General features: G+C 45.9%; 28 protein-coding genes (2 of these 28 only partly in view). 7 read left to right on the forward strand and 21 right to left on the reverse strand.

Annotated elements, in window-relative coordinates:
- The 3 genes from DRB05_RS22120 to DRB05_RS22130 all read left to right on the forward strand — a co-directional run.
- Nucleotides 1–1507 carry the 3' portion of a hypothetical protein gene (locus DRB05_RS22120; RefSeq protein ID WP_128728834.1) on the forward strand. Its footprint begins 248 nt before the window's first position, so 1507 of the gene's 1755 nt are visible here — the last part of the coding sequence; its start codon lies beyond the left edge, outside the window; the stop codon is at nucleotides 1505–1507.
- Between the two features lie 570 nt (nucleotides 1508–2077).
- A complete protein-coding gene (locus DRB05_RS22125; protein ID WP_128728835.1) occupies nucleotides 2078–2824 on the forward strand; it encodes a hypothetical protein in 747 nt (248 codons plus the stop codon).
- 114 nt (nucleotides 2825–2938) lie between these two features.
- Nucleotides 2939–3772: a hypothetical protein gene (locus DRB05_RS22130; protein ID WP_128728836.1), complete on the forward strand. Its 834-nt coding sequence runs from the start codon at nucleotides 2939–2941 to the stop codon at nucleotides 3770–3772.
- 91 nt (nucleotides 3773–3863) lie between these two features.
- Here the strand turns inward: DRB05_RS22130 and DRB05_RS22135 are convergent, their stop codons facing one another.
- The 10 genes from DRB05_RS22135 to ggt form a co-directional block, all read right to left on the reverse strand.
- Nucleotides 3864–4946 (reverse strand): prohibitin family protein, encoded by a 1083-nt coding sequence (locus tag DRB05_RS22135; RefSeq protein ID WP_128728837.1) that lies wholly within the window; start codon nucleotides 4944–4946, stop codon nucleotides 3864–3866.
- Complete coding sequence (locus tag DRB05_RS22140) at nucleotides 4943–6604, reverse strand: cyclic peptide export ABC transporter (protein WP_128728838.1); 1662 nt, start codon at nucleotides 6602–6604, stop codon at nucleotides 4943–4945. Before DRB05_RS22140 ends, DRB05_RS22135 begins: the two co-directional genes overlap by 4 nt.
- A gap of 150 nt (nucleotides 6605–6754) precedes the next feature.
- Nucleotides 6755–6931, reverse strand: coding sequence for a hypothetical protein (locus tag DRB05_RS22770; protein ID WP_017217212.1), 177 nt, complete (start codon nucleotides 6929–6931; stop codon nucleotides 6755–6757).
- An 80-nt stretch (nucleotides 6932–7011) separates the two neighbouring features.
- Entirely contained in the window at nucleotides 7012–7572 is a 561-nt protein-coding gene (locus DRB05_RS22145) for a DUF697 domain-containing protein (protein ID WP_010607109.1), read from the reverse strand.
- A gap of 266 nt (nucleotides 7573–7838) precedes the next feature.
- Nucleotides 7839–9215 (reverse strand): serine hydrolase domain-containing protein, encoded by a 1377-nt coding sequence (locus DRB05_RS22150; protein ID WP_128728839.1) that lies wholly within the window; start codon nucleotides 9213–9215, stop codon nucleotides 7839–7841.
- Between the two features lie 82 nt (nucleotides 9216–9297).
- Nucleotides 9298–10266 carry a TauD/TfdA family dioxygenase gene (locus DRB05_RS22155; RefSeq protein ID WP_128728840.1) on the reverse strand — a complete coding sequence of 323 codons (969 nt, stop codon included), beginning with the start codon at nucleotides 10264–10266 and terminating at the stop codon, nucleotides 9298–9300.
- Nucleotides 10267–10298: 32 nt separating this feature from the next.
- Nucleotides 10299–22367 (reverse strand): non-ribosomal peptide synthetase, encoded by a 12069-nt coding sequence (locus tag DRB05_RS22160; RefSeq protein ID WP_128728841.1) that lies wholly within the window; start codon nucleotides 22365–22367, stop codon nucleotides 10299–10301.
- Nucleotides 22367–32194 (reverse strand): non-ribosomal peptide synthetase, encoded by a 9828-nt coding sequence (locus DRB05_RS22165; RefSeq protein ID WP_128728842.1) that lies wholly within the window; start codon nucleotides 32192–32194, stop codon nucleotides 22367–22369. The genes DRB05_RS22160 and DRB05_RS22165 overlap by 1 nt, the downstream gene beginning before the upstream one ends.
- A complete protein-coding gene (locus DRB05_RS22170; RefSeq protein WP_128728843.1) occupies nucleotides 32194–42120 on the reverse strand; it encodes a non-ribosomal peptide synthetase/type I polyketide synthase in 9927 nt (3308 codons plus the stop codon). The genes DRB05_RS22165 and DRB05_RS22170 overlap by 1 nt, the downstream gene beginning before the upstream one ends.
- Before the next feature lie 736 nt (nucleotides 42121–42856).
- Entirely contained in the window at nucleotides 42857–44551 is a 1695-nt protein-coding gene (gene ggt / locus DRB05_RS22175) for a gamma-glutamyltransferase (RefSeq protein WP_128728844.1), read from the reverse strand.
- 303 nt (nucleotides 44552–44854) lie between these two features.
- Here ggt and DRB05_RS22180 point away from each other — a divergent pair, with 303 nt between their 5' ends.
- The 4 genes from DRB05_RS22180 to DRB05_RS22195 all read left to right on the forward strand — a co-directional run bounded on the left by DRB05_RS22180 (nucleotide 44855) and on the right by DRB05_RS22195 (nucleotide 48884).
- Nucleotides 44855–47317, forward strand: coding sequence for an EAL domain-containing protein (locus DRB05_RS22180; protein WP_240036288.1), 2463 nt, complete (start codon nucleotides 44855–44857; stop codon nucleotides 47315–47317).
- A gap of 126 nt (nucleotides 47318–47443) precedes the next feature.
- On the forward strand, nucleotides 47444–47878 hold the full coding sequence (zur, locus tag DRB05_RS22185) for a zinc uptake transcriptional repressor Zur (protein WP_010368795.1): 435 nt from the start codon (nucleotides 47444–47446) through the stop codon (nucleotides 47876–47878).
- An 80-nt stretch (nucleotides 47879–47958) separates the two neighbouring features.
- Entirely contained in the window at nucleotides 47959–48429 is a 471-nt protein-coding gene (locus DRB05_RS22190; protein WP_128728845.1) for a chemotaxis protein CheX, read from the forward strand.
- 23 nt (nucleotides 48430–48452) lie between these two features.
- Nucleotides 48453–48884 (forward strand): secondary thiamine-phosphate synthase enzyme YjbQ, encoded by a 432-nt coding sequence (locus tag DRB05_RS22195; RefSeq protein WP_128728846.1) that lies wholly within the window; start codon nucleotides 48453–48455, stop codon nucleotides 48882–48884.
- An 11-nt stretch (nucleotides 48885–48895) separates the two neighbouring features.
- Here the strand turns inward: DRB05_RS22195 and alr are convergent, their stop codons facing one another.
- From alr to rplI, 11 genes are all read right to left on the reverse strand, one after another.
- Nucleotides 48896–49978: an alanine racemase gene (gene alr, locus DRB05_RS22200; RefSeq protein ID WP_128728847.1), complete on the reverse strand. Its 1083-nt coding sequence runs from the start codon at nucleotides 49976–49978 to the stop codon at nucleotides 48896–48898.
- A 19-nt stretch (nucleotides 49979–49997) separates the two neighbouring features.
- Nucleotides 49998–51377, reverse strand: a complete 1380-nt coding sequence (gene dnaB / locus DRB05_RS22205) for a replicative DNA helicase (protein ID WP_017217222.1) — start codon at nucleotides 51375–51377, stop codon at nucleotides 49998–50000.
- A 123-nt stretch (nucleotides 51378–51500) separates the two neighbouring features.
- Nucleotides 51501–52439 carry a DUF4097 family beta strand repeat-containing protein gene (locus tag DRB05_RS22210; protein ID WP_128728848.1) on the reverse strand — a complete coding sequence of 313 codons (939 nt, stop codon included), beginning with the start codon at nucleotides 52437–52439 and terminating at the stop codon, nucleotides 51501–51503.
- 10 nt (nucleotides 52440–52449) lie between these two features.
- The gene (locus DRB05_RS22215) at nucleotides 52450–52929 is read right to left on the reverse strand and encodes a hypothetical protein (RefSeq protein ID WP_128728849.1); all 480 of its coding nucleotides are present in this window, start codon (nucleotides 52927–52929) and stop codon (nucleotides 52450–52452) included.
- A complete protein-coding gene (locus DRB05_RS22220) occupies nucleotides 52922–53473 on the reverse strand; it encodes an RNA polymerase sigma factor (RefSeq protein WP_128728850.1) in 552 nt (183 codons plus the stop codon). The genes DRB05_RS22215 and DRB05_RS22220 overlap by 8 nt, the downstream gene beginning before the upstream one ends.
- Before the next feature lie 205 nt (nucleotides 53474–53678).
- A complete protein-coding gene (locus DRB05_RS22225; RefSeq protein WP_128728851.1) occupies nucleotides 53679–55424 on the reverse strand; it encodes a polymer-forming cytoskeletal protein in 1746 nt (581 codons plus the stop codon).
- A gap of 4 nt (nucleotides 55425–55428) precedes the next feature.
- On the reverse strand, nucleotides 55429–55917 hold the full coding sequence (locus tag DRB05_RS22230) for a prepilin-type N-terminal cleavage/methylation domain-containing protein (protein WP_128728852.1): 489 nt from the start codon (nucleotides 55915–55917) through the stop codon (nucleotides 55429–55431).
- Nucleotides 55914–56336 carry a prepilin-type N-terminal cleavage/methylation domain-containing protein gene (locus tag DRB05_RS22235; protein ID WP_128728853.1) on the reverse strand — a complete coding sequence of 141 codons (423 nt, stop codon included), beginning with the start codon at nucleotides 56334–56336 and terminating at the stop codon, nucleotides 55914–55916. The genes DRB05_RS22230 and DRB05_RS22235 overlap by 4 nt, the downstream gene beginning before the upstream one ends.
- Nucleotides 56327–56785: a GspH/FimT family pseudopilin gene (locus DRB05_RS22240; protein ID WP_128728854.1), complete on the reverse strand. Its 459-nt coding sequence runs from the start codon at nucleotides 56783–56785 to the stop codon at nucleotides 56327–56329. Before DRB05_RS22240 ends, DRB05_RS22235 begins: the two co-directional genes overlap by 10 nt.
- Nucleotides 56769–57182: a type IV pilin protein gene (locus DRB05_RS22245; protein WP_128728855.1), complete on the reverse strand. Its 414-nt coding sequence runs from the start codon at nucleotides 57180–57182 to the stop codon at nucleotides 56769–56771. The genes DRB05_RS22240 and DRB05_RS22245 overlap by 17 nt, the downstream gene beginning before the upstream one ends.
- Nucleotides 57183–57609: 427 nt before the next feature.
- Nucleotides 57610–57671, reverse strand: the 3' portion of a protein-coding gene (gene rplI, locus DRB05_RS22250; RefSeq protein WP_010368808.1) for a 50S ribosomal protein L9. 391 nt of this gene lie beyond the right edge of the window; 62 of the gene's 453 nt are visible here — the last part of the coding sequence; its start codon lies off the right edge, out of view; it ends in the stop codon at nucleotides 57610–57612.

Raw genomic sequence — 57671 nt, forward strand, 5'->3', positions numbered from 1 at the left:
AGCCGTACAAAAAAACAAAGCGTTTGATGAAAGTAAAGTAGAGTGGGATCCGGACGTTTACACTTTAACACCTCACTCCCGAGGGCTCATAGAAAGTCAAGTATTCGTTGGATCATTGCCTGAAGGAGAGTATGTTGTTGCTTCACTTTATAGCTTCTTTAGTAATGGTGAAATCATGTCTTGGATTTCAATGCCTGTAAATTATTTAGCAGGTAAATTCGAGATAAAACAAAATACTACCACCAACCTTGGCTCTATCGCTTTTCAACCGTTAAAAAGCATAAAAGAAAAGTCCTTCTGGGATTCAACTTCTAGCAATAAAGCATTCGTTACTCGATTAGATCAAGCTATCAATATGAGTGATTTTATCAAACATCATTACCCAGTAGCCTCCCAACAATTACACGCGAACAAAGAATTACAATGGCAAAATGACGAGTTTGACTCCTTGCGCTCCTCCCTTGCACAACTTGTCCGCGAAAATGCCTTCCCTAGTAGTCATTTTGCCTTAAATAAATTTGGTAAAGCTATCATCACTTCAAGGTTTGGACAGGCCAGAATTCTAAATCACAAGGGTACATGGGATGCTGTAAATCTACCAACCAATATTCAATTGCTTAGCGCCATTGAATTGAACCAAGGGATCGCTTTGGCAGGTGAAAAAGGCGAGCTTTATTACTCAGATAGTAACTTAAAAAATTGGCGCCAGATCAAACCTGTTGAAACTGATCAGGCAATTGTATGGATGGCAAATAATGGGAACCAATCATTTGCGTTAACCGCATCAGCAAAGCAATATACTGTTTACCAATTCTTTGATATTAAAGATAAGTGGAATCAAATTGGTCAATACAAAAGAAAGAATAGCAATGATTGGTTGGTACAAAATGGTGGTATATTTCCATTCTTTAATAGTAATAACCAATTAAACATCCTAAACGACAATAAATTACATGTATATCAACAAGCAACTAATACATGGAGTATGGAAAAAGCACTCGAATTAAAGGAGTTGATACAACTTCCTGGTAGCGAATTGCTCGCAATCGAGGTAAGTCAATGGGACGGTGTAGGTGATACTGTCTATAAGCTAACACCTGAATCTGAATGGGTAGTAGTGAAGAAAAATGCTAACAACCTGTTCGGTAATGATAATGTAGAACTGAGCTTGCCGGTGGTGAGAAAAGACCATTCATTGATAAACATTGCTTACTACAAGGAACATAAAAACGCTAAGTCCGAACTGAGAGTCATGTATGCAAGTAGCGATAATCCTAAACAATGGATAGCAAAAGGTAAAGCAAGCAAAAGTTGCACTCAAACTCTGCCAAAAATCAGCTATGACAAAACATTATATGTTATGTGTGAGCGGGGGCAAATAAAGGCAACTGATGATTTAGGTTATACTTGGTACAGCGTCTTAGATGTAAATATCGACAAGATGCAAAACGAATTCGAAACCTTACTTAATGCATTAGAGAAGGTAGAGCAGAATAAAGAAAATTAATACTATCAATAGCCCTGTTTATTTTTAAACCGGGCTATTGGCAAAGGTATTTTCCTACTGAATTGTTGATAGTGCCATGTGAAAAGTTCAAAAAATAGGCGTTGGCAGCTCTACATTCTGCAAATCAAAAATAGTTTTTGCAAAAAAGCGAACGCTTACTCTGCAATTTAAAACGGTAAATTATGATTAGCCAGCAACAATATCCGGCATTTCAAGAACACCAAAATGAGGCTAGAAAATAGTAGATTCTTCCACGTCCCATAACTTACAACTGGAAAAGTCATAAGCGCATAAAGCTTTTTACCTAATGTTGGCGAATAGAAATGATTTTCCCATATCAACATGCTGTCCACTTCCTCTCTAATAACTAGAACCTCGACCCACTTGAACTCCATTCATCTAACGTTGGCAAAACTCTAAGCATTTATATTCACTTCACATACCAATCCTGATAGTAGTTGCAGTAATTAGATAGTTGCTAAAACCAGAAAAATCAAAAAGTTGCATTAAATTACACTTACCTTATATTGGAACTGAATGAAAAACAAACAAAACTGTAAAGGAAAAACTATGGTTATATTCAACACTCGACTACTTGCGATGGTATTGGCTTGTAGTTCCACTTCCGCTTTGGCTACTCAGGTATTTTATGATCAGGATGGTGCGGGAGATCATTCCCAGTATCAGGGCGCACCTGTTGAGTTTATCTCAGCTCGTGCAGGCACAACTGAGTACTTTAATGCGCTCACAGGCGGCTTAGCGGTGGATGAGTGCCATCAATTTGAAGTGGTTAATACACAAACTGGCGATTTGATTGCTCCTCTCACATTCAACGCGCCTTTTATTTCTGGTCCACTGCCTGCAGAACATAAGCTGACAGAAAAGTCGGTTAAACTCAGCTGCACCTTACCCTCAGGTGAAGAAGCAATTGTATATCACAAGATACCCAAGGCTCCCGCCGTTGTATGGCAAAGTGAAATCACGGTGGCTGACTGGCAAACACCGAGCAATGGCCCAGGATATTTTGCAGATGTTCAATATACTGGCTTGATTAATATTAATAACAACTCGCATCAAGGCCAGTGCCGTAAAACCAACTATGTCAGTGGTAACCCCGAATTTTTCAATAAAAGACATCAAGGTGGGTTTTATAGTGATGTCTTGAATGTTGCGGGCGAGGCTAAATACAGTGGTTTTTATAAAGTGCTGGTAACAGAACTAATTTGTAAAAACTCGGGCGGTACGACTCGTCTTGTCGAAACTTGGCATATAAATCAAAACTCGCAATCTCGTGAGCTTTCTTCCGAATTGTTCTAATAACAGCAGGGTGATATGCAGCGTTGCGTATCATCCTCCCCATCTTAAATTGATAGCACTGAGCGGCTAATTTCTATATTCTTACTGAATAAAGTTCCTATAAAAACAACAAATATGCTTTGTCGACTCATTTACTTTATTTTAGCCTTAACCGCTTGCGTCTCTTTGGCTGACGACAAGACTATTGAAGAAGCCCAAGACCATCAGTTACCAGTCGGTATTTGGGTTGGTTTAAGTAATGATATAAACAAAGAGATCACTGCGCTGAGAATAAGTAAACAGGGGTCCCACGGTTTTATTCATGCATCAATTTCATCGGCGCTAAGTAATGGTGTTTACTATAAGTTTACTGATAAGGACATAAAGTGTGACAAGTACTTTTGTCATATCACCATGGCAGGCGAACAGAATAATTCAAGAAGTCTCAGCACCTTTTTAGACCCCATATGGGATGAGCTACACGTTACTGAATTAGATCCCACAGGTTACAGCGACGCCCCCAAAGTTCAGAGCTATAAGCTCCACCGAGTGGAAGACCTTGCCGTACTCGATACCTATGTCAACAATGTACGTAAACGACAACCTCTCACCGGACAATCTGGGTTTGCAGGGGACTGGATTGGTTATACTAAAAATGAAAACCTTTCAGTGACGAATAATTACTTGGTCAACCTTTATATTCGTGAGGATGGTCATGCTGAATTGGAAAGCTACTTACTGCGCTCAATCACACCGATTAAACACTCTGAATTTAACACTGGGCATCTGCAACACGATGATAACTTTATTGATATCGAGGTAGAAGCACTGGCAGGGCTTTGTCTTGGAGCGGCCAAGCTAACTTTATCTAAAGTCACTAATAATTCGATGAGTGGCTATTACCGATGCCTACATCACCGCCATAAGAATATGCTCAATGAAGGGTTTATTGAGTTTGATCGAAAATAGCGCACAGAGTAAAACCACGCACTGCCAGAGTAGCGCAGCAGCTTGCTCACAACTGATGAGTGGTAAGCAAGCTGTGTAAACCTAGTTGCCGCTATTGAGGTTTTTTGCTGGCATTCGGCGTTTGCGGCTCTTGACTTTGTGGATCCGTAGTATTTAGATTGCCCGAGGCAGGTAGAGTCGGTGCGCCTCCCTCTGTATTTAAAATCAGCGGTAGGCCATCTTTACCACTGCCTATTACCACCACTTTTGCGTTATTAGATTTCGCCAACTCTATGGTTGCTTCTATGCCGCGCCATCTTAGGTAGGTTTCAGAGATCCCGCCACTCACCGTTTCTTGAAAATCGGCTATCCCCTGAGCCTCCACTTTCTTTCGCTCAGCCTCTTTTTCAGCAACATCTAAACGCATTTTATATTCTTGGTATAAGTGCATTTGATTCACCTTCGCAACAATCGCACTATGCACGCCTTCAGGAATATCAACCTGACGAATAAGCATATCGTCTAAATTCACCAAATTATGCCCTTGCATTTCGCTTTTTTCTTGTTTGAGTATCGACTTTTCTTGTAGCTGAACTTCTCTCAACACAGTGCTTAATAGCTGATCTTGGATCTTTAAGCGCTGATGAGCATAGACCTCTTCAGCAGTATAATCAGAAACGATCATGCGAACCGCTGATGCAACTTCAGGGAGCACAATTTCATCAAGATAGTCAGTCCCGACTAACTTATGTAAGTAAGGAATATGCTCCACAACAGGACGGTACCTCACTGTTATTTCCATTTTGATCCTAAGCCCCTCGGAAGTAATGGCGTGGATCTCTGTGGTCGCGGTTTGGAATCGACTCGAATAAATCGTCAATGTGTCCCAAGGGTAAACTAGTACCGTGCCCTCATAAAATGGGTGCTCTACGAACGTACCACCGCCAAGGCGCTTCCACAGTACCCCAACTTGTCCCGAATCAACCTTGATAAAAATGACTTTGACCAATGCAACGGCGATAAATAATAAAATAAGCAACGTCACACCAGCACGAAAACGCCAAGACAAAATACGCTTATGCCACTTGGGCTTGTAACGCTTTAACACCCGCATGAGCAAATTAGATAGGATCAGTGCCAGTATTAAGCCGCCGGCGACGAGTAATGCAAAATCCCCTGAAATATTAATGTTCATGATGGTACTCCATTACTTTCACTGTCGTGGTGTGCTAACAACTGACCTTCCTCCATTTTTAAGTGCACATCGGCCAAATGGAAATAGGCATCGTCATGAGTGATGGCAATAATGGTATTACCACGCGCTTTTAAACGAGGTAGCACTTGTTCATAGAATTTTCGCCTAAAGATAGGATCTTGATCTGCCGCCCACTCATCAAAGATGTAAATGGGACGATTTTCTAAAATGGTACTCAAAAGTGCTAAGCGCTTACGCTGGCCTGATGATAAATCTATGGTGCTAAACGCCCCATTTTGAATAGCCACTTTGGCGCGCATCTCTAAAAAGTCCAACCATTCATCGATTTCTTCAGTACTCAAATCACGAATACCATAGAGCTGCTGGAACAAATGAAAATCCGCAAAAACGGCTGTGAATAAGCTTCGATAAGCAAGGCGATTGTCTTCAGTAACCGCTTTACCATTCAAAAGGATTTGTCCGCTCTGTAATTCATAAAGGCCAGTCAACATCCGGATAAACGTTGTTTTACCGCTACCATTACCACCGGTAATAAAAGTGGTTTTTCCTTGCTCAAAGGTGATATCCACCGGCCCCACAGCAAACGGACGATCGCTCGATTTTTTCTGATGTTGATAAAACGCCCCCGCTAAGGTGATGGCATTGAATGCGGTTAGGCTTTCAGCTGGTTCAGGTCGTTTAACCTCTTGCTCATCTTGGACATTTTTTAAATCGCGCTCCAATGCTAAGACGTTTTGCGCCGCCTCTGTTGCGGTGGTGAAAACGGGGATCCCACCAACAATACTGGTAATAGGGCCGATTAAAAATAGCGATGCGGTGGTAACTTTAATGACCACATCGGTATACACGTCAGAGAGCATAGGGACGATAAACACCATCGCGCCTGTCGCTGCGAAAAAGGTGATTTGCGACAGAATAAAGTCGGTCGCAAACAAGGTTTGGGTTTTGGTTTTTGCACGCCTTGCACGATTCGAATCGCGACGATATTCATGTTCTAAATCTTCCGCTCTTGGCTCACTGAGCTTTACTTCTTTAAAGCCATCGAGCAAATCAGACAAGCGTTGAATAAGCTGGTTTTCGCTTTCAAAAGAAATGCGCATGTTGCGCTGGATTTCATTGGCACGTAAACGATGAATACTGGCGCCGACCAAAATCAGTGTCGAGATAACCATAAACGCCACAAAAGAGTGCCAGGCAATATAGAGAGATGTGAAAAACACCAAACTGATGGATTGACCAATGATCACAAACAGCTGCGCCGATTGAGATATGGTCTGTAGCTCTTTGCTGATGGTATTAAAGATCCGCTCTTTGCCGATTTTCTCTAGCGTTGACAGCTCGGTATGACGAATGCTTTCAAACAGATCGACTCTCAATTTGTCTATAGCACGCTCCACCATTTGCGCGGCTTTAGTCATCAGTCTTTGCTGAGTGAAACCATATATTGCAATCGTCAGTGTAAATAGCACCAAGTAGTAAAGAATATGATTTTCTTTATTAATATCAGAGATATTGGCTGCTACGTTGTTGATCAGCGCAAGCACCAACGCATTGGCCAAACCAGAAATGCACCCCAGTGCAATAAAGGTCCTTTTCTTTATCTGAATATGTCGGCGAATTAATTCGTACAATACCATTGTTATTATCTTTTATTGTTATTGGGCTACTGCCCGCGCATGCTACTTAGCATAGTCCCTAAAAATCAAAACTGCCTGTTGGATTTAAATAAATACTGCATTAAAACATTAAGTTATATTTATAAATCGTTCAGTTTTACCAGCAAGCTCTCATTCCTCGTCATTCACCTCTGTGGGCTTGCGCTTTTGCCCAACGAGTAAAATGATCAAGCCAACAATAGGCGTAAACATTAACGAAATTAAAAAGAAGCCCACGGGCCCTGCAAAGGTGTTTCGTCCCCAATAACCAGTTAAAATGCATAACACTAAATATAAAGCGATAAGCATAATTTTCTCCAAGTTGTTGATAAATTCGGTGCGAAGAATAAACCAGCAGTTGCCTGCCGGTTTATGTCAGCCAGTATCGGTTATACTGTGGCTTTTTCCGCTGTAGCTGTTGCGTCCGCATTCCCTTTATTTGCACGATACTTAGCTGCGATGTCTGCGATATCCCCTTTCATACTTGCTAGATTCAGGTCTATCAGCGTGCCGCCATTTTCAAAGTGTCGAACAAAAGTTGCGCCTACTGCGTGTGTTGATGCCGCAGACACAACTGGCATAAATGCGATTGCGCTTAACGTGCCAAGTACAGGAACCGCCTTCAAAAAGCTGCTTAGTCCCGCGCCCCCTAAGGTTTGTGGAAAAGAGCCGCCGATCAACGCGCTTACTGTGCCACGCAGCTTGTTGTCACCATATGATTGACCATAGACTTTTGCTACTTCGCCTATCATCTTCATTTGGATCCCTGTCAACGCCACTAAATCAACCGCAGGAACGGGAATAAACCCAGAGCCAAACGACCATTTTGTGTATTTGTCGACAATCAGCTGAGCAACGGCTGCTCTGTCTTCATCAGCAACAAGTTGTGATTCCTGTTGTTCTGGAGCATCGCTCGCCTTGTCATCCTTCGCTGTTTTTGTCACTGCCATAATTCATCCTCTATGATTTATTTAAACAGTTGTCGAACTCATCAAGCACCATGTTGGCACTTGCCCTAGTACCCAAAATCAAACAAGTTGCACTTATTCAACTCTGAGCTTTACCGCCTTCATCCATGATGAAGAAGTAAACCTAAGAACAACCAAGGATCTGCACAGTGTCACAAATACAACTGAGCGAAACGTTGCCACCTACTGCAGGCGTTCTATTAATTTGTTTAACCGAGCGCGAAAGCTCGGTATTTTTCCCTACCGCGTTATGCCTGATTCAAATCTTGCTGGCATTGCTCGGTACGGTGTTTGTCACTATAGAAGATAATGTTGCGGATCTCCTTGGCGATACAATCTGACTCAATCCCCTCTTTCACATAGTTGCTAAACACCATGATGCTTTGATCTCGTTCCAGTAAACGGGTGAAACTGGTCACCCATGAATAGGGGTAACTACCAGAGTACTGTAAGAATTTTTCATACATTCTGAGATTTGCATCGGCTGGGTTTTCGGGGCAATTTGCCACTTTGCCGTACTGGTTTGGGTCGACATAAGTCACAAACCAACCATAGCCATAGTATTCACACTCGTCGCTGCTACCAGTGTTAGAGTAGGGAGCAAAGGCCGCTAGTTTCTGGGTATCATTTAAGATTTGAGTGCCATACAAGCCTTGATCCCACTTATGCATGTCCTCCACTGTGGAATATAAATCTCCAGCGGAATACAGTACCAAAGGGTTGCTATATGGATTCACTAAAATATCTTCATAAGGTGCAGGGCCTCCTGTAGCTGGTGGACGGCCATTCGCAAGGGGTAAGTATTGGTTTTGATTATAAATATAACCTGTGGTCATATTTGAATAGACACCAATCGCACTGTAAGAGCCGCTGTCCGTCATGCTAAGCGGATTTAGAATTTGCTCTTGAACGATATTGGCAAACCAATACTCACGACCAATATTGCCTTGTTTGCCAGCCGCTAACTGCTCGATGATATTACCGATGAGATAGTAGTTACAGTTGCTGTATTCATACTTGCTGCCGGGCGTAAATGACGGTGTACCATTTTGCCCCGCTTCAGCACTACAGGTGCAAAAACGATTACTAAAATCTTCCGGACCGTTAAGATCTAGACTCGAGTTGTATAAATAAGGCCGCCAACCGTAGTTATCGTATACGGCTTCATTATCGCTGTAGTTATTGATCCCTGATGACATGGTAAGCAAATGATGCAGCGAAACATCCGCACATTGGTTATCTGGGTACCAAGGCAAGTGAGCGCCAATGGTTTCCTGCCGCAAGTCCTTACCATCTAACATCTTCATTAAAATAGCAGCCGAAAATGCTTTGGTATTGGAACCGATGCGATACTTAGACTTAACACTGTTATCAACATCATATTGCATGTTCTGTGGTCCGCAGTTGGACTGGTACACCACCTTATCAACCGAGGTGATATAAACCGTGCCAAAGAATAGGTTGGCATCGCAGTATTCATTCACCACCGTCGCTATCATCTCTAATTGATTCGGCATAATGGTGTGATTATCTGCGACGCTCTTTTTCTGCAAACAAGAAGCCAGTGCTAAGGTGATGCAAAATAGCATCATCATTCTTAGCCGTAGTTGTATTAGCCATTTCATTGTTCAAATTCCTTACATTGCCAACCACGTAACCACTAACAAATGTTGTTGCCCGACTTTCATCGGAATGAGTACCAACTAGTTATGCTGACGCGATATTTGCCATGCCAACTAGTACTTTACGAGTGCCTGTGTAGGCCTCTCTACCATGAGTAAACAGCATATTATCCAGCAGCAAAATATCGTTTCTTTGCCATGGGTAAGCAAAACTGAGGTCTTGATAAACCTGATTGATGAGCTTGATGTCTTGGTCACTTATTTCGCTACCATCACCAAAAAAGGCGTTACGAGGTAAAAATTCACTGCCGATACTGTCACGCATTTGTGCACTGAGTTGATTATCTAGGCTCGAGCAGTGGAACAAGTGAGCTTGATTAAACCATACCTTTTCACCACTTTTTGGATGGCGCATGACCGCCGGACGCCATTGCTTGGTTTGTAGCCTTTTATCATCAAGCCAAGTAAATTCGATTTCATTTTGTCGGCAATATTGCTCAACCTCGGCTTTACTCTCGGTCTGAAAAACCTCTTGCCAAGGTAGGTCAATATCACCGTAGTTACGCACGTACTGCACACCTAAACGCTCAAACTTATCTCTTAATTCACCGGGAATACGACGATATACTTCACGGCTGTCGGCAAGTGGTGTGCACCCACCCGTAGTTGCTGGGATCACACAAAAAAAGCCCATTCGCATCGGCCAAACATTGGAGTAAGCATTTTCGTTATGCTGCAGGATCACTTGATCGGCATGATATTCTGTGGTGGTGTAAATATTGTTGTTCAGTGCCGTTCGTGGTGAAGAGCGATAAACATACTGGCTTAAACGCTCACCAAACAAGGTCTCAAGTATGGCGCTAAACTGATTCGTGCTCACAATATTTAAGCCACGAAGCAACGCAAAACCATCTCGCTCAACCCAGTTATTCACCTCTTGAACGTGGTTTTTCACCCATGCCATGCCGCTTTGTTTAACCTCAGATAAGTCATGTATCCGAGAGTCTGCTGCAATCGTTGTCGGATCCAATTCCAAAGAAAGTGCGTGATCCATTGTTTTCCCATCCTTAAAAGTAAGTACTTTTGCTAGTGCAACACATAGTTGCGCTCAATTATGTTAACCAACTGCCCCACTTGCTCGGCTTGCAGGCAGGACAAATGATCTCCTTTGACTTCATAACAAGAGAGAGAGTGACTAAATGGTTTCCATCCCATGTCTTTATTCACAGGACGGCCTTCAAATTCTTGTGTTTGCTGTGTTTTTACAACGCAGATTGGGGTGTCGCTAAGCATAGACGGCATCTCAATGTTTGCTCGCAGTTGGGCACTAAAAACTTGCTGAAAGTGGCGTAGATGCGCATCACTAAAATTAAATCCAGCTTGGTGTATCCAACGATTGAGATAAGCAATGCGTGCTGAAGCATCACCTTGCTTATAGGCATTGATTTCAGCATCAGAGACATTAAGGCGAAAAAACGCTATTAGATTATCCAGCATCATTTGTGCGATTTGTGCTTCATCCAAGTTAAGCGCTGGGCTGCTTGGTACAGGCGTATCAATCACAGTTACCGAGCAGCCAATTCGACTTTGTTGCTCAAGTAAAGTGGCAAGTTGATAGGCAATAAAGCTACCAAAAGAATGTCCGACCAAATGTACTTGTTCACCAAGTTCAGCGCCTGCTAACACATTCAAGTAATACTCTGCGGTGCGGCCAATAGAAGTTAGCGTCTCCGGTTCCTCGGCGAGCGCCTCTGGCTGCAAGCCATAAACGGGTATACGGCTATCAAGCCCATTCACTAACGCATGAAATGCCATAAGCCAACCTCCCGCACCCGCAATCAACACCACTGGTGTAAAACCAAGCTCCCCCTCTTGCAAACACACTAAGGTTTCAAGCGATTGGGGTTTGCCATCGCGTTCGCTAAGACCATCTCTCAATGCTTGAACATACTGACTGAGCCTACGCACGGTTGGATGCTCAAACAGTGCCGACAGCGGCAAATTGAGTTGTAGGTGCTGATTAATATCACCCACTAAACGCATCGCTAATAGCGAATGACCACCTAAATTAAAGAAGTTATCGTCAAGGCACACGCCATCCACTTGCAAACGACAGGAAAACTGCTGCGCTAATTGAGTTTGTAGTGGTGTGAGCCTTTCCTGCTTAGCCTCTTGCCGCAAGGATTGAGGCGAAGTGTATGATCTGGCCAGCGCAATGAGCTGTTTGCGATCGACTTTGCCGTTCGTTGTCAGCGGAAGCTGGCTAATTGATTGGAACAACTCAGGGACCATGTAAGCGGGTAGTACTGCGCGTAACTGCGCTCGCAGAGCTGCATCACTCACTTCCGTATGCTGCGCTGGCTGCACAAATGCCACCAATTGCGCGTTGTTACTGCTATCTTCACGCACCACCACAGCACAAGCAGCAACCTCGTCTAGCAGCTGAAGTTGCCGTTCAATCTCACCCAATTCGATGCGGTAACCGCGCACTTTAACTTGGTCATCACCACGGCCTAGATACAGCAATTCATTTGAGGCTAAGCAGCAAGCGCGATCGCCAGTTTTATAAAGTCGCTGGCCGCTATTTGGCTCAATAATAAAGGCCTGCTGCGTCTTTTCTTCGTCATTGAGGTAACCTCTGGCAAGGCCAATACCCGCAATGTATAAATCGCCTTCCACACCGGTGACCACCGCTCGGAGCTGTTCATCAAGTAAATATAAAGACAAACCCTCGACGGGCTGACCGATTGGCACGCGTGCACCGCTGAAGTGCGTGACATCATTAAGCGTTGCCGAAATAGTCGCTTCGGTCGGGCCATAGGCATTCATAATTCGAATACGGTCGCCGTAGCGCTGCTGCCATTCGGTGAGCGCGGCAATCTGCATTTGCTCGCCTCCTATGGTGATGATCCTCAGCGAGCTTGGCAAGGTGACTGAAGTCGCTGCAAGTTGATGCCAATACGCCGTTGGTAAACTCATCAGTGTTAACTCGGCATCTTGGCTTAATTGTGCCAGCTTGTTGGGATCCAATATGTCGTCTGTCGGTGCCATCACCAAGGTTGCACCACGAAGTAAAGTACAAAAAACTTCTTCGGCAAACACATCAAAGCTCATGCTAGCAAATTGCAGATAATTGTCGCTGGGTGTAATCGCATATTGCGAGGCTAATGCCTGCACATAATTAACGACACTGGCATGCTCCACCATCACCCCTTTTGGCATGCCCGTGGTGCCCGAGGTGTAAATTACATAACAGAGGTCGTCAATCTGGCATGGCGCAGTAAAGCAACGACTAGGCTGCTCGGCCAAAGCGCCCTGAATACTATCTAAATCGACTTGAGGCACCACCAGCTCCGAGCTACCCTGCCAATATTCTGTTTTAGTAATCAGCATGGCTGCATTGGCATTTTGCAACAGCAAACGACGTCGAGACTCGGGTAGTGTTGGTGCAATTGGTAGATAAGCCGCACCCAATTTAAGCACCGCAAGCATAGCCACAATAAGCTGGTAATCCGCCTCTAGACACAGGCCAATAATAACGGGGGCTGTACTTAGCTCTAATCGTGATGCAAGGTAATGGGCGAGCTGATTGGCGTCTTTATCCAGCTGTGAATATTGATAACAGCGAGCCTCCCCAGAGGCGGTACTATATTCACGAATAGCAATATGCTCAGGAAATTCAGCAGCAACTTGAGCAAATAAATGCTGAATAGGTAAATTTGGCGTTTGATATTTCGCCGCTTGCGTCAGTGAAAAAGTAGGCAGAGGTAATGCCTTGCTGTACTGCGCGTGTTGAGGCTGCCAAGACAATTTTCCGAGTGTTTGCTCAGGCTGTTGTGTCGCAGCTAACATCAGCTGCTGCATCGCCGCAAGGCTTTGCTCGATAAACACTTCATCAAAGCATTGCTGCTGATAGCTCAACGTGAGCGATAAACCCGCCCCTACGCCGACCACAAAGGTCAATGGATAGTGTGTTTCGTCAACTTCACTTAAGGTTGTTGCGATAAATGGCAGCGCAGCGCTATTTTGTAACGGATCTTGCGGATAATTTTCAAAAACATACAAGCAATCAAACAATGGACTGTCGTTTTCAATACCCGACCATTGATGAACTTGTGTCAGTGGTGTATGCGGGTGCTGCGTTAATGCCGTAAGCTGCGACTTCACTGCTTGCAGGTAATCTTTCACACGCGCATTTTGATCTATCGTTACATGGACCGCTTGCGTATTGATATACAAGCCAACGCGCTGCGCCATTCTACTAAGCGCTGTAGGTCTGCCCGCGATGGTTTGACCAAATAAGGCATACGGTTCGTTGCAGCAATTTGCCACCCAATACGCCCAGAGCCCTTGGATAAACTGATTGACGGTAAGTCCTTGCTCGCTCGTAAAGCGAGTCACGGCATCTTGCAGCGATTGCGGTAAAGTCACACTAATTTCTTTAACACCAGCCGCTTTATTTTCAGTGCGATTTTCAGTGTGAAGTACCTTTTCGCTGAGTAATGTGGGCGTGGTAACTCCACCCAAATACTCCCGCCAAAACGCTTCGTCGCGGTCAACATGCGTATGCAAATATTCGATATGATCGCGGAAATTATCTACCACAATGGGGCGTAACTCACCTTGGCAACGAGCTTGATAAAATGCCACTAATTCAGCAAATAATATCGGTAATGACCAGCCATCCATGATGAGATGATGATAAGTCCAAACCACCCCAACATTGCCATCCTCAAAAGCAATTAACCTCAATCGCATACAAGGCGCTTGTGAAAGCCTAAGCGGCTCGGCAAGCTCCACCGCGGCCTGTGAATTCACCATGTACGATTGTTCTTCTGCAATAGCATCACTGTGCACCAGCGTCAGAGGTACATCGGCATGTTTACAGACCACTTGCAGCGGCTCGCCAGCAACGTCTATAAATGCCGAGCGTAATATGCTGTGCTGCTTAATCAATTGCTGCCAAGCGTAACTCAACGCCTCAATATCCACACAACCTTGTAGCAATAAGCTGGTTTGCTCGACGTAAGGTAGCGTGCTTTGAGTGTGCGTCTCACGTGCCGTTTGACTGTGGAACCACATGCCTTGTTGCAAACCAGTTAGAGGGTAAATATCCTCAACTTCCTCGTCAAATTGCCCAAGTATGCGCTGTAACTGCCGTTCAGAAATGCCGCTGAGAAGTGCAAAGTCACTGACTGTGTAATGACGTTGAGGCTGGGATTGGCAATGCTCGATGACCTGAATTAGACTTTCGAGTATCTCTTTACTTAATCGTTCCGCTGCTTCAGATGCCAAGCGCTGGCTGTCAAACTCTAACGTTAACGCCAGTTTACCATCCACGACCGCCGCTGTTAGCTGCGCTCCAAAGTAACTGAGATTTGACTCTGCAACCAAAGTGCCTGTCGACTCACTAGCATCTCCCAGCAAACCTTGCTGCTCAATAACTGTATCTAGCTGGCCTAAATAGTTGAAAAACAGTAAGTCTCGGGTATCAATCTCAAGCGATGAGCGAACGTTTGGCTCTGGGTGTAAATACCGCGCTGCACCATAACTACTGGCGACTTTAGCGCTCCTTTCAAGCTTTGCCTTGATACTACAAATCACATCATGCAAGCGGCTGCCATTACTAAATAACGGCATTGGATAGAGCGCCGTTAACCAGCCAATGGTTCGGCTGCTATCCAGTGCCTCGGTCAGCAACTCGCGACCATGCCCTTCTAGCATGATCACTTCACTGCCTGCACCACACTTTTGCGCACACCAGGCAAGTGCACTGAGCAGCAGTGCTTGCGCCGTCGTACCATAACTGGTGTTGGCAGATCCCAATAATGCACGGGTGTGCGATGCTGATAACGTGTGGCGAGCTTTGGCTATGGTTGGAGTCGCGCTTGTATCTTTTAGGCCCAATAAGTGTGAGCTTTCAGCCAGCGCAGCCACCTTCTGCCATTTACGCAAATCACGCTCATTAGATGCAAGTTCACGATAAAAGTCTGCAAGTTCTGCTAAGTTTGCACTTGTGGCTGGAAGCTCCAGCGGTACATTGTTTGTTTGCTGCTGTAATAGCTGGCTCACATCTTCAAGTAACACACGCCAAGAGACACCATCCACTAGCAAGTGATGTGCGCTAAACAGCAAGCGATTGTTGGCTTCGCCGTCAGGCGTAACAAATAACACCGCTTTAAACAGTGGTGTGCCAGTAAACGCAAAACCTTGCTGCACTTGTTCACTGAACTCGCTCAGCTCAGCTTGCCATGCGTCACGCTCAAGCGTATGCGCCGTAAATACCTTTTGAATATCAATACCATCACGTACAAATAGGGTATTTTCATCCGCAACCACCAAACGTAGCGCGTCATGCTGGGTGAACAGATATTTTACAACTTCCATAAGCTGCACTGGTGTAACGAATTTATCTACACTCACCAACACGCTTTGATCCCAGTGACTGGGTTTGGCAAATTGCTGAGCAAAAAACCAATGCTGAATTGGTAATTTATCGAGTTGACCAACCAATGGCTGCCTTTCTTTACCTATCGGCACCAGAATATCTTGCTGGACAAGTCTTGCAGCAAGCGACGAAACACTGGGGTAAGTAAACACGTCGGTAGCACTCACTGGTAACTTGAGTGCTTTGGCTTTACTGGCGATTTGAATACTCAAAATAGAGTCGCCGCCTAAAGCAAAATAGTCGTCTTCAGCGGTCATGGATGGCGTATTTAATACCTGCCGATAAATCGCCAGTAACTGAGCTACGACGCTGTTAGCCTGTGGTGTGACCGCGCTCTGCTCGGTTACCGTGATAATCTGTTGAGTTTTACCAAGTGTTGCCAAGGCACGATGGTCAACCTTGCCATGCGGTGTCAAAGGTAGCCTTGCGAGCATGACAAAATGCTCTGGCACCATATAACTTGGTAGTCTTTCCTTTAGCTGGGCTTGAAGCACTTGAGGCTCAGTTGTTGTTACCACAAATGCCTGCAACTGTGGCTGCCCTGACGCGCTTGTGGTTATCTGAACCGCACATTCTTGTACGCTCGATAGCAGCCCAATTTGCTGTTCAATTTCGGCCAGTTCAATACGATACCCTCGCAGTTTTACTTGTCCATCGTTACGACCCATATAGGCGATACGGCCGCTGCTAAGCAGGCGAACCAAATCTCCCGTTTTATAGGCTCGCACCGTGTGCGAGGGAGAGACTTGTAGCTCAATAAAACGCTCAGCACTAAGCTGTGGTTGATGTAAATACCCTCTAGCAAGTCCCGCTCCGGTTATATATAACTCCCCAATCATCCCCGGTGGCACAGCTCGCAGCTGTGGGTCTAAAATAAATAGCTGGCTATTGTCGACGGGCAAGCCGATATCTGGCACCTTTCCGTCAAACTCAACCACACCTGAAGTCGCGACCACCGAGGCTTCGGTGGGTCCATAGTTATTGACTAGGGTAAATCCGTACTCTTTTGCTTGCAGTGCACCAAGTTTATCGCCGCCAACCAATAAATAACGCAAGCTTTGTGGATTAAACAAAGACTCAGTGAGCAGCGCTTGAGCGATTGGCGTTGCAATAAAACTATGCGTGACTTGGTGTGTATTGAAACAGGCTGTTAATTCGGCCGGTGACTGTAGCACCGCTTTTGTCACACACACGAGGCTCGCGCCAGCACATAAATAAGGCCAAATTTCCCATGTTGCCGCGTCAAAGGCCGGGTTGGCGGTTTGACTCGCTACGCTATGATCATCCACCGCAAAGGCTCGCTGATGCCAACCACATAAATTCGCCAACCCTTGATGGGCTATCATCACGCCTTTAGGATTACCTGTTGTGCCTGAGGTATAAATCACATAGGCCAGCTGCTCCGCTTTAACTTTTGGAAACTGCTGAGGTAGTGATATTGTCGCAAGGCGCGCTTGCACGTTGGCGTTATCAACACACATAACATGTGGGGAGCGATATTCAGCCTCAATGTCGTTATCATCTAACTCTGCTACCTCAAAGCGAGCGGCAAACTCACACTTTGTTAAAACCAGCGCAGCGCTGCTGTCTTTAGCGATGTAATTGACTCGCGCTTGAGGGTAATGAGGGTCAACAGGTACATAACATCCACCCGCTTTTAACACAGCCAACATCGCCACAATGAGATCTGCGCTACCCGTCATCGCAACAAGCACAGACTGCTCTGGTTGCAGCCCTTCGCTTAATAACAGCGCCGCCAATGCCTTGGCTCTTTCATTAAGCTCACCATAACTCAAGGTTTGATTTGAGTTTGTGTCAATTACTGCGAGCCGCTCAGCTTGTGCAGGCTCTGCCATATGTCGCTCAATTTGCTCAAGCACTGACTGCTCGAAATGTTCCGGCGCTGATTTGCCTGAAATCGCATGATTCTCTAGCGGCTGCTCCTTGCAAAGTTTTATATCCGCAAGCGGGCACTCAGGTTGCGCGAGTAATTGCACTATCACGGCATTAAAACACTCTGCAATGCTAGCTACGCTTTCTCTTTCAAATAATCCACTGTTGTATAGCCAGTGCAATCTCAACCCTTGCCCATTTACTGTTGCGCTGAGCTCTAGATCAAACTTGGCACGCGCGTTTTCCGACGCTAAAACTTCCGTGCTGAGCCCCACAAACTCTGGTGTGTGCTGTGGCTCGGGATTAAACGCAAAACTCAACTGGAAAACACTTTGGTGACTTAGCTCTCGGCTAACACCAAGATGGTCAATGAGCTGCTCAAAGGGGAGTGATTGATGTTGATGTACTTGCTCAATCTGCTCTTTTTGTATATCGAGTAGTTGGCTGAAACTCTGCTGCCAATCGACCTTCACGCGAATTGGCAAGGCATTGACGAAAAAGCCAATCAACTGCTCCACTTGTGGGTGATGCCGCCCTGAAAATGGCGCACCAATCACAATATCATCCACTTGGCTAAACTTAGCAAGCATCACCGCATACGCGCTATGCAACCAAATAAACGGGGTTATTCCCAAACGCTGACAAAACTGTTGTAGCCGTTGCCATGTTTCAACGCTTAGCTGCTCAGTAAATGCTTGCGCGCTATTGTTCACGGCCTGCCCACGCGGCGTATCGAGCGGTAATTGATGTAGTGGCGGCGCACCATCAAGGTGCGCAGACCAAAATGCCATGTCTGCACTTTGCTGCGCGCCTTGGCACTGTGCTCGATGCCAATGGGCATAATCCGCGTATTGCACCTCAGGTGGCGCAATCAAGTCATGGGCAAGTTCACAGCCTTGGGTGTAATGGGCATAAAACTGTGTGAGCTCTCGCATTAATACTTCAATAGACTGAGCATCACTAGCAATATGGTGCATATTGACGATAAGACGATGATAGCCTGATGAGAATCGAACCAGAGTTGCACGGATCATTAGATCTTTACTAAGATCAAAACCCTGCGCTTGGTCGTCTCGTACCGCACGCTGCCAAAGCAAGTTTTGCCACAGCGGCGATTGTGTGGAGACGTCAATAAGCGTAACAAAATGCTCAGGCAAAGCCACAAGGTACTGTTTAGGCTGACCGTTGGTGTTGGTAATAGCCGAGTGCAAAACCTGATGCCGTGACAGCACCTTTTGCCAACTTTGCTCGAATGCGCTCAGATCAAGCTTTCCTGAAAACGCCAATAACGCTTGAATTTGATATTGCTGGCTGCCCTGCTGCATTTGATCTAATGTCCATAAACGCTGCTGAGCAAAAGACAACGCTACACCATTGGTTTTATCCACCACAGCAATAGTACTTAGCTGCGTGTCTTGCTTTTCAAGTGCAGCCGCTAAACCTTGTACTGTAGGGTGCGTAAAAATCGCTTGCAGCGGTAACTCAATTTGCAGCGTTTTGCGAATATGATTTGCCAGTTTTGCAGCAAGTAGCGAGTGTCCGCCGAGTCTAAAAAAGTCGTCATAGCGACCAACTGACTCGCGCTGCAGTATCTCGGAAAAATAGCTTGCAAGTTGGGTTTCAAGCTCGCCAATCGGTGCTTCATAAGTGTTTTCGTTAACGCTTGTATCAAGTTGCTGCAATAGTGCTTTTTTATCTACTTTGCCATTGCTGGTCAGTGGCATGGCTGCCACCGCTTGCACTTTGGCAGGCAACATATGGTCGGGTAAATTTTGTTTTAAAAACTGCTGCATGACTAAAGTGATGTCGTCGAACTCGACCTGTTTGTGTAACACCACAAAGGCGCAAATCCAGACATTTTCTGGGTCTTGCCGATTTAACAGCACAGTGACCTCAGCCACTTCGGGATGATGGCGCAACTGGTTTTCAATTTCGCCTAATTCAATACGATAACCCCGAACCTTTACTTGGTCGTCAATTCGGCCAACGTAGCTCAGCTCACCGCTGGCCATTAGCCGCACGAGATCGCCCGAGCGATATAGCCGCTGATCAGGTGCTGCACTAAATGGGTTTTGAATAAAGCGAGTTGCGTTTAATTCGTCACGTTGCCAATACCCCCGACAAACCCCCTCGCCCCCTACGTACAACTCGCCCACGGCACCTTGCGGCAAGAGCCTTTGCTTGTCATCAAGTACATAGCAGCTGGTGGTCGGAATAGCACGACCTATATTACTGGTGCCGAGCGTCAGATCCGCAGGCTCCAGCGCTTTAAACGTAACATGTACCGTGGTTTCAGTAATGCCATACATATTGATTAACTGGCAATTTGGTAACTGCTGTGCCCAAGGTTGTAGCTTACTCGGCTGTAGCGCTTCACCACCAAAAATTACGTACCGCACTGCACATTCACTCGCCAAGTGACTGTCATTGAGTAGCGTGGCTTGTAGCGCGTAAAACGCACTTGGTGTTTGATTTAAGACCGTAACCTGGGCATCAACCAACAGCTGAGCAAAAGCTTGGGTGTCTTGCGCAGTGGCTTTATCCACAACCACAAGACGACCACCAAAGAGTAACGCGCCATACATTTCCCACACAGAGAAATCAAAGCAGAAGGAATGAAACAAGGTCCAAACATCTTGCTCATTAAAATCGAATAAGTTGGGCTCAACATGGAGTAACCGCACCACATGACGGTGCTCAATTTGTACGCCTTTTGGTCGCCCTGTAGTGCCAGAGGTATAGATAATATAAGCCAAATCTTGCGGCTCAATCTGAATAGCATCAAGCTGCTTGAGAGCTTCGCGGCTGACCTGACGTTCTGCCTGTGACACATTAATTAGCTGGTATGAGAGCTGACTAAACTGTGCCTGCGTGGCGTTATCACAAAGCAGCCATGGGCTTTGCACGTCTTCCAAAATATATTCAATGCGTTCTTGCGGGTAGTCGGGATCTACTGGCACGTAGGCGGCACCCACTCTAAGCACTGCCAGCAAGGTCACTATCATCTCAATGCTACGTGATACACTCACCACCAACATGGTTCGTGGCGTGACCCCTTTCTGTAACAGCATTATCGCCAGCGCATCGACTCGGGTATTGAGCTCACGATAACTCAGCACAGTCGTGCTATCTTGCACGGCGGTATGTGTGGCAAAGCGCTCGACATAGCGCGTGAATAAGCTGGTGATAGTGTCTTGCTTAGGCCAAGTTGCCCCATGGCATTGCGCACCCGTTATTAAAGCTTGCTGCTGTTTTTGACTCAGTAACGCAAGTTCACCAACGGCGGTATGAGGCGCTGTAACACACGCCTGAAGCAGCGTATAAAAGCAATCCGCCCAATGTTTGATGGTCTCTTCAGTGTAAAGATGACCATCAAACTTCCAATGTAAATAAAGTGCCTGCTCATCAATCACCGCATTGAGTTCTAAGTCGCACTTTACTGGAGTGCTGTCCGCCTGCTTTTTTTGCACTTCTTGAACCGATAACCCCGGAAGTGTAAAAGCGCGCTCATTACGGGTTTCCAGTGTAAATAATATTTGTACTAGCGGGTGGTGACTTAAATCTCTTGGAGCGCCAATCGCTTCAACCACTTTATCAAAAGGAATATCGCGATATTCAAACGCCGCTAGGTTGAGGGCTTTTTGTTGCTGCAACCATTGGCTAAATGGCATATCACTTTCGAGCTTTGCTTGCATCACGAGGGTATTAACGAACAAGCCAATTAACGGCGTTAATTCAGGGTGATGACGGCCAAGCTCTGGCGTGCCAACAACTACCTGCTGCGATTGCATAAGCCTTGCGATAAACAACATAAAGGTATTGAGCAGCCACATAAAGGGGGTCAGTTGGAGCGACTTCGCTTGTGTCGAAATCGCCGCAAATAACGACGTATCAAGCGCTTGGCGATATACTTTCCCTGTTAATGACTGAATCGCAGGACGAACAAAATCACAAGGCAATGACTGCAACGGCGCTAATTCGCTAAATTGCTGTTTTAGTTGCGCCAGTGGTGCTTCGATGCGCTCTGGCGTTAGCTGTGCTCGCTGCCACTGGCTAAAATCACTATATTGCACCTGCATAGTTACAAGCGGCGTATAAGGTGCGCCTATGTGTTTGCGATAGCCAGCTTCTATCTCTTGTGCAAGTAGCGCCATTGAAGCCCCATCAGAGACAATATGATGCATATTAAATGCAAGGTGATGTTCATCGCCATCACTCACCACCAGCACGCGAAGCAAACAATCATGAGCCAAGTCAAAAGGCTTGTTTTGATGTGCTGCGATGCGCGAAGCAATGTAGGCTTGCCTTGTCTCCTCAGCTGCTACACTGGCATCAAGCCACTCGAACGGCGCACTAATATCATCCGTTATTTGCAGCTGGGGTTGGCCATCTTGTTCATTTTTTACAAACCTAGCGCGCAGTATGTCGTGGCGTAGCACCACATCTTGCACAGCGCTACGCATTGCGGGAATACTAAGCTCGCCGCGTAACAAAAACTCGGCGGGCATATAATACTGTTTGCTGCCTTGCAACTGCTCTATAAACCAAAGTCCCTCTTGTGCAAAGCTCAGCGGTAAGTCCTTCCCCGCATTTGGCTGCGCGATAATATGCGGTGAAGATTTCGCCATATCACGGCTTTGCTGCTGAAAGTAAGCAATGATCTCTGATTTATATTCAACTACTTGCTGTTTTAACTGTGGAGGAAATCCAGCGGTTTGCTTAAATGCCAAGCCACCGTTTTTTTCATACAAGGTCACGCCAGCTGCTAATGCTTCTGCGATCAATGCCTCTATCTGTCTTTGCTGTTCATTCATCACAAAAACATCTCCTCAGACTGACCGTTTACGTCCGCCGCTTTGGCTGCACGATGGATCTCACACCAAGTTGCAAGTGCGCTTACGCTTGGCCGCTCGAACAATATTTTCAAGGTGATGGGCACCTCAAGCGCCTGTTCAATTAAGGCAACCGCTTGGCTTGCTGATAAAGAGTGCCCCCCTAATTCAAAAAAGTTACTGTTAATATCTCGAACTTGGGTATTGAGCACTTGAGCAAAAACTTCTGCCAGTAGCGTTTGTAGTTCAGTCATGGGAGCTAAAGGTGCTGTAAGCGCTTGCGTCTGTTGCGACTGCACCAGTTGTGCAAGTGCTCCTGCGTCTACTTTGCCGTTATTGGTAAGCGGCATAGCGGCTAGAGCATACAGTTTGTAAGGCAACATATAACTTGGCAGGACCTCTGCTAACGAGGTTAAAACCTGAGTGTGTAGCGCTTGTTCAAGCTCACAGATGGCATCACTGTGCGATGGCGTAGTTAGCACCATACAGGCCAGTAAGTTATCTTTACTTTCGTTGAGTAACACATGTGCTTGTTGCACTGCATCTAGTTGCTCAAGCTGGGCTGCGATCTCATCAAGCTCAATGCGATAACCACGCAGCTTAATTTGATTGTCTCGACGACCAATAAATTGCAGCATGCAAGGGCAACCCTCTTCATCTAGCAGCCAGCGCACTTGGTCGCCCGTCTGATAATAACGCTGTGAGTCATTGTTCAAAGACAATGACACAAATCTACTGGCGCTGAGTTCAGGCAACCCAAAATACGCCTGAGCCACATTATCGCCTGCGATGTATAGCTCACCGGGCATGCCCATAGGCACAGGCTGTTGATGCTGATCCAATACCACCAAATCAGTGCCTTGAATGGCGTTACCAATTGGCACAAAGCGCTGTGATTGCTGTGCAAGCGCAACCGCATCTTGGCCGCTACAGCGATACACACAGCACCCAACCGTTGCTTCTGTTGGGCCATATTCATTGTAAAAATGAGCCTGAGGCACCAGTGCCCCAACTTGAGCTACCACGCTGCTAGATAGGGCTTCTCCCCCCACCACAATATGGTGCGCAGCATTGCTCGGTTGTAATCGCGCCAGCACGCCTTGCAAGTGGGCTGGAGTTACCTTGAACAGCAGCGCCTCATCGCGCGCTAAACATTCACTTAGCTCTGTGATTAACTGCCCGCCATCGCTTAACAATACAACGCCAAGACCATTAACCAGCGCGCCCCATAAGCTCGTTACTGTCGCATCAAATGCTAAAGGTGTGCTGACAATACTCTCATGTAAATCGCTTTTGACATAACTGCGGCTCACGTGCTCAAGATAAAGGTGCAAGTTGCGATGGCTTATCATCACGCCTTTGGGTTGCCCCGTGGTGCCTGAGGTATAAATCATATAAGCTGGCGCATCAATATCGCTTAATGGCGCAAGCGCCTCTACAGGCATGTTCTGCCAATCCTGCTCGATGTCTATTAGCATCACACGGCAGCTGAGAACTGTGCTGTTTGGAAGCAGCGCTGAGGTGGTGATAAGGCAAGTCGCTTTACTGTCACGCAATATATAGTGCTGACGCTGACTCGGTGCATTGGGGTCAAGCGGCACATACATAGCCCCAACTTTTAAGATTGCCAACAGTGCCACAACTTGCTCACAGCTTGGCGCTAAGCTCATTGCTACCTGCGACTTTGCTGTTACGCCTTGCTCAATCAAGTAACGCGCTAGCTTGTTACTTTGTAGCTCCAATTCGCCAAAACTTAACCGCTTGCCAGTCATATCTCGTACAGCATTATGGTGCGCCCGGTGCTGAGCAAAGTCTCGTATTTTATCGCTGATAAACCAAGGAGATTGCGGCTGTGCTTGCGTGGCAGACGTTAGCTCGCTGAGTGTTTTGCTATCGACTAATGGTAAGGTATTTACGCTTTGCTCAGGGCTTGTGAGCGCAGCATCAATTAAGGTTACAAAAGCATCAACCATCTCCTGCACGCTAGTGTGTTTAAACAAGGCTTTGGCATAATTCCACTGCACTGCAATCTCACTGCCAAATTCTTGTGCATTGACTTCTAAGTCGAACTTCATTGCAGGCTTAAGATCAAGCTGTTGCTCGATTTTAAGATGAGGTAGCTCGAAGTCACTTTGTTCGTTATTTTGTAGTGCAAAGAGTATTTGTAACACGGGTGAATGCGCTAAGCTGCGCGGAGGATTAATGGCATCAACAAGTTGTTCAAAGGGTAAACTCTGATGGGCAAACGCCGCTAAAATCACCTGCTTTTGCTCACTTAGCCAATCGTTAAATGAAGGCGACCCCACTTTGCGAGTGCGAATAGCTAAGGTATTCACAAAGCAACCCAGTAATCCCTCTAACTCTTTTACCTCACGTCCGGCAATGGGCGAGCCAATGACAATATCCTGCGTTTGACTAAGACGAAGCATCAACAGCGAAAAGGCACTTTGCAGCCACATATACAAGGTTACCCCTTGTGCTTGGCAATGCGCTTTTATCGCCTCAACTTGCGACGTCGTAAGGGTATGGCGAATACACTCACCATCAAGGGACTGAACTTGTGGTCGCTCAAAGTCCAGCGGTAATTCATGAACAACAGGACACTGCTGCAACTGAGTTTGCCAATAGGCAAGATCAGCCTGATAGCTATCTTGCTGTTTTTGCTGCCAGTAGGCAAAGTCTGCATACTGCACCGCTAGTGGTTTAGCGTATTGCTCTGGCACGGGATACGCTGGCGTTTCACTAAAGTGCCGATAAAACGCCACAAATTCTTTCGCCAGCAGCGCCATTGACCAACCATCGCTGGCAATGTGGTGCATGTTAAACAAAAGTCCAAATTGGTTGTGACTAAACTGTACACAGATAACGCGCAGCATAGTGTCTTGGCATAAATCAAAAGGCTTGCTGAGCGATTGCTGCTGTAATGCTTGCCAACGCAGCTGTTGCTCTGCGTTATTCAGCCCAGACAAATCCACTAATTCCACAGGACAGGCTACTTGATCACGAACCTGCTGCACAGCACCGTGCTCACCACTTGCAGGAACGATGACCGTACGGAGCACTTCATGACGTGCAACAATCGCGCTTAACGCTTGCGTTAAAGCGTCAATATCTAAGGCACCTTCACACCAATAGCTCGCTGGCATATGGTATTGCAGACTTTGCTCATGTAACTGGTCGATTAACCATAAACGCTGCTGAGCAAAAGAAAGGGGTAACGCTTGGGCTCTTGATACCGGCTCAATGGTATTACTGTGCGCAATCATCGAACTTGCGGTTATCACTTCAGCAAACGCTGCAATACTTGGCGCATCAAAGAGTTGTGGCAAGGTGATATCTCGCTGCTGCTCACTGCGCACTCGGCTGATCACTTTTATGGCAAGCAGTGAATGCCCGCCTAAGTCAAAGAAGCTGTCGTTAATACTCTCTACTTGACTCGGCAGTAGCTCACGATATAACTCAAGTAAATAACGCTGTGTACCTGTGAGCTTAGACCCATCAATTATCTCAGCGGCCTCTTGGCTTTTCGCCTGTGCCTGATAGGCTAACTGTAATGCTTGCTTGTCTACTTTTGCGTTTGCAGTCAGCGGAATATCAGCAACGACATCCAGCGCGGCAGGTAACATGTAACTAGGCAGCGACTGCGATAAAGCTTGGCGCAACTGCACAAGTGTGAGCTTAGCCTCGTCATGTAAGACCACATGAGCCACTAGGCTTTCTTGCGCTTCATCAACACTCACAGCGCAGCTTTTTACTTGCGTCAACGCGTCGATTTGATGGGCGATTGCCACAAGAGAAATACGGTAGCCGCGCAGTTTGACTTGCTCATCTAACCGCCCCAAATAACAAAGGTAGTCAGCCTCTGCGCGCGCATTCGCCTGCCACTTTGCCTTGTCGCCACTGCGATACCAACGCATGCTTGAAGTACCAGACGCAGGCACCGCTTGATCAACAAAGCGTGCTTGCGTCACACTCGCGAGATTAATATAACCTTCACACACCCCTTCTCCCGCAAGCCAAAGCTCTCCGGGCATATTAGGTAAAGCCAGCTGACCAAACTCATCGACTACCGCAAGGGTCATATTATCGATAGCATGGCCAATAGGCACTTCTTCGTGGCCCGCTAACAAGTGGCGCGACTCACGGCTTACAGCATAGATACTACAGCCGACTGTTGTCTCAGTTGGGCCATATTCGTTTATCCACTGAGCATTAGGGAGCTTATCCATCAGCTTATTGACCAAAGCTGCGCTCAGCCCTTCACCGCCAACCACAAATCGGTGAGCAATATTGCTATAAGTTTGTGCGTCACTTAATGCCAATACCGCGCGTAAGTGAGCCGGTGTTAACTTGAATAATTTAGCTTCCGTCGCGGCAAAAATCTGTTCATGTAATGCAGGCAACAATTCGGCGCCTGTGGGGAGCAGCTCAAGCTCTCCGCCTCGCATTAAAATAGGCACTAAGGCGGTTACCGTCGCATCAAACGCCAGCGGTGTACTAAGTACTGCTTTGGTTATATCGCCGGATTGTGGTAGGTAACGCTGAGACGCAAAACGTAGATAATTATTGAGGTTGCTATGACTAATGGGCACCCCTTTTGGCTGCCCAGTTGAACCTGAGGTATAAATAACATAGGCAAGCTCGGCCTCTTTAAATGCAGCAGCGTCTTCATCTACCAACAAACTGGTATCGTAAAACGCAAAATTCCCCTCGGCTTCAAACAAATCATCAAGCAACAAAAAGTCACTACTGGCTTCAATCAAACGCTCGGCATCTTTACTTAGCGCCAGCGTCAATACGATATCTGCATCATTCATGATGTAGGCTAAGGTATCGGTTGGCGTGTCATGATGAATAGGCACATAGGTATGGCGCGCTTTTAATATTGCCAGCACCGCGGCCACCATGTAACTCGAAGACGGCAGTAAAATAGCAATGCGACTTTGCTCGGCAAATGCCATTTCTAATAAGCTATTAGCAAGTTGGTTCGCGCATTTTTCTAAAGTGAGATAACTACAAGTGAACTCTCCCATGCGCACCGCAGTCTGTAGAGGGGTCTGAAGAGCCACCTGACTAAACTGAGTCACCCATGGCTGTTGCTCTGTCACTTCTACCGCAACACTTTGCTGCTGTTTTAATAGCGCTAACTGCTGCTCAGCGGGCCACAATGACAATGCTGACAACGGGATATTTGGCTCAGCAAGACACTGCGATAACACATAACAAAACTGCTGATGGAAACTAACCACACTCGCTTCGTGCCACAAATTGCTGTCATAAAGCCATTCAACGGTGAGTACATCGCCCTCGTCTATCACTGCGACTTCCAAATCTAATTTGGCACCGCGTACTTTACTTTGGCACGGCGTCACTTCCAATTGTTCTAGTGTAAGGTTTTCATTTACCTGGTTATTTACCCGAAACACGATTTGATGCAGTGGATGCTGGGCGCTTGAGCGTTCAACGTCTAGCTCATCCACTAACACATCGAAGGGAATATGTTGGTGTTGCAACGCGTCGTTGAGTAAGCCTTGGGTTTGCTGTAGCGCTTGAGTAAAGCTGGTGTCTTCGCTCCACTTGCTCCTAAGCACTAAGGTATTGATAAAGTTACCAATCATACTTTCAAATGCTTTAAGGTGACGCCCTGATACCGGCGTCCCGACAACCACGTCGCGCTGTTGAGAAAAGCGGCTTAACCATAAGGAAAATAGCGTTTGTAGTAACACGAATAAGGTTTGCCCTGAACGAGTTTGATACGCTCGAAGCGCACTGACCAGCGCTGCAGGTATGGGCTCAATCACTAACGCGCCGCGCGCAGAGGTTGTTGCTTCTCTGCGGTAATCAAGCGGTAATTCATGCACCTTGGGCAGACCTTGTAATTGCTTACGCCAATAGTCGAGCTCCTGTTGCCATAGCGAACTCTGCTCCAACTGCTGTTGCCACATTACATAATCAACATAATGCACCTCTTGCAATGCTAAGATTTTGCCGCTGAGCGCGGCTTTGTAAGCCAGTCCTAAAGCCTCACTCAAACAGGCAATAGACCAACCATCGGCTGCGATATGATGTAAGGTGATAACAAGGGTAGCCTGCATCCCCTCTTGTTGATAAAGAATGGCGCGCAGCATTAAATCACGACTTAAATCGAAGCTAGTTGCGTAATCTTCTGCGATGGCCTGCTCTAACGCATGTGCTTGTTGCTCAGCGGATTTACCTGTCCAGTCGTGCTTAACCAGGGTAAATCTAGCATCAAGGTTAATGCTTTGCTGCGGTTCTCCTTGCGCATTTTGATGGTAATTAAACGCCAAGACTGGATGTTGCCTAACCACAGCAATAAAGGCTTGCTCCAAGGCCTCAGCATTCAGCTTGCCTTGTAATTGGAATATGCCCTGTAGATTATATTGGTTGCTGTGTCCTTGCAGTTGGTCAACAAACCATAAGCGCCGCTGTGCAAATGACAAAGGATAACTAGGCTGTGATGGTGCAGGTTGTAGACTTGGTAAAGAGGACTGTGACTGAGAGTTAGCCTGTATCTCGCTTAGTTCAAATACGCTAGGATTGGCAAACAGTTGCTTTAAGCTCACCTCCACCGAGAGCTGGGCTCTTAGTTCATTGAGTAATTGCATTGCCAATAAAGAGTGACCACCGATGCTGAAAAAGCTATCGTGCAGCCCCACTTCTGGTGCGCCTGTTAAGGTTTGATAGAGTGTGATTAACTGTCGCTGCAACGCACTTGTCACCTCACTACTTTGGCTTTGAGAAGTTAATGCCAAAGACTGTAATTGTTGGCGGTCTATCTTGCCATTACTCAAGGTGGGTAAGTGCTGGCAAAGCTCTATCCAGCTTGGGATCATCGGCTCAGGCAAGCGACGCTTCAAGCCTTGGCGGATCACCTCGCGCAGATTGGTTGCGGCGCACTGGCTGCCATCAACACTTACCACAAAAGCAACCAAGGCATCTTGTTTGCCGAGCTTGCGCACCACGACTGCAGCCTGCGATACCTCATCAAGCGCTACCAGTGCAGCTTCTATTTCATTAAGGTCAACGCGGTAACCGCGAATTTTCGCTTGTTTGTCAATTCGACCGAGAAATTCAAGCTCGCCGCTCGCATTCAGCCTAACGCTATCACCACTGCGGTAAAAACGGGCGCATTGGGCACTATGTTGCAAGCTACTTGTAAACTGAGCTGCGGTCTCTGAAGGCGCATTTATATACCCCTTGGCGAGGCTCGGCCCGCCAATATAGAGCTCACCGGGCATGCCAGCGGGTGTTGGCTTCCCCTGTTTGTTGAGTACGCAGGTAGTAACATGTGCCAACGGCGCACCGATTGGATAACTGTGGCCGGTTAGTCTGCTGTCTGTGACTTCATGACAAACCACTCCAACACAAGCCTCCGTCGGACCATAATGGTTGAAAATACGCGCCGTGGGCGTCAGCGCACGAATGCTATCAACAAGTTGCTCACCCAATGCTTCTCCACCTAACACCCACTGCGAAATAGCGGGCTTTTGCTCAGCAAACTGAGGCAAAAGCACCGCGGCAAAAGAAGGGGTTAATTTTATCAAGTTAACTTGCTCAGCCACTAACTTGGCTGCAATTTCAGCGGGTTCTGGGGCTTGGTTTGCAAGGGTGAGTACCACAGTGCCGCCATGAGTAAGCACCGGATACACAGCCGTTAAGCATAAATCCGTGGCAAGTCCTGTGACTACGCCCGCTCGCGTATCTTGGTTGTAACTCAATCTCGCCGCGATGCTGCTGCAATAGTGGCTCAGCGCGCCATGGCTGATCTCAACCCCTTTGGGCACACCAGTAGAACCAGAAGTAAACAACACATACGCGCTATCATCAAAACTTGGTGAATAAGTTTGCTGCGGCGCTTCTTTGTTTTGGCTCAGCTCACTATATGTAAGCACCCAGATGTCAGCTTCTCGTAGCGCTTGGCAAAGTGGCGTTTCGACACTTACCACCACCGTATTACAATTAGCTTGCGCTAGCATTTGTAGCGCTCTGGCAGTGGGCATATTGCCATCAATAGGTAGATACGCGCGACCACTTTGCATTACGCCAAGCATAGTGACAATGTCACTCATATCACCCGTAGTTATCAGCGCAATGATTGACGCTGGAACATCTAAGTTGTTGGCAATTTGCAAACTTTGGGCATACAACTGCTGATACGTCAGGGTGCGTGATGCTTCGCCATTGGTACTTGGCACAACCACTGCAATCGCATCACCTTGAGTTTGCGCTATATTTCTGATTGCTTGTAGCACCAGCGCCGGCTGGCTGATGTTGTGATTAATATCCGCCGCCTTTGTCGGTACGTTCGTTGATTTGAGCACCAAGTCGTCAATCGGCAGCGTTTCTTTAGCACAGTAGCACTGGACGAGTGCCAAATAATCATCGGCAAATTGCTGAATAAGCACATGCTTATAAAGCCCTGTTGCATAAACAAAGTCACACACAAAGGCATCATCTGTATCATCAACAGATAGGGTTAAGTCAAATTTCGCAGTGTCATTATCTAGGGCAATTAACTCGGCTTCTAATTGGTTATTTACCGACACCTTATTACTCGCCACACCATTGTAGTTAAATAACACTTGGAACAAGGCGGAATGCGCTGCGGATTTGGGTAGCTCTAACGCTTCAATGATGTCTTCCACGGCAGCATTTTGATTACTAAGCCCTTGCAATACTTGACCTTGTAGTGCCTTAATCGCCTCACTCATGGAGTGTTCACCGTTTATCTGCATTCGCAATGGCAAGGTATTAATAAAGCAGCCAAGCATAGTTTCAAACTCGCTTTGCTGACGATTTGCAACCGGCACCCCTAAGGTAATATCGGCTAGCTCACTGTAACGATAAAGCAAGATGTAGAACACGCCCAGCAAGGCGGTAAAATGTGTTACGCCATCGTTGTGGCAAGCTTTATCTAATCGTTGTATTTGTTCTGCGTTAAACGAACAACGAACTGTGCCACCTTGGTACTGCTTTTCTTTTTTTCTTGGATAGCTGGTGGGTAATTCAAACGGTGTAAATGCCTCTAACTGCTCAGTCCAATAGGCCAATTGCTGTTGATAGTCTGGGGATTGTCTTAATTGCTGCTCCCAGTGCACATAGTCAACATACTGTAAATCGGGAAGCTCAACACACATCTCTGTTAGCTCATACAGCAGTGCGTTGATAAATACAGTCACGCTCCAGCCATCACTAATAATATGATGCATGTTAACGAGTAACCAGCGGCAATCAGTATGAGAGTTACTCACTAAAGCCGTCACTTGCAGCAGCGATTCGTTGGCAAGATCAAACTGATACCGTACAGCCTGTTTAATCGACTCTGGTAGCTGATTGGGTAGCGCTTCTTCATCCACGGTAATCACAGCAATTTTCATCGCCTCAGCAGGTTCAATTTGCTGCACTACCTTCCCTTCAACCGTGGTAAACCTTGCTCTTAAAATATCGTGCTTAGCTACCACGCGGTTCAAGGCTTGTTCAATGTCCGTGACTAAAAATGGCTGCGATAATTTAACGAGCCCAGCCATATTGTATGCCGCGGTGCCTCCTTCATACTTATCAATAAACCACATTCTTTGCTGCGCAGCAGATAGCGCGGTAGATTGCTTTTGTTGCCCCTGAAGGTAGGTGATAAGCGTAGTTTTGTGCGTCTTTATCTTATCCAGAATACCCTCAGGCACCTGCCCAAGCGGTGTTCTAAGTTTTAATTTATCCTGCTGTAAATAAACATAAATCTGTTGACGATCAAGCTCATCTAACCACTGTTTTATTGCAAAGTTATCCATCATTACAAGTCCATCTCCGTCATGGATTTATCACTCAGTGCAGCGCTCAAATCACGATCGCTCACAATATCACTGACTTTTTCTACATTTGGAGTTTGCGCTTCCAGCGCCATGGCATCATGGGCTTGTTTCAGCGCTTCTATACATTCGGCAAGCTCTGCAATACAGGCATGCTCAAAGATGTCGCCAATGGTCAATTTAATATTGAAAGCTTGGTTGAGTCTCGATACCAACTGCATACCAATCACCGAATTGCCACCGCTATCCACAAAACGTGCTGTGACGCCCAACTGCTCAACAGGGAGTAGCGAGATATAGTGCTGGTGCAGCTGTTTTTCTGTTTCAGTGCGGGGAGTCAAGGTGCATATTTCTGAGGCTTTTTCTGCCACTGGCTTTGGCAGTGCTTTGCGGTCGCGCTTACCATTTGGTGTCATCGGCCATTGACTTAACCAAACAAAATGCTCAGGCACCATGTAACTTGGTAACCACTCACCAAGCACTTGGCGCAGCCGAGGCGAAGACCACTCGGTAGATAACTCACCATCATCAACAATATACCCACATAGACAAGAGCCTGTTGCTAGTGTTTGCACACAAACATCGACTTCACTGCTATTGAGTATCCGCCCCAAATGATGGCTAATATCACCAAGCTCTATGCGGTGACCATGAAGCTTAATTTGGTTATCTAAGCGCCCTTTTACTTCAAAGCGGCCATCAGCTAACCGTCTCGCTTTGTCTCCCGTTTTGTATAAACGGCGACTAATGGAAGCTGTAAATTGATGATTGATAAAGCGCTGCTGGGTCAGCTCCGCTTGATGTAAATAGCCCATAGCAACGCCACTGCCACCAATGTATAACTCGCCCCATACGCCATCGGGTAAAGGCAACCCTTCACCATGACACTCGGTTGGGAGCACAAATAAGCTGGTATTTTGTATCGCTTTACCAATGGTTACCTCTGCGGCATTGTCGATATGTGCCACCGCCGACCAAATCGTGGTTTCGGTTGGCCCGTATAAGTTATAAACCGCTTTGCTGTGACTAAGTAACTGCGCGGCCAGTGCCTGAGGTAAAGGCTCGCCGCCACTCCACACTTTGATGCCAGAGGTACATGCTGGCGCCGCATTTAGCAGTAATTGCCATAACGTTGGCGTTGCCTGCATCACAGTTACCTGTTGCTGCTCGATAAGCGCGCCAAGCACAGCAGGATCGCTAATACTTTCATCACTTGCCAGCACCACAGACGCACCAACCAGTAACGGTCCAAACAATTCTAGCAAGGCAATATCAAACGCCACCGTGGTGATAGCCAATAAGCGGTCATCTGCCACCAGCCCCGGCTCGCGACACATAGATGCAAGCAAATTAGCAAATGCCCCGTGATTGACTTCAACGCCTTTGGGTTGGCCCGTTGAGCCAGAGGTATAAATCACGTACGCTCGCTGCTGAGCTTGAATTAGCAAGCTTGGGCTGCGAGTCGAACTTTTGGCAATTTCTTCCGCATCGCTATCCATGCAGACTCGCTTTAAACCACCATGATTGAATAACGCAGACTCCGCACCAGTGGCATCACACAGCACAACTCTCACTTTGGCATCATGCAAAATATGCGCGATGCGCTCGTCAGGAAAGGTAAGATCAAGTGGTAAAAATGCCGCCCCTACTTTCATCACCGCCATAAGTGCTATCAACAGCTCCGCCCGGCGTGGTAATGCCACTGCCACGATACTATTGGGTGTTACCTGCTGCTTCATCAAGTAGTGAGCGAGCTGGTTAACACGCGCATCTAGCGCCTCATAACTGAGACTCACATCATCCGTTACCAGTGCCGTACGTGCACTGCAACGCGACACATTGTGCTGCCACGTTTCAATGAAACTCGTCGCGGCCTTGACCGATTTCTCGTGCTGTAGCGGTAACTCAACCAATCGATACACATCATCACTACTTTGTATCAACTCATTTTGAGCCCCTATCGGTGTGCTGCCTTGAACCTGCGATAGCAAATGGACAAACTTAGCCACGTACTGGGTCATTAATTCAGTATCAAATTGCGCAGTGTGATATTCCACTAACAGTGACCACTGTCCCGCAACACAGGTCATATTTGTCGTCAGTTCAAATTGGCCAAATTTAGCGACACTTGGCTGTACCTCAACTTCTAACCCGTTAAAGCTCGGCAAAGTAGTAACTTTATCTAGATTAAACAAAGTACTAGGTAGAATTAGCTGTTCATCGGCAAGGCTTGCATACGGGTGGGTTTGGTGATCAAAAGCATCAAGTAAGGTATTTTGCACCCGCTGTACCAGCTCACCGATAGTACTAAGACCTGCCATATCCACCACAATGGGTAAGATATTGGTGCAATAGCCCAGTAAGGCTTGGTCGAGCAACTCAGGCTCAAACTGCGATGCCAGTCGTTGCCTATCTGATACCGGCACACCGACACTTATCACCGTCTGACTACTTAACTTATGTAGCCACAAGCAATAAAGTGCAAGCATGGTTGCAAATTGCCCACAGCGTAAAGACTGGGCAAGGGTCTCTGTGTTTCGGATTGCACTCGACGAAATGGGTAATGTGAGCTGATTGACTTGGTATGAAGCCGCACTCACCATCGTTGATTTTGGTAGCTCAAGTGGTATTGAACTGGCTAAGCATTGATGCCAAAAAGCTTGGTTTTTTGCAGCTGCTGGTGAATGCGAATATGCCTGTAAGCTATCAACGTAGTGATTAAAGGAGACCGCTCGGCTTGACGTCTCATTTTGTTTTACATCTTGATTGTAGCGCTCAGCGATTGCTTCCAGCACCATTTGTAGTGAAAGGCCATCGCAGATCACATGATGGGCCACCACACTTAAATAGTGTTGCGCTTTGCCATCACTCAACAGCGTCACTCTACAAAGTGGGTCTTTTGCAAAGTCAAACGGTTGATAACGCAGTGCGGATAGCCGCGTTTGCAATGTTCCTTGGTCGTCCTCACTCCATGGCTCAACATGCAGCTCGGCTTTTTCCACTCGGCAATATTGCATTAAACGCTCACTATCGACACCAAAACGCAAGACTGGGAAGTCGCGGCAGACCGTGGTAACGGCTTGTTGCAGCCGCGCTAACTCGAGCTTACCAGAGAGTTTTACCGTCGCTTGTAATTGATATGCACTCGCCCCTTCGCTTGAGGTCAACGCCATCGCTAATAGTTGTTGCTGGCTAAGGCTAAGTGGAAATGCAGCATCGTCATCACTTTGGCTCGCTTCACCAAAATAACCCGCACGTTTTAAGCTAAGTACACTGGCTTCAACTGCGTTTATCACTGCTGCAATGTCTTCATCTGTATGGGCGGCGCTGAAAAAGCAGTTTCGTCCTTCCCAGATAAACACACCGCGCTCTAGCATTTCATAAAAGAACACATCAAGATTTTGTGAAAAGCGAAAACGGAATAATGAGGCAAACGCCTCTATTCGAATGGGTACGTCATGGGTTTCAAAAAACGCATTGAGATGTGCTTTAAATGCCGCGGTTTTGTCGTTGATCCCTTGTTGTAACGCTGGACCTTGCGACTTAATCGCTTGCAACACCGCTTTGGCGCTTGCCATGGTCATTGGGTGTTTACAAAAAGTTCCGGCGAAGAAGGTGGTATCGGTCAAAGGGTAAGAATCATCTCCGTATTGCCAATTGCCGCCGTCAATGGCATCAAGATAGGTGGCTGCCCCCGCGACCACACCGATAGGCATACCTCCACCGACGATTTTGCCGTAGGTTGCCATATCGGCCTTAATACCAAGCAAACCTTGAACGCCACCGGGATGTGCTCTAAAGCCAGTGATCATTTCATCAAAAATAAGGGCAATACCATGTGCTTCAGTGAGCGTACGAAGTTTACGTAAAAACGCCCAAGGCTGATTTTCAGGATGACGGCTTTGTACCGGTTCAACAATCACCGCGGCAATATGTTGTGCCTCTCGGGTAATGATCTCAAGCGCTTCATCATCACCATAAGGTAAAACAAGATTATCGGCGATTGCGCCGTAGCGCACTCCAGCACACATTGCCTCTACGCCGTGCTCTGGCGATTCAGTTGCTAAAGTACCATCATAGTGCCCATGGTACGCACCTGAGAACTGAACAATTTTATCGCGTTTGGTCACTGTTCTTGCTAGGCGTAGCGCTGTCATTACCGCCTCTGTACCAGAGTTACAAAACGATGCCCGCTCAAGCCCAGTCAGCTCACAGATAAGTGCAGCAACCTCAGGTGCATCAGGACTTGCAAGCCCCAGTTGCATACCCGCTTCAAGCTGTTGCGCCAGTGCTGCTTTGATAAAGTCAGGATTATGACCAAATAAGTTAGTACCAAAGTCCATGGTGATATCAATATAGCGATTATCATCAATATCCCAGATATATGCGCCCTCACAGCGCTTAGAGAACACCGGATAAAGTAGCTCTTTGCTCGACAGTCTAAAACCCGCCGAAGCACGGCAATCCGCAAGGCGTGCGCGATATTCGCTCACTAGCGCTTTTGAACTGTGTGTTTTCGCAATGTAAGCATCACTCAATGCAGCAAGATGTTGGCGTATAGCTGGGCTGCTATTGGCACGCTGTACTTGTTTTTGCTGTGCGCCTGGTAATACTGATTGAGCGCTGCTCAGCTGGGGTTTTGATACCACAGTTGCTGTCGAGGTGACTGCACTGTTTTCAACTTTCGCGCCCTGAATATGGCGTAACTGCTGTCCCACCACAGCTTCTAACGCAGCTCTCGCTTCAGCGTTGGTCACTGTGCTTGCCGCCTGCAATTGCGCCTGATAGATAGCGACAAGCGTGTGGTTGTCAGCCTCTACTGCACTACCTTTTGGCGTATCATTCGTTATCGATACAGGTGATGGCAAACTGCCAGCTTGTTGTGAACCTTGCGGCACTTTGAGATAGTCACTATGGCGTTGAATATAGGCCACTAACTTATCGACATCGCTGAGCTCTTGATAAAATTGGCGAACACTAAACTCTAAACCGAATTCCCGCTCGTACACTCTAACGGCCTGCATGATCATCAACGAATCAACCCCCATTTCTAGCAACGGGAGGTTGGTTTGGATAGCATCAGCGGGCATCGACAAGAGTCCCGCTAAGGTATTGAGCACAAAGCTGCGGATCTGAGCATCACGGTCACTTGTATCCACCACAGTCAGAGCTTCGGGCTGTGATTGTTCAGTACCAAAAACCCAGTATGAGCTGCAATCAAATGGATATTGCGGCAAACTCACTCTAGCGCTCGGGCGATTGCCATACACCTGTTGCCATTCGAGCGCCCCGCCTAAATCAAGGTATGTGCCTAAACACTCGGCGAACCTCATGCAGTCATCGCCTTTGGGGTGCAATACATGGGCATAATTGAGCGCTTTGTTATTACTGTTTTCTTGTAGTAAGCCACTCAAAATAGGTTTGGGACCAAGCTCAATCGCTAAGCCATGCTCTAGTGACTCAATCGCAGTTACACAGTCAACAAAGCGAACCGGTGCCATAATTTGCTCAACCCAATACTCGGCCGTAGCGATAAGTGTAGACTCCACTTGCCCCGTCATGGATGAAACAAAAGGCAGCCGAGGCTGTTGGAATCTAACCTGTTCAGCGACTTTCCTAAAGGCGTGTAGCATGGGGTTCATCAGTGGAGAATGGAAAGCGTTTGCCGTATGCAGCGCTTTTACTTTAATTTGCTGTGCTGCAAGCACATCACTGAGGGCTATGATTGCTTCATCAGCACCGGAGAATACGACCCCAGCCTCACCATGGAAGGCTGAGATAACCACTTGCCCCTGAGTCTCGCTCAAGCAATTACGTGCGGCTCTTTCATCACATCTTGCGGCGATCATGCTGCCTTTTATCGGTAATTCATGCATTAGTTGACCACGCGCTGCAATCAACTCAACGCCATCACGAAGCGAGAACACACCCGCAATACAAGCCGCTGCATACTCACCAACGCTATGACTGAGCAGCTGAGATGGCTTTACTCCATAATGCATCAATAAGTTTGCCAAACTGTATTCGACGGCAAACAAGCTCACTTGCGTCCAACGGGTTTGTGCCAGTAGTTCACTATGCTTTTCATCGAATAACACATCCAACAGGCGTGCTCCAAAGCGCTCGCCAATCAGGCTGTCAATTTCATCTAAGTGACTGCGAAACACTGCGTGGTGTTGATATAAAGAGTGAGCCATCAAGGGGTATTGCGAACCTTGTCCGGTGAACAAAAACGCAACTTCTGGAGCAGCATTTGCCGAAGACTGTTCGGCAATAATCGGAACATTAAGTTGCGAAATAAGTGTTTCTCTACTCACACCACTAAACGTTTTATGCATACCTTTAAGCGGTACTTGCTCAGCACTTTGTGCGCAGAAGTCATCAAATGCTTGAGGAGTCAAACTCGACAATCGTTCACTATAGTGACCAGCAAGTTTCTGCAATGCCGCTTTTGATTTAGCAGCCAGAGGCAATAGATAAAACGAAGGCGGTGTTACTTCAGCTTGCATGTCGGGTTTAGGCACAGGCGCTTGTGCGCAGACCACATGGGCATTAGTACCACCAAAACCAAAAGAGCTTAATCCAGCGGCTCTGATTCCCCCCTGTTGTACGGGCCATGTCTGCATGTTTTGCGGCACCATAAATGGGAGCTTTTGCCATGGAATATGCGGATTGAGCGCCTCACTATAGCGCTGTGCAGGAATTTGCCCATGCTGTAAACACAGTAGCGTTTTGATAAGCCCAGCAATACCCGCACCGGACTCTAGGTGACCAATATTCGCTTTTACCGCACCGAGAATAACCGGATCATGACGACTATGGTGTTCTCCATACGTGCGGTTTAATGCTGTGATCTCGATAGGATCGCCAAGCTCCGTACCCGTGCCATGGGTTTCCACATAGTGGATATCTCCCGCCTGCATCTTAGCATTATCAAGGGCGGCATTGATCACAGCCTGTTGCGCGGCACTATTTGGCGCGGTAATGCCATTGCTGCGGCCGTCTTGATTAATTGCACTGCCTTTGAGTACACCAACAATCGGGTCGTTGTCTGCCATGGCTTGTTGTAGCGGCTTTAGCATCACCACCCCAACTCCTTCACTTCGCACATAGCCATCCGCTGCCTGTGAAAAGGTTTTACAATGGCCGTCTGCTGCTAACATCTGAGCGTTTTCACAGGCCTTAGTCACATCATCGCTCAGAATAAGGTTAACGCCCGCCACCAACGCCGCATGCGTTTCTCCATTTCTTAGTGCTTGAATTGCATGATGAAGCGCCACCAGCGATGACGAGCACGCAGTATCAATTGCCACACTTGGGCCGGTAAAATTAAAACTATAAGAAATGCGGTTTGCAGCAATACTCAGTGCTGTGCCTGTGCCTAAATACGCGGTACTTTTTTGCTGTTGTTGCGACAATAAAAAGTAGTCATTTTGCGATATACCAACATACACGCCAATATCGCTGCCTGCGAGCGTGGCGGGTTGGTAACCGGCATGTTGTATGGCGTGATAAGTCGTTTGGAGCAGTAATCTATGTTGTGGGTCGATATGCTTAGCTTCGAGTGGCGAGATCCCGAATAATGCAGCATCAAACTCATCGACATTCTCTAAATAGCCACCGAGTCGGTCGGCTTCAAGATTCGGGCAAAGCTGCTGGCGCTTAGGATCTGGCGTGGTGATCCCATCGCCCTGCTGGCTTAACAGCTGCCATAATGCATCTAATCCATTTGCTGAAGGATAACGACAGGCCATGCCAATCACGGCAATATCTGTATCCGCAATATCTTCAGCTCGGCGAGAAGCTTGCGTCTTATTCGCTTGCTCAGTGGCACCTTTCGACTCGTTAAGCTCTGCCTCTCCTAGGGCTTGAGTAAGCGTACTAAACTGACTCAAATACTGGGCTAGTTCGCGAATTGAGGGATATTCGTAAAGTACCGTAGGCTCAAGGTCTAGCTCGTGTACTTCCATTAACTCCCCAGAGATCCGCACCGCTTTCATCGAATCCACACCTAACGCCAAGAATGGCGCGTCGATATCCAAACTACGCGCGGGCTTATCTATTTCTTGTGCGACTAACTCTTGTAATAACCGCTGAATTTGCTGTAGTGACGACGAAGATGATGGCGCCTCAGCTTGTTGTGGCGTAGCTTCTTCACGGGCACGCGCAATTACTTCAAAATTATTGGCTAAATAACTGCGCTTATTCTCTTGGCGCTGAATTTTACCGCTCGAGGTTTTATGAATGCGACCGGGTTTTATCAATACGATGTCATAAGGCGTAATGCCGTGGTGCTCAACGATCGCAGCAGTGATCTGCTGCAATATCTGCTCTGCATTTAACTTTCTTAGTGCAGTACGCTTTACCTGTTGTACTATCACCAAACGTTCTTCATCGCCATTGGAAGCTACCGAAAACGCCGCACCGCCATTTTGTTCTAAGCTATCGCTTGCTTGTGTAACCGTAAGTTCTATATCTTGCGGGTAGTAGTTTTTACCGCGGAAGATAAGTACGTCTTTGGCGCGTCCTGTAACGAATAATTCCCCACGCTGGATAAAGCCTAAATCACCAGTACGAAGGTAATCTCGCTGGTCAGCACCTTTAATTCTGGCATGAAACGTAGCCTCGGTTGCCGCTGGGTTATTCCAATACCCCTTTGCTACACTTGGGCCAGTTACCCAAATTTCTCCGGTTTCACCATCATTGCAGGCTTCAAAAGACTCTGGATTAACTATCGCAATGCGATGCTCGCCCCAACTCACGCCAGAAGATACGGCGTAATAAGGCTGCTGGTCATCAGCCACATCGAATGCATAAAATACATCTACTACGTCTTCATCTGCGACTAGTTCGGCTTTACCCTGCTGTAGCTTGGTCGCATCTATACGTAATATCCTTGGTTTTTCTAGAAGCCGCCCTCCGGTTGCAAATAAGGTGGTTTCTGCCATGCCGTAACAAGGTGCAATACTCTCTCTTTGTAAACCACATACTTTAAACTTTTGATAAAAGCGCTCTAACGTGCTGGCACGCACAGGTTCTGCGCCATTTAATGCCGAACGCCAATGGGACAAATCTAAGTCTTTAAGGTCTTCATCTTTGACGGTGTCCACACACAGGTCATAGGCAAAGTTTGGCGCGCTTGACGTTAAAGCTTTGGTTTGGGAAAGCAGCTTTAACCAACGCAGTGGTTTTTGCAGAAAATAAGCCGGATTCATCAGCGCAGCTGTCGCACCGATGTAAATTGGGTGCATAATGCCAAAAATCAGTCCCATATCATGGAAATGAGGCAACCAGCTTACAATCGAAGAGTTGCTATCATGACCAAACGCTTCTTTCATGAGCGCCTGATTATCAAGAATATTGTCGTGGGTTACCATTACGCCCTTAGGTGTGCCCGTCGAGCCTGAGGTATATTGTAAAAATGCCAGTTGCCCACCATGAATGTCCGCTCGAGGCCACTGTTGAGTGGTCGATTTAAGTGCAATGTTATCGGTAGTAAATAGTGCTAACTGCGCTAGGCTTGGCTCAGAATCAAGCAATGGCTTGGCGATTTCATTAATCTTTTCACTGGTAAGCGCACCTTTGGCACCTGCGTCTTCAATGATAGCGCGCAGACGATCAACGTTTTGATTCTTCTTGGGTGGATAAACCGGTACCGCAATGATCCCTGCGTATAAACAAGCAAAAAAGGCTTCAATAAATTCAAATCCAGAGTTGTACAGTAACAAAGCTCTGTCACCCGATTCAAAATATTCACTCAATGTCTCAGCAATGGATGCTGCACGTTCATGTAGTTCTTGGTAGGAAATGGTTTTACTTGGTAATGCCTCATCGTAAAAATACTGATAGGCAATATCTTGAGATCGAGTACGCGCTAAACCCGCGAGTATAGTAACAATATTTGTATTCATGCCATCCCCATAACTTGGTTGGGATTCCTTTGGCAACAGCGCGAGCAGTATCTATTTGGCTTGCGGCAGTTAACCATCAGTAACGTTGTAAAAAACCAATCAATTACTTAACCACAACAAACACAGTACCTATTTAAGTAGGTGAACGTTTGTGGGTATATCTATAAAGGTTAACTAACCGCTAAAACCGCGAGCCACGTTAATCAACAGCACCTTTTGCTATTTGCTTGCAGCATATACAACATTGCTGTAATCACTCACTGTCACTTTAACGCATGAATATGGCAACTTTTTTACCATCTTTGTACGTAGAGGTGACGACTTCAAAGTCTCAAATAGAGTTAAAAAAGATCATACTGAAGCTAGTAAAACAAACACAATTTATGTGGCTTCACATCAACGACTCATGATCTGTACTGAAAAAGGCTAGCACAAGAAACTGATAAATAAACCGTTCATTAACAAAAAAGTAAATTTATCCATTACACAAGATTACACTGAGTCGTTTTTAGGAATTGCGTGTTGAGGCATTATCAGAGCAAGCCTTGAATTTTTGCACTGATAATACCGTTCGTAATATTAGGAATTTCATTCTCTTCGAGTAGATGGGCGTATACGTACCAAAACCCAGAGTTCAAGATTCAACCTTTTCCATCGTGGCTTATACATCATATTGCAAAGGATGAAGTGTTTTGGAAATTATAATTCGCATTAATTTCATCACCCAGTGAGGCTTTTAATAACCCGCAGCTTGGCCATCTTTTCTTGTTTCGGATGCTCCGTAGTAAACTCCAGTTTTGCCATCTCGCATAATCGCCTGATAACCGCCATAAGGACCAACTGCTTGTTGTAACTTATGACCTTTTTTTATCAGCTCTCTACGGGTTTCCATCGAAAAGCCAGACTCGAGACTGACATACCCTCCATCAGTCATGATTTCACCGGTTGGTTGCGATGAACCACTATGCAAAATTCGAGGCGCATCGCCCGCTTCTTGTAGATTCATACCAAAGTCAATCATGTTAATCAGGATCTGCGCATGCATTTGCGGTTGAGTCGCGCCTCCCATCACGCCATAGCTCATCCATGGTTTACCATCTTTTGTGACAAAGGCAGGAATAATGGTATGAAATGGTCTTTTACCGGGCGCATAACCGTTGTAGTGGTTTTTATCTAACGCAAATAGCTCGCCTCTATTTTGCAAGACAAAGCCAAGCTTAGCTGGAGTCATACCCGATCCCATACCACGGAAATTACTCTGGATCAGCGACACCATATTCCCTTCCTTATCAGCAGTCGTGAGATAAATGGTATCCCCTTCTATAGGACCTGCATGATCGCGTTTAGCTGCTTTATTTGGATCAATCAATGCACGCCTTTCGTCAGCATATGCTTGCGAAATAAGCGTCGCGACTGGTATCTCATTAAAGTCTGGATCGGCGTAGTATTTTGCCCTATCCGCGAAGGCAAGTTTTTTTGCTTCAACAAAGGTATGAATATACTCTGGGCTGTCGAACCCCATTGCCTTGATATCATAGCCCTCTAAAATATTGAGAATTTGCTGGGCGGCAATGCCCTGACCATTGGGAGGTAGCTCCCATAAGGTGTAGCCGCGATAATCAGCACTTACAGGGTCAACCCACTCACTGTGGTGCTCAGCTAAGTCTTGGTAACTTAAGTATCCACCATTGGCCTTCATGTAACGGTCGATTTCTTTAGCAATTTCGCCTTTATAAAAGGCATCGCGGCCTTTTTCTGCAAGTAACTCATAGGTATTAGCGAGTGCCGGATTCTTAAATATCTCTCCCTTTTTAGGCATTTCCCCCTCAGGCATAAATACTTCTTTAAATCCGGAATATTGCTCACGAGCCGACACCGAGCGCTGCATGTAATAAGCAATCAACTCAGAAACTGGAAAGCCGCTTCTAGCGTAGTCGATACTGGGTTGAAGTAACTGTTTCATTGGCAGTTTGCCAAATTTGTTGTGCAGTTCAAACCAACCATCGACCGCACCGGGCACAGAAACAGGAAGCGGCCCATAGCTTGGAATTGTATCGCCTTGCTGCTGTAACTTTGCAAGCGAAAGGCTTTTTGGTGAACGCCCTGAAGCATTGAGACCAAATAACTTTTGTTGCTTCGCGTCCCACACAATAGCAAATAAGTCACCACCGATACCGCAACCTGTAGGCTCCACTAGGCCAAGCATGGCATTGGCTGCAATTGCAGCATCTATGGCGTTTCCGCCTTGCTTCAATACCTCTATTGCGACTTGGGTTGCCAGTGGTTGAGAAGTTGCAGCCATACCTTGGGTTGCAATAACCTCAGAGCGGCTAGCAAAAGCTTTTCCGGTGATCCTGTCATATGCGAGAGCCGCTGAGCTTACCGAAGCACATAGCATACTAACCAGTGTGCACTTCACGACCTTATTCATTTTTTTTCTCTTCTGTTTTCTTTTTAACCAATATAAAAAGCCAATCCGCTTACAGCAATTCATTTGCGGTCAAAGCGAAAGAAAACGAGATTGGACCTAATGCGAAAACTCAGCACTCCGTCACTATAGCGCTTGATCTACCACAATAATATTCGCTCAAATTTGATACAGTTTTTTATAGCTGGACTACACTAATGATTAGTGATTTTGCGGAAAACTAAACGTGCGCAAGAGCGAAATCTAGTGTCGATGTAATCGCAATGAAAGACCTAACCGAAACCAAGGCTATTGAATTGGTTATTTATGAGTAATCGAGTTATTTCTATCAATTTAAAACAAACACTGACTTGGGGCACGTTACTCTGTGGCTTGTTGCTCTCTTCTCTTATTATCTACATTTCATATGTTAGCCAGCGAGACATGCTGCTCGAAAACTATGAGACAAAACTGAGACAAAATTTAACCCATTTAGGTAAACATCTTTTTACTGAGTTTGTGGAGGACAACGACAATAAGATTAGCCTGACCCTCGAGGATTATTATTCTGACAGTAAATATAAAGCGCTCTTCCTTATTCAAGGAGAAACGCTCGTCAACGAAACTCAACACTCAGTGATTGGACTACAAGTATTTAATCAAGTTATCAGCCAAGCGCAAGCCACAGCAACACTACGCACACTTGATCTCACTGTGGCATTTGACCCTAATCAGCAGCACTTTCTCGCAGCCATTCCCATTTCACCTAAAGTACCCGTTGTTGAGTCCGCGAATTTAGTTAGGCTGATTGCTATTTATGACGTAAGCACCGTTTTTCTTTCGTTACGGCAACAATTGATAACTAAGGCGAGTATTTTGGCGGCATTTTTAATACTCATCACTATTGCGCTACTAAGCTTTACCCATCACTTCATTCATAAACCAATCAAAAGGCTGATCCAAGTAGGTGATGCATTATCCACTAACTCTTTAAGCTGTAGAGCTAAAATCATAGGATATGGGGAGTTTGCAGTACTTGCCAAACAGTTCAACGTGATGGCACAAACGTTAGAGAAAAACTGGCAGCAACAATTACAAATCACTCAAGAATTACAGTGTCACCACGCACTTATTACTAGTGTCTTTGAAGCATTGCCGGATATTTTCTTTATAATCAATACGAGCGGCATCATCTTAGAGTGCCATACCGGAAAATCAGACGACTTATATATATCGCCTGAGCATTTTATAAACAAAAAAATGACGGAGGTGTTGCCTTCTCATGCAGCAAAACAATTTAGCCAAGCCATCAAATCTGCCAATCAGTGCCATCAACTAACCCAAATAGAATATCCGCTGACCATTGCAGAGCAAGCGAAGCTGTTCGAAGCTAGGCTCTCTCCGATCCCAGGGACCGAGCAGCTGGTTATCGCAGTGCGTGATATCACAGAGAAAAAGCGCCAAGAGGAAGTCATCTTACATCACGCTTTTTACGATACATTGACTGATTTACCAAATCGTTTTTTAGCGATGGAGCGGCTATCGCAACAACTGCTTGATGCCGAACGCAACGATGAACTTGCGGTAGTATTTTTTATTGATTTAGATGATTTTAAAAGAATTAATGATTCACTCGGACACGAAATGGGCGATCAAATTCTCCTTGCTTCAGGAGAAAGGCTCAAGCAATCGCTACGTGAGCAAGACACCGTGTCACGCCTCAGTGGCGACGAGTTTATTGTTTTAATGGGCGGATTTAAACATACTGAAGACATTACCTCTGTTGCCAATATGCTGATCAAGCTTTTTCACCATCCCATTATTGTCGGCGATAAAGATTTTAATATTTCCGTCAGTATAGGCGTTGCTATCTATCCTTTAGATGCAAACTCCCCTCAAGCACTACTCAGCTGCGCTGATACCGCAATGTACAATGCCAAAAGTAATGGTCGCAACAATTACTGTCTATTTAATCAAAAGATGAGTCAACAGTTGTCTCGACGCATTGAAATTGAGGAAGCACTGCGTGTAGCAATGAATGAAAACGAGTTAGAAGTGTTTTACCAGCCTCAATTTTATATTGAAGACAGTGATGTATTTGGCGCGGAAGCTTTACTCCGCTGGCACAGTAAAACACTGGGTAATGTCTCTCCTGCGGAGTTTATTCCCGTTGCGGAACAAAGCGGATTGATCATCGATATCGGATTGTTTGTGCTCTCAACGGCTATTAAACAAGCACGCCAGTGGCAGCAACACTTAGACTCCGACATCCGTATCGCAATCAATTTATCACCAAGGCAGTTTAAAGACCCAAGCCTTTTGAAACAGATTGAGCTATTAGTAAAAGACATCCCGATTGCCAATCGCTTTATCGAGTTGGAAATCACAGAAGGCGTACTGATCTCAGGACAGGCACAGGTAAAACAGACCCTAACCCAATTACATCAGTTAGGGTTTAAATTATCTTTGGATGATTTTGGTACGGGCTATTCGTCACTGAACTATCTCCGTCATTACCCCTTCGATTTACTCAAAATAGACCGCAGTTTTATCAGCGATATGCTCACCACTCACGAGTCTAAAGCGTTAGTTAAAACTATTATTGCCATGGCGCATAATTTATCGATGAAAGTAGTCGCCGAAGGCGTGGAGACACTGGAGCAATTGCGTTTATTGCAGCAACTGGAGTGTGATTTTGGTCAAGGATACTTGATCAGCAAGCCGCTTTCTGCAGCACAATTTGAAACCTTTTACCATACTAAGATCGAACCAGTTAAGCGCTCTTCTTAGCAAGAAAAACAAACTTTCAAAGCAACATCGCTCCCGAATATCCACTTGAGATAATAAATCAGGGTAAACACAAGACTAATAAAAATAATATGTTAGTATTGCAAGGCAGTGTAAGGATTTTTAATCATGAATATAGAGTTACTAGTTAGCAAAGCCAAGCAAGTATGTGACAACCGTGGCGCGCGTTTTACCCCTATTAGAGAAAAAGTATTCAGACTACTCGCCTCGAAACAAGGTGGTGTTGGTGCGTACGACTTACTTGAAGAGCTTAAGTTGACGGAAGCGGCTGCAAAACCAGCTACCGTATATCGTGCCTTAGACTTTCTTTCTGAGTTGGGCTTTATCCACAAAATTGAAAGTACTAATGCGTTTATGCTTTGCCACCACTTCGATCACACACATCCAGTGCAGTTACTGATCTGTGATAGCTGCGGTAACGTTCAAGAGTTACACTCAAACACGATTTCGCATGAACTAAACAGCCTCGCTGCAGAAACTGGATTTGTGGTTACAGAGCAAACCATTGAGGCTCATGGCCGTTGCGAAAAATGTAAAGATTAAGTGCAGTGAGCAAAAAAGCCCACTACACTTATCACTAAGAGCGACACTAATTTATTAAAAATACATAAGGGAAAGTCCATATGAATGTAGAGTTCATCAACCCCTTTTTATCATCTCTAATCAATGTATTGGCTACTATGGCGCAAACTGAATTGACGCCGGGTAAGCCAAAAATGAAGAAAGACGAAGTCGCACAAGGTGATGTATCGGGTCTGATTGGTATGGTTGGTCCACAGACAAAAGGGTCATTTTCGATCACCTTTGAAGAGGGCCTAGCGTTAACCATAATGGAGCGTATGCTTGGTGAACGCCCTGATTCAATTAATGAAGATGTCACTGATATGGTTGGTGAAATCACCAACATGGTCACTGGCGGCGCTAAAAACCTACTCGGCGAAAAAGGCTACGAGTTTGATATGGCGACACCAGTTGTCGTTTCAGGTCCTGGCCATACTATCACTCATAAATGTGATGGGCCTAAGCTTATTATGCCATTCACCTCACCCGACGGTAATGCCAACATTGAAGTCAGCTTCGATAAACTCGCCTAACAGTTAAAAACACACGTTACTTTATGAGTTGGACTCAAAAACAAATTACCTTGAAGCCTCGAAAACGAGGCTTTCACTTAATAGACGATGAGATTATCTCGCAGCTTCCTGACCTACATGACTATCGTATAGGGCTGCTGCACCTGTTTATACAACACACCTCCGCCAGCCTAACAATAAACGAAAATGCCGACCCAACGGTACGTATGGATATGGAAAGCCACTTTAATCATTTTGTACCACAGAGGCAAAGCTACTACCGCCATGACTATGAGGGTGATGATGATATGCCAGCACATATCAAATCTAGCACCTTAGGATGTGAAGTAACCATTCCCATTTCTGAGGGCCGCCTACGTTTAGGTACTTGGCAAGGTATTTATCTCGGTGAGCATCGTGATCACGGTGGTGTAAGACGTGTTATCGCAACGCTTCAAGGTGACAAAAAAGGCTAGGCGCTCAGCGTTTAGCCTTCAATGTATTCGTAGCTTACTCTTGGAGTGACGTTACACAACAGCTCATATGGAATAGTACCTGCACATTGCGCTATTTCTTCTACTGGTAGGTTTGGTCCCCACATTTCTACTTCGTCACCAACTTGAATGCCATGGGGATTATCACCAATATTCACACTGATCATATCCATCGACACAGTGCCAACTATGCCGTAACGCTGGTTACCAATAACCACTGGTGTGCCAATTTTAGCGTGTCTGGGATAACCATCTCCATAGCCAACACCAATGACGGCAAGATAGGTATCCTGTTCACATTGCCAACGTCCGCCATATCCCACCGCTTGATGCGCCCTCACCCGCTTGATGGCAATAACTTTAGTGGTCAAGCGCATGACTGGTCTTAAACCATGTTGCTGTCCAACGCGAGCGAGCATAGGCGAAACACCATAAAGCATTAGACCGGGACGGATCCAGTCGCCATGAGATTCAGGCCAGCCTATGATCCCCGCAGAGTTTGCCAAACACAATGGTGCGTGACTTTGGCCAACTAAAGACTTAAATAGCACTTGTTGTACTTCGGTTTTATTGTCTTTGATATCATCAGCACAAGCAAAGTGTGTCATTAAGTGGATTTTATCAGCAACATTTTTTGAGCGCTTGAGGCGGGCATAAAACGCTTCAAACTCTTCAGGCTCAACGCCGAGACGGTGCATACCGGTATCTACTTTTAGCCACACTGTGAGCGGCGCATCTAAATCAGCACGCTCAATGGCTTCAAGCTGAGAAATGTCATGCACTATGGTTTGCAAATTATTGGCAAGTAGAATAGGTAAATCAGAAGGATGAAAAAAACCTTCCAACAGGACAATTGGTTTAGTGATGCCACCTGTTCTCAGCGCGAGCGCTTCATCAACTCTCGCCACAGCGAATGCATCTGCATCTTGCAAATGCTGCGCTATTTTAACCAAACCATGGCCGTAAGCATTGGCCTTAAGTACAGCCATAATCTTACTTTTTGGCGCCAGTTTTTGCGTTAGCTGTAGGTTTTCTCTCAGCGCGGTTAAATCTATTTCAGCACTCGCTAGTCGCATTTCATTACTCAATTGACAGTTAATATTCGTCGTCCATTGCTGGACCCGCATAGTTATCGAATCGAGAGTATTGACCTTGGAAGGTTAACCTAACCTTACCGATAGGACCGTTACGCTGCTTACCTATGATGATTTCAGCCGTGCCTTTGTCGGGGCTATCGTCGTTATAAACTTCATCACGATAAATAAACATGATTAAGTCGGCATCCTGCTCGATAGAGCCTGATTCACGTAAGTCGGAGTTAACTGGGCGTTTATCTGCACGTTGTTCTAGCGTACGGTTAAGCTGAGAAAGCGCGATAACTGGGCATTGCAGCTCTTTTGCGAGCGCCTTTAATGAGCGAGAAATTTCAGCAATCTCAAGCGTACGGTTGTCTGAAAGGCTCGGTACGCGCATGAGCTGCAAGTAGTCCACCATGATCATGCTGATCCCACCGTGATCGCGTGCAATTCTTCTAGCGCGTGAACGCACATCTGTTGGCGTAAGGCCGGACGCATCATCAATGTACATCTTGCCTTTTTCCATCAGTAAGCCCATGGTAGATGACAGGCGTGCCCAATCATCATCGTCTAATTGACCGGTACGTACTTTAGTTTGGTTGATACGACCAAGTGAAGCGAGCATCCTCATCATGATCTGTTCTGAAGGCATCTCTAGCGAGTAGATCAGAACCGGCTTATCTTGCGTCATCGCGGCATGCTCAGCCAAGTTCATCGCAAAAGTGGTTTTACCCATCGACGGACGCGCTGCGACAATGATCAAATCAGAAGGCTGTAGTCCTGCCGTCATCTTGTCTAAGTCGCCATAGCCTGTACTTACCCCGGTAACACCATCTTGTGGAGATTGGTAAAGTTCTTCAATTTTATCAACTGTTTTCTCTAGAATGCTATGAATGCTTTGCGGGCCTTCAGTACTTTTAGTGCGCTGCTCAGCAATCTTAAATACCTTGCTCTCAGCTAAGTCTAACAGTTCATGGCTATCTCGTCCCTCAGGATTAAAGCCTGCCTCAGCTATTTCATTCGCCACACCAATCATTTCGCGAACAACCGCGCGCTCACGGACGATACTCGCGTATGCATCAATGTTTGCAGCACTTGGCGTGTTTTTAGCAATCTCAGCAAGATATGAGAAACCACCTATGGTTTCTAACTGATTATTCTTTTCTAGATTCTCAGAAATTGTGATTAAATCGATAGGTTGACTAAGCTCTACCAGCTTTTCCATTGCTTCAAAAATCAGCTTATGGGTTCTGGTATAAAAGTCATGAGACACCACCAATTCCGCAACACGGTCAAAGGCTTCATTATCTAACATCAAGCCACCGAGCACAGATTGCTCAGCTTCAATTGAGTGCGGTGGAACTTTTAAGGTATCGACTTGTATATCTGGTTTAGCCATATCACAACATAGAGAAATTGAAGGCCCTCTATTGTATCTGGTCTACTCATAAGTGCAAATAACAAAAGGCCAGAGTTTGGGGAAACTCTGGCCTTTTGTTGTCCTTATTGCTCTATTGCTTCACTAGTTACGCTTTAGCTCAATATTGCCGCTAACAGTATCGATTTCTACATCAGCATTACCACCGTTAAGCACAAACTCAAGTGAACGAGCTGGGCCATATTTGGCTTTTTTAACTTGCTCTGAACTTAGCTCATTGGTGATATGGCCGCCAGAATGTGCGTTGATTTCAAACCTTGCTGATACATCCGTAGGGAAATAAAGTTCAATATCGCCGCTAACGCTGTCCATATTTATATTGGCGTTATCCAGTAACTTTGCTGCATATACTGCTATTTCGCCGTTAACGGTAGATAAGCGTAGATCTTTTAACTCTGCCATCTTTAACTCGACTTCGCCATTGACGTTTTCTAAGCGCAGCTCGGTCGCGGTGGTTTGCGTTTTAATTTCGCCATTAACGGCGTTAAATCTTAGCTTACCGTTCGAAGCGATATCCTCAATGTCCCCATTGACGGTTTCAAACTGAATATTGCCATCCAAGTCACGACTATCAATATCACCATTTACGGTTTCTAACGCAATTTTACCGCTGATTTTACTCGCTTTAATATTGCCGTTGACCGTTTTGATACGGGCGCCCGCCGTTAAATCAGCCGCTTCAACATCAACCACCACCCCTTCAAAATTTAACTCACTAGTACGAGGCATATAAATGGTAAGTGTAGAGCCATCACCACCGCCCCAACTTTTATAGCGTCTTGGCATCTTCACGATAAACTCGGTTACCTCGCCAGAGGTCTCTAATTTATAACCCTCAGCTTTATCGTCTAACTCGCCTGTCACTTTAAAAACGTTTTTATCCCATGTCTTTATCGTTACGTCACCGCGCTGATTCTCGATGACAACTTTACCATTTGCAGGAACCGACAGTTCTTTATCGATAGACTCTCCTGCGAACACCATCGCAGGTAGTGCCGTTAGGCCAATAATTAATGCTTTCATCCTAATTCTCCTAAATTTGTTGCCAACGAGGTTGGTGAACCTTATTGATTAAGTCGAGTTGCTGCTGATAAACCTGAGCTAACATTTTTAACAGCGCTGCGTTCTCAGGATCTTGCTTTAAAGACAGCTTGATCGCTTGTTCCGCCTGCTCGAGCTCTTGCAATTGTGCCTGCCAATCAGAAGTCAGCGCTGGCTGCGTTTCATATTGAACCAGTAAAGACTGCTTTTGCTGCTCAAAAAAAGCGCTAATATTAGCCAATGAGTCTTGCTTGGGCTGATTCATAATCACTTGCCAAGCGAGTAAACCCGCAATAGTACACGCCGCAATACCTGATAACTTTTGCCAATTACTTTGTTTTGGCGGCTGCATCGGTTGTGCTTGATTGATTGCACGCTCAACGCCTTGCCATAAGTCACGTTGTGGCTTTGGCTGCGACTGTTCGTCATTCAGTGCGGTATGCATAAATTCATCAAAAGATGGTTTAGTCATTGTTGTACCACTCCTGTAATAAGTTACGTGCTCGGTGATATTGCGATTTACTCGACCCTACGGCCATGTTTAACATATTGGCAATTTCCTCGTGGCGATACCCTTCAACAGCATGTAATACGAAGACCAACCTAGCGCGTTCAGGCAATCTGACAATGAGTTTATCTAAGCCATTTAGCTCTCCTAGCTGCTCAGCACCTTGCTCATCCAGCCCGGATTGTTCAAAGCTTACGACCTTTTGTAACCAGTTCTTTTGCTTTCTAAGATAGCTGATAGCAATATTACTGGTCACACTATGAAGCCAAGTCGTAAATTGTGATTGCCCTCTAAATTGGTCTATCTTTTGCCACAGTTGCACAAAAACTTCCTGGCATGCATCTTCTGCATGAGCGGGCTCAGCGAGCAACCTAAGACACAACGCATATACGCGACGATGGTGTTGCTCAAATAGTTCCCGAAATGCACCTTGATCCCCTTGCTGGCATCTAGCCACTAGCGCATCGGTTTGTTCTTGTGTAAATGCCTCTTTGGCATTAATTATCATGCGTCTGTTCCTTTGGGTTGATTCCTTCATCTTCGCATATCGAATGGAACAAACAAAGTCACCAACGCTCAATTGCCAATTTCTACTTTTTTATAAAGTACTTATTTAGACGCAGGTGAAACCAGAAATGGTTTAAAGGGGTTGGAAAAAATTTTACTCTTTTATTTAGCAGCAAAAAGTGGAGCCTAAGCTCCACTTAGGAAAGTTACTCAGCGCTTTTAGCTTCACTCTCATCTGCTACTTGATATGGTTTATAGTGCCAGCCCTTAAAAACCAATGTTGGCTTTTGCCCTGGCGGCTGCACACCAATACCCGAATTTTTTAATGCTTGATCAAAGTGGATCCCTGTACCACCGGTACCAGTGATAGAAGCCCCTCGAACTGTACCATACAATTGCCCACTGCCATTCAACAGAATAGAAGTTAACGGTGAATAAATGGCAGCATATAAAGAAGACGCGCCGCTGAATACAAAACCATTCGGGCCATCAAATGAAGAATACACACTAAATACCGGCAGTTTGCTCTTCTTGGTTAAGCCTTCTTGCTCAGCAATGACCTTAGCACTTGCGCCAATAGAAACTTTGCCAGTGGTGAACACCGTCAAAGAGCTTTCTTTTTCTATCCAAATATGAGTGTCGCCGGTTAATTTCAGATCCCCATCAATCAACCAAATCACATCGCCACCAGAGATTTTAATCTTTCCGTCAGATCCTAGCTTCAACCCTTTAAATGGAAACGCGAGCTGCGTTTTTTCTGTCGCTGTGCCGAGGTTTTGCTCCACCCCTTGGAATAAATAAATGGTGTGCTCTTTTGCAACATACACGCTTGAGCCATTACGCTCGTAAACTGCCTGTTTAGGTTTAAAGTGTAAGATTTGTTGCGCACCTACATTTAAGGAGGAAAAGTCGTTATTTGGATCAATGATGCTATCCATATTAAAAGGCAACGCCAAAGGATCACATTCTTTATTTGGCCTTGCTGGGTCGTAGTCGGGAGAATCTGGATCGTACACTTTTACCGGCTCAACCACTAAATCTGCGACTCTAAATTTAGCATCGGAGTAATGCACTCCATCTTGAACTTGTAAGCCAGTATCTTTAAATTGACCATTACCAGTATATTGAATATCAAACGCATCACCATTTTGGTTGAGGATCTCAGCACCCCACTCCATTTTGGCATCCCCCATGGTACGCACATAACCTTGGATCTTGCCGCCTCTATGTGTGAAAAATCCTCGGCTATAGACATTACCTTCCACTCGAATACCACTCGATGACGGCGAAATATCTACCCCGGTATTTGACCTAACGTCACCCAAAACCGGTGAAGAACCTTTTAAGTAAATCACACCAGATGCTTCTACATCACCTTTAATCGGAGAGTGGCCTGATAGCACCACGTCTGCATCGCCCACCACAGTGTGTACATCACCATCATGGCTTTTTGTTTCTTCGTAAGTGCCTTTCGATGAATCATAGCTGTCGACAGAGCCACTACCAGAAAGATTCACACCTTTACAACCAGTAACCGCATTTTGGAATATGGACTCTTTTGCTGCTGGCCGCAGCTCGAAGCGCGCAACCAGTCGATGATTTGCATGCTCACCATGGCGTTGACCTAAGCTTTCGATTTCAAATTCATTGCCATTGGCATTAACCGAAATCTGATATTGCGAATCAGCGACAGCTCCGTTACCGGTTTTACTGATACTACCAATAAGTGTCGCCACATCTTGCGGGTTATTTTTGGCAACCTCTGCATCCAGCTTTTGACGATATTCTCTGATCCCTTGTTCAGCCACTAACCTTGCATTAATGTCCTTTTGGAAGTTACCACTTAATCTTTCTTGTACCACACCTTCCTTGAGGGAAGCGAATACCACAACGCTAGCCATGCCGCCGAGCAGCATCACTTTAACCAGTGTAAAACCTTGTTGTTGTTTCATTGTATTAGCTACCTAATCCAGCGTAAAAATTCATCTGTATGCCTGCACCGTATTGTGTCGGAAAACTACTACCTTGTATTGTCACTGTAATTAACTGACCACTGGCATCGGTTGCAAACACAAGTCCAGTTACCCCTTTCAAAAGATTGATATCACCAGTGCCGCGATCGCACACTAAATACTCACCTTGTAAAAAATAACGCTCAGTGTAGTCAGCAGTGGGTACACTGCCATCACAAGCGGGTACCCCAGCCAATTGGCGGATCGTAATATCGGTGGCCGTCACAGTAGGGATTGCTTGTGTCTGCTTAATGCTGCGCATCATTACTCGATTGGTATATCGAACAATCTCTTGCGATGTTGCAAGCTGCTGGCTTGTCGTCACAGTTTCTTTTATCGACGTATATGACGTTGCAATCCCTATCACCAATACTAACCCCACAACCATGGCAACCATGAGTTCCAGTAAGGTATAGCCCTTCATCTGTTTCATGAGCCCCCTCCAGGTGGTGAAGAGCAAGTATCCACAACATCTGGATAACTGGTAGTCAAAGAAACTTGGTTTTCAGCAGGATTTTCTACCCGCTTATCTTCCCAACTCACTGTAAGCTGCATATTATTGCTATATGTCGCGGGCAGCACTAATGTAAAGCGACTATCAGCAGGATGCAGTTGCTGAATCAGCGGGTTATCAAGCGTCATATCATTGTTGTTATGCTGCAACTCACATAACAAAGGCCATATCCTCTCAATTGCATTTTGGCCATGAATTAACGCCATCGTATATTGAAAGCTATTGGAGGCGAACTGTAATGACTTAAGCTGCGTAGCTGCAAGACCTAGTAACATTAATCCAGCCACCAACATCGACACCACAACTTCAATGAGGGAAAACCCCTTACTTAACTGCAATTTTGTTCCGCCTCAGCTAACCAGCTTTGACCACTGACCAACACACATAAACGGTAATCCTGGGTATCGGCAATGTTGTCGGTGATCAATATATTGTTTGTCGCTAGCACTTCACCACTTTCACGCACCATTTGATCGGCAAGTGCCACTTCTATCGAGCTATGTTTAATAGAAAACCGTCCCACCTCGGTCAATTGGCCATTCTCATTGGTTTTAACAACCCAGTCGCTGCCCTCCACAACCAGTGATACTTGCTGCTCACGTCGTACCGCTTCACTTCGGGCCAAGCGATATACCGCCTGCAGTTGATTAGCATGCGTTGCCAATCGGTCTTGCTGAATTTGCTTTATAAAACTGGGCGCAGCTACAGAAGCTAAAATTGCGAGAATTGCCATCGCAATAAGTAGCTCAAGCAAGGTAAATCCTATGTTTCTATTGCCAGCAATCATTGTTTTTCGGTCCCTGTTCACCAAGATGATTAATACTTAGTACACCACACCTGTCCATCGCTTGTGCTTTTCCTGTTATTGGCGTGGCAGTTAATTGGTATCCCAAATTGCGATATTGCCCCACAGCGCCATTCGGTTTATTTGTTGGCGTATATTTAAATGTATAAAAATCTGACTGCGGTAAGTTAGGAAGCAAATTTGCGTCTGGATAACCACTATTACGGCTATAGATACGCTCAATAACTCCTGCCATTTCCAACATGTTCTGCTGTGCTTGTGAACGGCGGGCATCTTGTACATATTCTACATAAGACGGATATGCTACGCTGGCAGTGATCGCCACGATTGCAACGGCAATTAATAACTCTGTTAGCGTAAAACCTTTATTTACAGACATTTAATTATTCCACCACTATATTGATAGCGCTGTCATTTTATTCCACTTTATGACAGACAAAAGACAAAGAAAAGGGTTAACCTATAATATGTAAACATAACATGGAGCGAAAGTTTCTAAAAAGGAAACTTATTACATCACATTACATCAGTACTACCTTTTGATTTAAGGCAAACTTTGAGCGAGAGGATCATCCATGTCACACCTTAAATTGGTATGAATAAGATTATTATTATGATTTTCTTTGAAGGGTTACTTAATCCAGCCTAAGATTTGGACAACAACAAAACCAATATTCGTGAATTCAATGCACTTGGCATATCTATTAACTGGTTTTTACTTTCCGAACTTCGAGCTAATATAGGTAAATTAAGTGAATAAAAAGCCGTGTATAAAAATACACGGCTTTTTTAAGCTCAATTAAAAATTAAGCTTCAGCAATTACGATTACTTTGATCGTAGCTGTAACGTCAGAGTGTACTTGGATAG

This window comes from Pseudoalteromonas sp. A757 (assembly GCF_004103285.1).
Lineage (GTDB): Bacteria > Pseudomonadota > Gammaproteobacteria > Enterobacterales > Alteromonadaceae > Pseudoalteromonas > Pseudoalteromonas galatheae.

Coding starts and splice junctions, on each gene's coding strand:
- DRB05_RS22195 (WP_128728846.1), top strand. CDS start 48,453: ATGAGTTGGACTCAAAAACAAATTACCTTGAAGCCTCGAAAACGAGGC.
- DRB05_RS22210 (WP_128728848.1), bottom strand. CDS start 52,439: ATGAAAGCATTAATTATTGGCCTAACGGCACTACCTGCGATGGTGTTC.
- DRB05_RS22215 (WP_128728849.1), bottom strand. CDS start 52,929: ATGACTAAACCATCTTTTGATGAATTTATGCATACCGCACTGAATGAC.
- ggt (WP_128728844.1), bottom strand. CDS start 44,551: ATGAATAAGGTCGTGAAGTGCACACTGGTTAGTATGCTATGTGCTTCG.
- DRB05_RS22220 (WP_128728850.1), bottom strand. CDS start 53,473: ATGATAATTAATGCCAAAGAGGCATTTACACAAGAACAAACCGATGCG.
- DRB05_RS22145 (WP_010607109.1), bottom strand. CDS start 7,572: ATGGCAGTGACAAAAACAGCGAAGGATGACAAGGCGAGCGATGCTCCA.
- zur (WP_010368795.1), top strand. CDS start 47,444: ATGAATATAGAGTTACTAGTTAGCAAAGCCAAGCAAGTATGTGACAAC.
- DRB05_RS22770 (WP_017217212.1), bottom strand. CDS start 6,931: ATGCTTATCGCTTTATATTTAGTGTTATGCATTTTAACTGGTTATTGG.
- DRB05_RS22170 (WP_128728843.1), bottom strand. CDS start 42,120: ATGAATACAAATATTGTTACTATACTCGCGGGTTTAGCGCGTACTCGA.
- DRB05_RS22140 (WP_128728838.1), bottom strand. CDS start 6,604: ATGGTATTGTACGAATTAATTCGCCGACATATTCAGATAAAGAAAAGG.
- DRB05_RS22230 (WP_128728852.1), bottom strand. CDS start 55,917: ATGAAACAGATGAAGGGCTATACCTTACTGGAACTCATGGTTGCCATG.
- dnaB (WP_017217222.1), bottom strand. CDS start 51,377: ATGGCTAAACCAGATATACAAGTCGATACCTTAAAAGTTCCACCGCAC.
- DRB05_RS22155 (WP_128728840.1), bottom strand. CDS start 10,266: ATGGATCACGCACTTTCTTTGGAATTGGATCCGACAACGATTGCAGCA.
- alr (WP_128728847.1), bottom strand. CDS start 49,978: ATGCGACTAGCGAGTGCTGAAATAGATTTAACCGCGCTGAGAGAAAAC.
- DRB05_RS22245 (WP_128728855.1), bottom strand. CDS start 57,182: ATGTCTGTAAATAAAGGTTTTACGCTAACAGAGTTATTAATTGCCGTT.
- DRB05_RS22160 (WP_128728841.1), bottom strand. CDS start 22,367: ATGAATGAACAGCAAAGACAGATAGAGGCATTGATCGCAGAAGCATTA.
- DRB05_RS22240 (WP_128728854.1), bottom strand. CDS start 56,785: ATGATTGCTGGCAATAGAAACATAGGATTTACCTTGCTTGAGCTACTT.
- DRB05_RS22125 (WP_128728835.1), top strand. CDS start 2,078: ATGGTTATATTCAACACTCGACTACTTGCGATGGTATTGGCTTGTAGT.
- DRB05_RS22190 (WP_128728845.1), top strand. CDS start 47,959: ATGAATGTAGAGTTCATCAACCCCTTTTTATCATCTCTAATCAATGTA.
- DRB05_RS22180 (WP_240036288.1), top strand. CDS start 44,855: ATGAGTAATCGAGTTATTTCTATCAATTTAAAACAAACACTGACTTGG.
- DRB05_RS22165 (WP_128728842.1), bottom strand. CDS start 32,194: ATGATGGATAACTTTGCAATAAAACAGTGGTTAGATGAGCTTGATCGT.
- DRB05_RS22225 (WP_128728851.1), bottom strand. CDS start 55,424: ATGAAACAACAACAAGGTTTTACACTGGTTAAAGTGATGCTGCTCGGC.
- DRB05_RS22135 (WP_128728837.1), bottom strand. CDS start 4,946: ATGAACATTAATATTTCAGGGGATTTTGCATTACTCGTCGCCGGCGGC.
- DRB05_RS22130 (WP_128728836.1), top strand. CDS start 2,939: ATGCTTTGTCGACTCATTTACTTTATTTTAGCCTTAACCGCTTGCGTC.
- DRB05_RS22150 (WP_128728839.1), bottom strand. CDS start 9,215: ATGAAATGGCTAATACAACTACGGCTAAGAATGATGATGCTATTTTGC.